Source organism: Aeromicrobium sp. EU05-FHT14F07 (genome assembly GCF_058790455.1).
The window spans coordinates 1-55,926 of record NZ_JBYTCR010000010.1; the positions used below are offsets into that span (position 1 = coordinate 1).

The following is a 55,926-nucleotide window of genomic DNA, read 5'->3' on the forward strand; positions in this document are numbered from 1 at the left end:
AATCTAGACAATCCACACCTCACCCCGGAGGCTCTCTCCACGTCAACGACCAGGCACCAACCTCATGGCCGGTTACAGCTAGGCGGTGGGGTCGGCCCAGGCCAGCTGGACGATCTCGAGGCCGCGGTCGCGGGTGACGAGCTGGGCCCGCCCCGGCTGGGCCGGCTTCGGCCGCGCCCCGCCGATGAGCGGGCCCTCCTCCGGAGGACCGGACAGCAGCAGACCGGGCTGGGCCAGGTCGCGCAGGGTCTGCAGCACCGGGTCGTAGGCCGCGCGCGCCGCACCGCCGGCCCGCCGTGCGACCACGACGTGCAGCCCCACGTCGCGCGCCTGCGCCAGCAGCGGCACGAGCGGGGCGAGCGGCGACTGGGACTGGGGTGCCACCAGGTCGTAGTCGTCGACGAGGACGAACGCCTCCGGCCCGCTCCACCAAGACCGCTCGCGCAGCTGCTCGGCCGTGACATCGGGACCGGGGATCCGGCCCTGCAGGAACTGCGCCAGGCCGTTGACGACCGGCTCGAGCTGCGCCGCGCTCGACACGTACTCCATCCGCCACTCGTCCGGCACCTCGCCGAGCAACGAGCGCCGGTAGTCGACAACCACCAGCTGAGCCTCGCGCGGGCCGCGCGTGCGCATGACCTCGCGGGCGTAGGCACGCAGGAACGCGCTCTTGCCGGAGCGGCCGTCGCCGTAGAGCAGCGCGTGCGGCTCGGCGTCCAGGTCGAGGCCGACGGGCGCCAGGTCGCGCTCGTCGACGCCGACGAGCACCCGGCGGTCGCCCTCGCCGACCCTCGCCAGCTCGCGGACGCGGTCCAACGAGATCCGGTCCGGCAGCAGGCGCAGCTTCGGTCCGCCCTCGCCCCAGGAGTCCCTGACGCGGGTGACCAGGTCGACGACGGCGGGACCGAGGTCGCGCGCCTCGCCGCGGCCGTCGAGCCGTGGCAGCGCCGCGAGGAAGTGGTGCTTCGTCGACACGAGACCGCGGCCGGGGCGCTCCGCGGGCACGAGCTGCGCGACCTTGCGGTCGACCTCGGAGTCCGTCGGGTCGCCGAGGCGCAGCTCCAGCCGCGTGCCGAAGACGTCGCGCATGGCGGCCCGGAAGTCGCCCCAACGACCCGCCGACGCGAGCACGTGCACGCCGAAGGTCAGACCGCGCTGTGCGAGCGACTGCAGCTCCATCTCGAGCATGTCGAAGTCCGAGCGCAACGTGCCCCAGCCGTCGACGACGAGGTACACGTCGCCGTAGCCGTCGTCGGCCTGGCCCTCGCGCCGACGGGCCCGGTAGGTCTCGACCGAGTCGATGCCGTGGCGGCGGAAGTACGCCTCGCGACGGTCGATGATGCCGCTGACCTCCGCGTGCACGCGACGCACGACGTCGGGCTCGGCCCGCGTGGCCACGCCCGAGACGTGCGGCAAGTCGGTGAGACCGGCGAAGGTGCCGCCGCCGAAGTCGAGCACGTACACCTGGCTGTCACGCGGCGACGACGACAGCGCGATGCTGGCGACGATCGTGCGCAGCAGCGTGCTCTTGCCGCTGCGCGGACCGCCGACGACGGCGGCGTGTCCGCCCGCGCCCGAGAGGTCGATGACGAGCTGGTCGCGACGCTGCTCGCGCGGCCGGTCGACGGTGCCGATCGGGACCCGCAGACCGCCGTGCGCACGCCAGGCCGTCGACAGCATGCCACCGCCGTCGGTGGGTGCGAGGTCGCCGAGGAGCCCGTCGAGCGTGTCGGGCACGTCGAGCGGCGGCAACCACACCTGGTGCGCCAGCGGGCCGCGGCCGTGCATGGCGTCCACGGCGATGTCGAGCACCGAGGCCGCCGACGTCGACGTGGGCACCGGCGCGGGCGAGGGCCCGTCGTCGACGGGCGCCAGGTCGGTCGGCGCGAGCACGTGCGAGGCGGTGAACGGCAGGATCGCACGCGCCTGCGAGCGCGACTCGTCCTCGCCGATGCTGGCGCGCCGCGGCGGTGGGCCGGACACGTACGCGGCCTTGAACCGGACCATCTCGCCGTCGGCCTTCAGGTACCCCAGGCCCGGCACCGACGGCAGCTCGTAGGCGTCGGGGACGCCGAGGACCGTCCGCGACTCCGCGGCGGAGAACGTGCGCAGACCGATCCGGTAGGACAGGTGGCTCTCCAGTCCGCGCAGGCGGCCCTCCTCCAGCCGCTGCGAGGCGAGCAGCAGGTGGATGCCGAGCGACCGGCCGAGGCGACCGATGGCGACGAAGAGGTCGATGAACTCCGGCTTCGCGGCGAGCATCTCGCTGAACTCGTCGACGACGATGAACAGCGACGGCAGCGGGTCGAGCGGCTCGCCGGCGGCACGCGCCTTCTCGTAGTCCCGCAGCGAGGCGTAGTTGCCTGCTCGGCGCAGGAGCTCCTGGCGGCGGACCATCTCGCCGGAGATCGCGTCCTGCATGCGGTCGACGAGGTCAAGCTCCTCCTCCAGGTTCGTAATCACCGCCGCGACGTGCGGCATGTCGGTGAGCCCGGCGAACGTCGCACCGCCCTTGAAGTCGACGAGGACCATGTTGAGCTGCTCGCTGGAGTGCGTGAGCGCGAGCCCGAGCACGAGCGTGCGCAGCAGCTCGGACTTGCCCGAGCCCGTCGCGCCGATGACCAGGCCGTGCGGGCCCATTCCCTGCTGCGCGGACTCCTTCAGGTCGAGGTGCACCGGCGCGCCCGTGGGCCCGACGCCGATCGGGACGCGCAGCTGGTCGCGGGCCGGCCGGGACCGCCAGCCGTCGGCGACGTCGAGCGTGCGGACGTCGCCGAGCCCGAGCAGGTCGGTCAGGTCGGGGGTGCTCGAGGTGGCGTCCTCACGGACCGGCCCCTCGGTGCTCGCGAGCGGAGCGAGACGCCGCGCGAAGGCCTCCGCGCTCTCGCGGTCGAGCTGGTCGGCGTGGCCCTTGACGGGCTCGTCGTGGCGCCGCCAGGCGGTGACGCCGACCAGGCCGCGCTCGGCCTGGACGAGCTCGAGCCGCAGCCGGGTCGGGTCCTCGAGCTCGCCCCACGCCTCGGGCAGCTCCAGCACCGTCATGCCGTGGACGCCCTCCTCCGGCACCAGGTGGTTGCCGGGCGGCAGCGCAGGACCGTCGACCACGAGCAGGACGTGCGGCCCCTCGACCGGCTGGTCGGCACCGAAGCGCGGCCGGTCGACGACCTCCTGCGGCAGCATCGCGGCGAGGTCGTCGAGCGAGGACGCGATCATGCGGGCGGGACCGACCGCGTCGCTCTCGCGCTCGCTGTGCGCGTGCGGCAGCCACTTGACCCAGTCCCAGTCGCGGGCCGCCTCGTCGTCGGCCAGCACCGCGACGACCAGACCCTGTGGCGCGTGGAACGCGGTGGCCTCGCAGACGAGCGACCGGGCGAGTGCGCGGACGTGCTCGACGGAGCCCAGCAGCTCCACGCGGCTGAACGCCGACAGGTCGATGGCGGCGGGCAGGTCAGGCTGCGCGCGGTGCACGGAGAGCAGGCGGTGCAGCGCGGACGCGCACACGGGGTCGACCTGGTCGATCGACGTCGTGGTGGGCGGCACGAGCTCCAGCGCGAGCGGCTGGGTCGACGTGCCGTACCGGACGTGGAGGGCATGCGGGTCGTCGGCGGGACGCTCCCACACGCGGCTGCCCTCCTCGGCCACGGCGGCGAGCGCGGAGGGCGAGGGGTGCAGCCACGTGAGGCCGTCGCGCTGGGCGTCGGCCGCCGCGCGGACGCGGGCCCGCACCGTGGACAGGTACTGCAGGTACTCCCGGCGCGATCCGCCGACCTGCGTCCGACGCTGCTTGAGCTGACGCTCGACGCTGACGGCCACGAAGCCGAGGGTCGCGAGGAGGAACATGCCCGCGGCGATGAAGCCGCGCGCGCCGCCGCCGCTGGAGGCCACGAAGACGATCGAGCCGACGCTGGCCAGCATGGGCAGGGCCATCATGAGCGCGCCGCCGATGCCCTCGTGCGGCGCCAGCTCCGGGGGCGGGTCGAGCTCCAGGGCACCTTCCGGGACCCGGGGCGGCTCGACTCGTCGTCCGCGCTGCAGCGTGGTGGCCACACGACCTCCTGGGTGGGTCTCGAGGAGGGGCACGGCGCCCCCGCCGGACGATCGTAGCCGCGCCCGACCCCACGGACGGGCCGTTGATCGGTCACACTGTCCCCGAAGGGGGTCGCATGAGCGAGAGCACCGCGCTGGCCACGATCCGGCTGAGCGTCGTCGGAGACGCGGGACGGGTCGACCTCGCCGTGCCCCGGTGGGCCGACGTCGGGGCCGTGGCGGCGGGCTTCCGCGACCAGACGGGCAGCGGTCCGGTGCTGCTGAGCACCGCCACGGGACGTGCTCTCGACCCGACCACCTCGGTGCACGCCGCGCGCCTCGAGCACGGCGACCTGCTGGTCGCGGTCGACGCCGACGCCGCACCCGTCAGCACCGCCCCCACGGGTCGGGGGTCGCGCAGCCGACGGGCCTCCTCCACCGCCCAGCACACCGCACCGGTCGTCCTCGCCCCGCCCACCGAGCGGACCGCGACAGGCGCCGTGATCGCCCGGCTGGCTCCGGGCGCGGTGGCGGTGGCCGGCCTGCTCGCCGCCACGGCGGGCGCGACCACCGGTGGCGCGGCCGCCGACGCCGCCTCCGGTGCCCTCGCCCTCGTCGTCCTCGCCGTGGCCGGCATCGTCGGCCTGCGCGTGCCGGCCGGTGCGCACGACCGTGCGTGGCTCGCCGTGGTGCCGCTGCTCCTGGCCGCGGCCGTCGTGCTGCAGCTCCCGGCGAGCCAGCCCGGCGGGACGACCCTGGCGGTCACGGTGGCCGGCCTCGCCGTGGCGTGCGGCAGCGCCGCCCTGCGCGCGGCGGTGCCCGGCGTCGCGGACGAGGAGCTCGCGGTCCAGCTCGTCGCCGGCATCGGTGTCGCGCTCCTCGCGACCGTGTCGCTGCTGTCGGACTGGTCGACGACGACCCTCGCCGCCCTCGTCCTGCTGGCCGCGGTCCTGGGCGCGCGGCTCCTGCCGTCGTTCGTGGTCGACGTCCCGGACCACGTGCTCGTGGACCTGCAGCGGCTCGCCGTCACCGCCTGGACCGCGCGGGAGCAGCCGCGGCGCTCCTTCCGCGGCGTCGTCCGCGAGGACGACGTGCGGGCGGTCGCCCTGCGGGCGCTGCGCCTCGTCGGCGCGGCCACGGTCGTGTGCTCCCTCCTGGTCGCGGCCAGCGGGGCGTGGCTGCTCCTGGCCCCGACCGACGGGGCCCGCGACGTCGGCGCGACCCTCGTCTGCGCGGCCACCGGCGCCGCCCTGGTGCTCAGCGGCCGCACCCTGCGCGCCACGCAGGCCCGCCGCTGGCAGCGCACCACCGGCACCGCCCTCCTCCTGGCCACGGCCGCGTCGCTGCTGCTCGAGGTGGGCGACGACGCCCGCGTCGCCGGGGCGACCGCGGCCGTCCTGCTCGGCCTGGTCCTGGCGCTCGTGGCCCGCTCGGCCGGCCGGGGCTGGACGTCCGTGTGGTGGTCGCGCAGCGCCGAGATCGCCGAGGGGCTCGCCTTCGTCGCCGTCGTCGGCGCGTTTCCGCTGGTCAGCGGCCTGTTCGACTGGATGCGCGTCCTCACGTCGTCCTGACGCCCCCTGGCGCCGCGTCGCGCGCGGCGGTCGCCAGGACTCCTCGAACGGGATAGTCAGAACTGACCAGATGTCCTAGTCTGGTCGTACCAGCTTCGACGAGCCCGTGGCACGACCGTGACCCACGGGAGACCTGGAGGACGAACGATGAGCGAGCTCAGCCGCGAAGAAGGCGCGATCACCCGCGCCGCCGAGATGGTCCGCAGCGCCCACGGCGACCTGACCCGCGAGGTCAACTCCATGCCCCAACGCCTCTCCACCAAGGGCGCCTGGGAAGGCGGCGGAGCCGCCGGGTTCACCAACCTCATCACCGTCTGGAACACCGAGACCGACAAGATCGTCCGCGCCCTCAACGACTTCGAGGCCAACCTCACCGGCGCCGACGTCACCTACACCCAGACCGACGACGTCCAGGTCGACACCTACTCCCAGATCTCCTCCCGCCTCGGCGGCTGAGACCACCCGACATCCGAAGAGCTAGGAGCACCCCATGAGCAGCACCGGACGCCTCGCCGTCAACTTCGGCGGCCTCGACGGCATCTCCGGCGAGATCTCCGCCGCCGTCTCCGCCCTGCGCGGACGACTCGACCGCCTCGAGTCCGAGCTCGCCCCCCTCAAGGCCGACTGGACCGGCGAGGCATCCGCCGCCTACCAGTCCGCGAAGGCCAAGTGGGACCAGGCCATCAACGACCTCAACGCCACCCTCGCCCAGACCGGCACCGCCGTCTCGGACTCCGCAGCCGACTACCGCCGCGCCGAGAACGCCAACCGCGCCTCCTTCGGCGGCTGATGGGCACGCCGGACGGGTCCGGCGGCGGCAGCGCCGTCGAGCTCGACATCGAGGGACTGCGCCAGGTCGGCAAGAACACCTCCGAGCTGGCCGCCGACGCTCTCGCGGCTCGGCAGACCGTCGAGGGCACGAAGGGCGAGGCGTCCATGTACGGCCAGTACCCGGCCGCGCAGGCGCTCGCCCAGCACCACGACAGCGTGGCGACCGTCTTCGCGACGACGCTCGGCGCCCTCCAGCAGGAGATGGACGAGTTCGGCCTCGCGCTCACGACGGCGGCCGACAACTACGCCGACACCGACGACGGCGTGCAGGGCGCGATGGCCTCCATCGCGACCCGCTTCGCGGGCAGCGCGTCGACGACGACCGACTCCTTCAACAACGCGCTCGCCGACCAGGGGACCGACCTCCTCGACCCCGACGCCGTGGACGTCGACCTCGACGCCCTGGCGGACACGGCCTCCGAACCTCTGCAGGACGTCGTCGAGCAGCTCGGCGGCGACCTCGCGACGTCGACCGACACCGTCCAGACCATCGACGGCGACCAGGGCGAGCAGGCCTACCAATGAGTCGAGGCCCGGGACGACTCGCGGCGCTGCTGGTCCTCGTCGTCGCTCTCCTGGCGCCGTCGACAGCGCAGGCCTCGCTCGCGCGGTACCAGCCCGACGACGCCTGGTGGTACTCCGCGCTCCGTCTGGACGAGGTCCACCGGGAGTACACCGGCAAGGGCGTCAAGGTCGCCATCATCGACGGCTCCATCGACCTCACCGTTCCTGAGCTGCGAGGAGCGAACATCCGCCTCGGGCGCTCGATCACCGGCAGGAAGTCCGTGTCCGCGCCCGGTGCCGGGGCTGCCAACCACGGCACGGCCATGACCGTGCTCGTCGCCGGTCAGGGCAACGGTGGTGTCACCGGTGTGGCCCCGGACGCCGAGGTCACCTTCTACCAGGCGTCGCGTGATCCGTACGAGGACGACCTCAGCAACTGGGGCGGGCTGATACGGCAGGCGGGCCTCGACGGCGCCGACATCATCAGCGTCTCGCTCGCCGACTCCGACAACTCGGTCTATGACGACGCCGTCGAGGAGGTCACGAGGAACGGTGCCGTCGTCGTTGCCGGAGCCGGGTCGGCTGGCGACCGCGGCGTGCGCTACCCGGCAGCCTCTCCCGGCGCGGTGGCCGTGGGCGCGGCCGACCGGAACGCCAAGGCGTGGTCGGAGCAGCCCGGGCAGCGCGACGACCTCTCCGCCACGCTCGCGATCACCGCACCGGGGGTCGAGGTTCCCGCCGGCGCCTCCAGCACCGAGAAGCGTGGGGCCGTCTGGACCCCCGCCTACCCCCGCACGGGTACGTCGCCTGCCACGGCCATCACCGCCGGAGCGCTTGCGCTGGTGAAGCAGAAGTACCCCGACGCCACCGGCAACCAGCTCGTCCAGCAGCTGATCCACAGCACCGGCCGTTCCGGAGACGCCGACTACTTCGGGTGGGAGCGACCGAACGGCTTCGGCCTCCTCTCGGTGCGCAACATGCTCGAGAGGGACCCGACCGGCTGGCCCGACGAGAATCCCTTGACGCGCGGGGTGGAGGCCGCCGTCAAGACCTACCCGCTCTCCGTCTACGGCGATTCCGACGATCCCGCGCCGTCCGCCGAGACCACCGCGAGCCCTGCGGCGGCCGACACCACCGACGCCGCCGCTGCCGACGAGGGCGCCGGCCCCCTTCCCTGGGTCCTCGGTGGCGTCGCCGTGCTGGTGCTCGTCACCGCAGGGATCGTCGTCGCCCGCCGCCACCACCGCCCGTCCGAGGAGGCCTGACCATGGGACCGAACGAGATCAAGCTGCGACAGGTGGAGAGCGCCATCCCCGGCGCCCTCACCGGCAAGGCCATCGACTGGGATGCCGCCAAGACGAAGCTCGACGCGCTGCGCACCGAGCTCGTCACGGCTCAGCAGCGGGCCCGCGAGACGTGGACGCAGGGCTCCGACGCCGAGGCCGCGGATGCCGCGTTCACGCAGAAGCTGCAGACGATCGAGCGGATGCAGACCAAGCTCGAGCAGACCGCCGCCGGGATGCGCGCCGGCGCCGAGGCCCTCTCGACCGCCCGCTCGGACCTGCAGAACCTGCCCGAGATCTCCCCCGCCCCGGGCGCGAGCCCCACCCGACCCGGCGCCGACGCGAGCGACGCCGACATCGAGGCCTACAACACGGCCAAGAGCGAGCACGACAGCGCCGCCTCGAGCCACGCCACCTCCGTGGAACGGCGCGAGAACGACGCCGCCGCCGCCCTCACCCGACTCGACGCCGGCCTCGCTGCCGCCCAGAAGATGCTGGCGACGGCCGCGCCCGCGGTCGACCAGACGGACGTCGACGACACCAGCACCGGCTCGCGCAACCCGGGCGGATCGGGCTCCGGACTGTCCGGCACGCCGGTCGTCGGCGGCACGACCGCGGTCAGCGCGATGGCCTCGGCCGCGACGATCGGCCGCGGCCCACGCGGCACGAACCCCACGCTCGTCGCCCCCGTCAAGAACGGCAGCACCGGCGACGGTGACGGCCGCGGCGGCGCCGACGGCGACGGCCTGACCGACCTCGACACCGGACTCACCGACGGCGGCTCCTCGCTCGGGCAGGCCGGCGGCATGGGAGCCGGCGGGGTCGGCGGCGCCGCAGGCGCCGCGGGCCTGCTGGGCGCAGGCAAGGGCATCCTGGCCAAGGCCGCCGGTGCCGCCAAGGGCGCCTCGTCCGCCGGTGCCGGGTCCGGTCGGACGGCTGGCATGGCCAAGGGCTCGACCCTCGGGTCGTCGTCGCAGTCCACCGCGCGCGTCGCCAACCCGGCCAGTCAGGCTGGGCAGGCAGGCGCACGCCCAGGTGCGCAGGCCGGGCGCGCCGGAGCATCGCCCAGCAGCCAGGCCGGCCGTGCTGGTGGTTCCCAGGCGTCCCGCTCGGCTCCGGGCACGGGCAGCCGCGCGGGCACCCGACCGGCGCAGGGCAGCGGGTCGCGCGCCGGTCAGGGCGCCGGCGGGTCCGGCCGCGGCAACGGCACCGGCCCCACGGGTCGGGGCGGCAACGCCGCACGGTCCGGCACCGGGGCCGGCGGGCAGGGCCGACGTCGCGACGAGGACGACGAGCCCACGCAGGACCACCTCGCGTTCGACGACGACCAGTGGCTGGACGACGACGAGACGTCACCCGGCGTGCTGTCCTGACGTCGACGGACCACACGGTCCGCGGCGCGGAAGGCTACGGCACGGGGACGGCGACGAGCGTCACACACCTCCACGACCGCTTTGTGGGACGTTCCCCCCGTTCTGACTAGTCGAATCGAACCAGGTGACCTAGTCTTTTGCCACCAGCTTCGACGAGCCCGTGGCACGACCGTGACCCACGGGAGACCTGGAGGACGAACGATGAGCGAGCTCAGCCGCGAAGAAGGCGCGATCACCCGCGCCGCCGAGATGGTCCGCAGCGCCCACGGCGACCTGACCCGCGAGGTCAACTCCATGCCCCAACGCCTCTCCACCAAGGGCGCCTGGGAAGGCGGCGGAGCCGCCGGGTTCACCAACCTCATCACCGTCTGGAACACCGAGACCGACAAGATCGTCCGCGCCCTCAACGACTTCGAGGCCAACCTCACCGGCGCCGACGTCACCTACACCCAGACCGACGACGTCCAGGTCGACACCTACTCCCAGATCTCCTCCCGCCTCGGCGGCTGAGACCACCCGACATCCGAAGAGCTAGGAGCACCCCATGAGCAGCACCGGACGCCTCGCCGTCAACTTCGGCGGCCTCGACGGCATCTCCGGCGAGATCTCCGCCGCCGTCTCCGCCCTGCGCGGACGACTCGACCGCCTCGAGTCCGAGCTCGCCCCCCTCAAGGCCGACTGGACCGGCGAGGCATCCGCCGCCTACCAGTCCGCGAAGGCCAAGTGGGACCAGGCCATCAACGACCTCAACGCCACCCTCGCCCAGACCGGCACCGCCGTCTCGGACTCCGCAGCCGACTACCGCCGCGCCGAGAACGCCAACCGCGCCTCCTTCGGCGGCTGACCCACCTCCTCCTCCCCGCCAGGTCGCACCCGCGGCCTGGCGGGAACTCCTGTCCGACCGACCGCACGAGAGCCGAGACCATGCACCCGCAGCGCCCCCGGAGTCGTCCATGACCACGACCGAGGCCGGACCCACCGGCCTGGTCCGGGTCACGGTGCGCACCGACGAGCGCAGCGCCGACCTCGCCCTGCCGTCCGCCGTCCCGGTGGCCGAGCTCGTGCCGGAGATCGCCCGCACGCTCGGCGCCCTCGACCCGACGACGTCGCACCGCGGCTTCGTGCTGCACCTGAGCGACGGACGCGAGCTGTCGTCCACGAGCGGCCTGACGTTCCAGCACGTGCACGACGGCGCGGTGCTCGTGCTCGCCCCGGCACCTGACGGACGTCGCCGCGTGTACGACGACGTCGTCGAGGCCATGGCCGACGTCGTCGAGTCCACGACCTCGCCCTGGGCGCCGACGGCGGCCCGACGCACGGCACTCGTCGCGGCCACCGCGCTGCTCGCCCTCGGCGCCCTGACCATCGCCCTGGAGCGTCCGAGCGTGGTCGCCGGCGCCCTCGCCGGCGTGGTCGCGCTCGTGCTCGTCACCGCCGCCATCGTGCTCGCCCGGCTGGAGGGCGAGCCCGAGGTCGCGCTCGTCCTGGGCTGGAGCGCGACCGTGTTCGCGGCCGTGGGCGGCTTCACGGCGCTCGACGAGCCCGCCCTCCTCGGCTGGCCGCTCGCCGCCGCCGGTGGCGGTGCGGCCGTGGCTGCCGCCCTGGCCCTCGTCGGCACCGTCGAGCGGCGCGTGCTGCTCGCGCCCGGCCTCGTCGTCGGCGGACTGGTCGCCCTGACCAGCTCGATCGCCGCGTCCACCGACATCGGCGCCCCCGAGGCGTACCTGACGCTCCTCGCCGTGCTGACCGTGCTCTCCAGCCTGCTGCCCGCGCTGTCGCTGACGCTCGTCGGCGGCTCGGCCGCCCAGCCGCAGGACCCGACCGTGGAGGTCGAGGACCCCGACGAGGTCTCGATCGAGCAGGTGCGGTCCAGCGCCTCCACCGGGCACAGCATCTTCCTGGCGCTGACCGCCTCCATCGGCGTGCTGCTCCTGCTCGTCGCGCCCCTCGCCGTCACCCTCGGGGTCACCGGCGCGCTGGCCACCGTGTGCGTCAGCGTCGTCCTGCTCGCCCGCACCCGCCAGCTGCGCTCCGGCACCGAGGTCGGTGTCGGGCTCGCCGGCGCCGGCGCCGGGCTGCTCGCCGTCGCGCTCAGCGTGCTGGTGCTCCAGCCCGAGTGGCGCCTGGCCCTCGTCATCGTCCTCGTCGTCGCTGCTGCGGCCACCCTCGTCGCCACGCTCGTCCGCTCCGAGGAGTCGGTCGTCCGCGGCCGTCTCGTCGAGGTGGTCGAGCTCGCGTCACTCGTCGCCCTCCTGCCACTCCTCGTCATCGCGGTCGGCATCGTCGCCGCCGTCCGGTCCTGAACTACCAAGGAGACACCTCATGAAGCTGCGCCAGGCCACCTCCGGGGCCGCCCTCACCGTGGGCGCCGTCCTGCTGTCCTTCTCGCTGCCCCAGCTGGCGTTCGCCGCCGACACCGACACCACGGCCGACGCGGGTGCCCGCGCCGCCGCGGCGGACGCGGCAGCCCTCGCCGACGGCGACTGCGACCTGCTCGTGAACCCGCTCGACCCCGACTGCTTCCCGATCCTCGACCCCGACCCGGAGCCGACGATCCCGGTGCCCACGATCCCGGTGCCCACGATCCCGACGCCGGACCCGGAGCCGACGACGCCCGAGCCGACCATCCCCACGCCCGACCCGGAGCCGACGACCCCGCAGCCCACCACGCCCACGCCCACCATCCCGACGCCCGGTGGCGGCAACGGCGGTGGCAACGGTGGCGGGAACGGCAGCGGCGGTGGAGCCGGCAACGGCGGCGGCAACGTCTCCGACGGCGGCGCCGTAGCCCCGGGCCTCGGCAACTCCGTGCCGCAGGGCCTGAGCGGTCTCGACTCCTCCCTCGGCGGGCTCGTCGCGTCGGGCTCCGGCGCCGCGGCCACGCCCCTTGGCGAGGAGCTTCCCGCCACGGGTGTCGAGGACGGCCTGAACCTGCTCGCCGCGCTCGGTGCCGCGTTCCTGCTGATCGGCGGCGTCCTGCTGCGTCGGCCGTACTCGGCCCGCCACCGTCTCGTCTGACGGATGGCGAGCAAGCGTGACCTGGTCGAGGCGCACTCCTTCAACCGCCGTCGCCTGGTCACGGCGTTCCTGAGCGGTGCCCCGGGCGGACGGGAGGTCGAACCCGTCCGCTACGGGCGCACGCTCGCCGGCGGCATCGTGCTGGCGGCCCTGCTGGTGGCCGGTGCCGCCGTGGCCGGCGTGCTCAAGCCCGCCGTCGGCGACGGCTGGCGCGAGAACGGCCTGGTCATCGCGAAGGACAGCGGCTCACGGTTCGTGCAGTACGAGGGCACGCTGTTCCCCGTCATCAACATCACCTCGGCCCGGCTCGCGCTGGCGGGCCAGGACCAGGTGAAGGTCTCCTACGTCCCCGACGACGTGCTCGTCGACGAGCCGAAGTCGCAGCCCGTCGGCATCCCGGGGGCGCCCGACTACCTGACCCCGGCCTCGCTGCTCGTCCAGGACCGGTGGAGCGCGTGCACGAACGAGCAGGGCGGCCTCACGGTCGACGTCAGCGACACCCCGGGGACGCGGCGCTCGAGCCAGGACTCGCTGCTCGCCCGCGACACGAAGGACCGGCTCTGGCTCGTCTCGGGCTCGCGCCGCTACGCCGTGCCGGAGGGCCGGCTCGGCCAGTCGGTGCTGCGGGGTGTCGGCGTCGGGCAGGACGACCCGTTCCCGGCGTCGGACGCATGGCTGCAGCTGGTGCCCGAGGGGACGTCGCTCGCCCCGCTGAGCGTGCCCGGTTCGGGCAGCCGCTTCAGCGGGAGCACCGGGGTCGCCGGTCTCGACGTCGTCGGCACCCCCGTCTCCGTCGACGGCACGGGCTACGTGCTCGGCCGCCGCGGCCTGGTGCAGCTCAGCGACTTCGCCTACGCCGTCTACACGGCCACGAGCAGGCTCCCGGAGCAGCAGGCCGACGTCGGCGACGTGCAGTCCGTCCCGGCGCAGAGCGCCTCGGGCGTCGTGCCCGGCGACTGGCCCACCGAGCTGCCCGACCAGAGCGACGACCGACGTCCGTGCCTGCAGCTGGTGGCCGGCGAGGACGGCGCCACCAGCACGCCGGTGCTGGCCGAGGCCACCCGCGACGAGGCGCGCGCCACCGGCGCCCAGCGCCTGGTGCGCGTCGAGCAGGGTCGGGGCGCCCTGGTGCGCTCGACCACCCGCTCCCGGGCGAGCACGAACGACACCACGTTCCTCGTCGACTCCCGCGGGACCCGGTTCGCCATCGGCCCGAAGGACCAGGTGCCGACCGTGCTGCGGGCGCTCGGCTACGAGTCCGTCGAGCCCATCGCGACGCCCCGCGCCTGGGTCGAGCTGTTCGCCAGCGGCCCCGAGCTCTCGCTGGCCGCGGCGGTGCAGGCCGCCGACGGGGCGAAGCAGTGACGCTCCGCCTGCCGCACGTCGTCGCCGGCGCGGCCCTGCTGCTGACGACCCTGTCCCCGCTCGCGCCGGCCGTCGCGGTCGACCAGCCCCCCAACGCGCAGGAGGGACGCTGCGAGGTGGGCCGCACCCAGCTCGTGTCCGACCCGACCGCCATGACGAACGTCCGCGACGCCGGCTTCCCCGACGCCTGGCGCGAGGGCACCGGCAAGGGCGTCCGGGTCGCCGTGGTCGACACCGGCGTCGACACCCGCAACCAGCACCTGCGCTCCGGCGTGGAGCCCGGCCGCTCGTTCATCGGCGGGCGGGCCACCGAGGACCCCTACGCGCACGGGACGGCCCTCGCCGGCATCATCGCCGCACGCCGCGCGGCGGGGTCGGTGCTCATCGGCGCCGCGCCCGAGGCCACGATCGTGCCGGTCCGCGTGCTCGGCGAGGGCAGCACGACGGCCGACGTCGCCGCCGGCATCCGGTGGGCCGCCCAGCAGGGCGTCGACGTCATCAACGTCTCGCTTACGACCGGGTCCTCCGACAAGGACCTCCCGGCCCTGCGTCGCGCCACGGAGCTGGCCCTGCGCAGCGGTGCCATCGTCGTGGCGGCGTCCGGCAACACGCAGGAGGACGCCCCGTTCACCCAGGTGCAGTACCCGGCCGGGTTCGACGGCGTCGTCGGGGTCGCCGCGACGAACGCCGCGGGCGCCGTCGACGACTGGAGCGTGCACGGACCGCACGTCGACGTCGCCGCACCCGGCGCCAACGTGCTCACCGCCTTCCGGTCCAACGGGGACTGCCTGGTGGGCCTCGACCACCCGTACACGAGCTACGCGACGGGCTACGTGAGCGCACTCGCCGCGATGCTCGTCCAACGCTTCCCCGACGACTCGCCACGCCAGGTCGTCAACCGGCTGCTGGCCACGGCGGACCGGCCCGTCGAGGACCAGCGCGACGACACGCGGGGCTGGGGCACGATCCAGCCGGTCGCCGCCATGACGAGCACCTCGAACGCCGCACCGGGCACGGCCCAGGCGGCGTCGGCGCCGCAGGAGACCAAGATCCTCCCGACGGTCGCGGGGCGTGATCCGCTCGACGCGACCCGCCACCAGCTGGCGTGGTGGCTGCTCGGTGCAGCGGGGGCGACCGCGGTGGCACTCGTCCTCGCTCCGTGGGCACGCCGTCGCCGCCGCCTCACACCGCGCTGATCCTCAGCCGGGTGTCACCGCGGCGTCGCGTCGGGTGACGAGCAGCACCACCGCGGCCGCGAGCGCCGACAGCGAGCACACCGCCCAGACCGTCAGGTAGCCCGACAACGGCGCGTGCCCGAGGGCGGGGTCGTCGATCGAGCCGGTGGACGCGAGGGCGATGGCGAACACCGCCGAGGCGATCGCGCCGCCCACCGTCTTCGTCGCGTTGGTCATGCCGGTCGCGAAGCCGGTCGCGTGCGCGGGCGCCGCAGCCGCAGCGGCCGCCGGCAGCGCGGCCACCAGGAGACCCGACCCGACCCCGGCGACGCCCATGTTCGTGAGCGTCTGCCCGGCGCTGTCGTGCAGCGGGAGGAACAGGGCGTACCCGACGCCGACGAGCGTGCAGCCGACGACCATCGCACCTCGCGGACCGAGCAGGCGGGCGAGGACCGGCAGCGACAGCGCGCCGACCACCATCGTCACGACGTAGACGCCGATGAGCGTCGAGACGAACGCCGCGGACGCGCCCAGGCCGAAGCCTGCGACGTCGGGGGCCGTCCGCGCGAACGTCGACAGCGGGATCTGCGCGCCGAGCACCGACATCCCGAACAGGAAGGCCGCGAGCTGGACGGGCCACTGCGCGCGCAGGGCGAACGTCCGCACGTCGATCAACGGAGCGACCGTGCCGTCCGCCCGCTCCCCCAGCGCCCGCTCGAACCGCACCAGTCCCACGAGCGCCGCCAGGGAGAGCACGACCAGGAGCCACGGCACCGCTGACCCGGCACCGAGGAGGCGGATGGCAATGAGCCCGCCCATCAGCAGGCCGAGGGTGACCGTGAGCCAGCCGAGTCCCGCGTAGTCGTAGCCGCCCGTGGCCTGCCCGCGGTCGCGCTCGACCCCGAACCAGACGACGAGCAGGCACGCCGTCACCGCGACGGCCGGGAGGCACAGCAGCACCGTCATCGACGTCGCCTCGACGAGCGCCCCCGACGTGAGCGCGCCGACGATGACGCCGGTCTCGAGGGCGGCCACCAGGAACGCGGCGGCGCGCCGCGTCGTGCGGTGCTGGTCGGCCCGGCCGGCGGTGCGACGGTGGATGATCGCGACCTCGACGGGCAGCCACACGACGTAGGCGCCCTGCAGCGCCCACCCGACGAGGAAGGTCGAGAACCCGGGCGCGAGCGCGAGCACCCACGACCCGAGCGCCGTGACGGCGGTCGAGAGCAGGAGCACGTTGCGGTGGCCCCAGAGGTCGCCGAGGCGGGCCAGCAGCGGCACGGCGAGCGCCGACAGCACGAGCTGCGCGGCCTCGAACCAGTTGACGTCGGCGTCGCGGATGCCGAGGTGGCGGGCGATGTCGGAGAAGATCGGCGTGTAGAAGCCCTGCAGGACGCCGCTCACGACCTCCACGGCCACGAGGAAGCCGACGACGGACCAGAGCGAGCGGTGCAGCGTGGCGGACGCGGTCATGTCACAGGCCCTTCAGGAGTGTCACGTACCAGTCGACGCCCTCCAGCCAGGCCGCCACGTGCACGTGCTCGTCGTAGGAGTGGATCGACGCCCGCTGCTCCTTGCTCATCCGCAGCGGCGCGAAGCGGTACACGCGGGGGCAGATCGTGGTGAAGGTGCGGCTGTCCGTGCCGGCCATCATGACGTAGGGCGTGACGACGGCGTCGGGGAAGACGGCGGCGACGGTCCGCTCGAGCAGGGCGAAGGCACCCTGCGCCTCCGGCTCCGTGGTGGGCGACAGCGGACTCGGCTCGTTGGCCTCGACGACCTCGACGCGGACCTCCTCGTCGTCGATCGCGGCGCGCACGTGCTCCACCGCCGCCGCGACGCTCTCGCCCGGCATGATCCGCAGGTTCACCTCGGCGCGCGCCCGCGCCGGGATGACGTTGTGCGCGGGTGCGCCCTCGAGCGTGGTCGCGACCATCGTCGTGCGGGCCATCGCGGCCGTCTCGGGACCGGCGGCCACGAGCGCCCGACCGAGCACCGCCGCCGGGGTCCGGGTGGCACCCGCGAGCAGGGCACGCAGCGGGAGGGGGAGGTGTCCGGCCAGCCGGCGGAGCAGGTCGACGGTCGGACCCGGCACGTTGACCGCGAACTGCTGGCGGTCGAGCCGCCAGAGCGCACGGCCGAGCCGCGCCGCGGGTGCCCGCGTCGGAGGCGTGGAGGAGTGGCCGCCGCGTCCGGTGACCGTGAGCGAGAGCGTGGTCGTGCCCTTCTCCGTGGAGCCGATCACCGCGACGGGTGCCGAGACGCCGGGGAACGCCTGCCCCGCGACCGCCCCGCCCTCGTCGAGCACGAACCACGGCTCCACCCCGCGGCGGGCCAGCTCGGCGACGGCGGCCGGCGCCGAGGGTCCGGACACCTCCTCGTCGGCCCCGAAGGAGAGCCAGACGTCCTGCGCCGGCTCGAAGCCGTCGGCGAGGAGCCGCTCGACGGCCGTGCAGATCGCCACGAGCTGGCCCTTGTCGTCGAGCGTGCCGCGTCCCCAGACGGCCGGCCCCTCGGGGGTCTCGACGAGGTCCGCGGCGAACGCGTCGTGCGTCCACGGGTCGTCGGGCGTCACCGGGACGACGTCCTGGTGGGCCATGAGCACGACCGGACGGTCGGTCGAGACGCCGGCCCAGCGCCACAGCAGCGCGCGCGGTGCGGCGTCGCCGAGGTCGACGCGCTCGAGCCGGGCGTGGAGCAACGGGAAGTGCTCGGCGAGCAGGTCGTGCAGCCGCGCGAACGGCTCGTCGTCGGTGAGGCGGGGGTCGCGCTCGGCCACGGTGGGCACGCGGATCGCCGCGCGCAGGGTCTCGACGTCGGGGTGCACTCCCCGACGCTAGCCCCACCCCGGGTCCACCCCGCTGCTGATTCCCATCAATCGATGGGAATCAGCACCTCACCATGGTCCTCCCCCGCTCACCATGGGAAGCATCCGCAGGTGGGTGAGGGAGAACCATGGTGAGTGCGGGGCGACGACGGCTCAGAGGGCGAGCACACGCCCCGCGACGACGAGGAGCACCTGGTCGCACTCGGCGGAGAAGCGTTGGTTCACGACGCCGAGCAGGTCGCGGAAGATGCGACCCGACCGGTGCTCCGGCACCACGCCCATCCCGACCTCGTTGGTCACCAGCACGACGGTGCGCGACGTCCGGGCGAGCGCGGTGGCGGCGGCGTCGACGCGCGCCATCAGCACCGGCTCCCAGTCCTCGCGGATCGCGTCCCACGCGTCGAGCTCGTCGAGCTGGGCGGTGAGCCAGGTGCCCAGGCAGTCGACGAGCACGGCGGTGCCGTCCCCACCGTCGGGCCCGCCGTCCTCGATCGCCGCCACCAGGTCGGTCGTCTCGAGCGTGACCCAGTGCGGCGGCCGCCGGTCCTGGTGCCGGGCGACGCGCTCGGCCCACTCGGGGTCGTCGTCGGGGTCGGCCGGCGGTCCGGGTGCCACGTAGACGACCTGCTCGTGCGCCACCACCAGCGACTCCGCGTGGAACGACTTGCCCGACCTGACCCCACCGGTGACCAACGCCTTCATGGTTCGACGATACGCCCGCCGTCGAGCCACCCGGGGCCGCCGACGGCCACCCGCTGCGCAGTCCCGCAGCGGGTGGCCGTCACGCTCAGGAGCACCGCGGCGGCAGCACGCTGCCCGACGTGTAGACGGCGCTGTAGCTCGCCCATCCCGCCTTCCCGGTGCTCGTGTTGCGGGCGTAGACCCACCAGACGCCGTTGTCGTTCTGGCGACTGCAGTGCACGTCGATCCCCTGGCTGGGGTACCCGCGGCCGACGATCGTGCAGTCGTTGTACCCCGCCGTGCGGATCGCGGTGCCGTCACCCCAGCTGAACGTGCCGGTGCTGATGAGGTCCGGGTGGACGTCCCAGCGGGGTGCGGTGCAGTCGTTGGCGGCGGCCGCAGGTCCGGCCGTCGGTCCGACGGCGACGAGTGCTCCCACCGCCATGGCCGCTGCGCCGGCGAGCCTCATCGATCGCTTCATGGTGATCCCTTTCTCCTGGGACGCCCACGGGCGACCCCCCGACGAGACGGTCCGTGTGACCTGCCTCACAGTGCACCGTACGCCTGAACCGCTCGCCCGTCGAGATCGTGCGCACCGGACGGGCGCAGGCATCTCGCCCGCGGTACGCCGCCGACCCCCGCGGCGCACCGCTCGCCGACGGTCCGGCGCCGTTCGGCGCGACGCAACGTACGCAACTGGCGTGACCCGGGTCACGCATGGTCGGATGGATCGGCGCGCCGGCCCGTCCCGCCGATCCGCGACCGCGTCCTGTCCCGCTGCACCACTCAGGGAGACCCATGAGCACCCGCACCCCGACCGCCCCGCAGCCCACCGGCACCGGTGGAGGGGGCAGCCGGATCCGCACCGTCGTCGTCTGGTCGGCGGTCGCCCTCGTCGGCGCCGTCTGCTGGGCCGTCCTCGCGCTCTCGCGCGGTGAGGACGTCTCGGCCCTCTGGATCCTCTTCGCCGCCCTGTCGTCCTACGCCATCGCGTACCGCTTCTACGCGCGGTTCATCGCCCGCAAGGTGCTCGAGGTCGACGACACCCGCGCCACGCCGGCCGAGCGGCTCGAGAACGGCGTCGACTACGAGGTCACCGACCGCCGCGTGCTGTTCGGCCACCACTTCGCCGCCATCGCCGGCGCCGGGCCGCTCGTCGGGCCCGTGCTCGCGGCGCAGATGGGCTACCTGCCCGGCACCATCTGGATCATCGTCGGCGTCATCCTCGCCGGCGCCGTCCAGGACATGGTGGTGCTGTTCCTCTCGATGCGTCGCGACGGCAAGAGCCTCGGCCAGATGGTGCGCGACGAGATCGGCGTCGTCGGCGGCACGGCCGCGCTGATCGCCGTCTTCGCGATCATGATCATCATCCTGGCGGTGCTCGCGCTCGTCGTGGTCAACGCGCTCGCCGAGTCGCCGTGGGGCGTGTTCTCGATCGGCCTGACCATCCCGATCGCGTTGTTCATGGGCTTCTACCTGCGCTACCTGCGGCCCGGTCGCGTCCTCGAGACCACCGCCATCGGCGTCGTCCTGCTGCTGCTCGCCATCGTCGGCGGCGGGTACGTCGACCAGCTCGGCCTCGGCGACGCGCTCACGCTCAGCAAGGAGCACCTCGTCGTCGCGCTCGTCGTCTACGGGTTCGTCGCGTCGATCCTGCCGGTGTGGATGCTGCTGACGCCCCGCGACTACCTGTCGACGTTCATGAAGATCGGCGTCATCGTGCTGCTCGCCGTCGGCCTGGTCATCGCCGCACCGACGCTGCAGGCCGACGCGGTCACGAGCTTCGCCGTCGACGGCGACGGTCCGGTGTTCGCGGGCAAGCTGTTCCCGTTCGTGTTCATCACCATCGCCTGCGGCGCGCTGTCGGGCTTCCACGCGCTCATCGCGTCGGGCACGACGCCGAAGATGATCGCCAAGGAGAGCCACGTGCGGATGATCGGGTACGGCGGCATGCTGATGGAGTCGTTCGTGGCCATCAGTGCGCTCATCGCCGCCGTCGTCATCGACCAGGGCCTCTACTACGCGATGAACGCCCCCGCCGGCGCGACCGGTGGCACGCCCGAGGGCGCGGCGGCGTTCGTCAGCCAGCTCGGGTTCACGATCACGCCCGGCGACCTCACGGCCGCCGCGGCGTCGATCGAGGAGTCGACGCTGGTGTCGCGCACGGGCGGTGCGCCGACCCTCGCCTTCGGCCTCTCCCAGGTCTTCCACCAGGCGTTCGGCGGAAACCTGCAGGCCTTCTGGTACCACTTCGCGATCATGTTCGAGGCGCTGTTCATCCTCACCGCCGTCGACGCCGGCACCCGCGTCGGCCGGTTCATGCTGCAGGACACCATCGGCAACGTCTGGACCCGCTTCGGCGACGTCTCCTGGCGGCCCGCCGCGTGGGCGGCGAGCGCGGTCACGGTCGGGGCGTGGGGCTACTTCCTCTACATCGGCATCAGCGACCCGCTCGGCGGCATCAACCAGCTGTTCCCGCTGTTCGGCATCGCCAACCAGCTGCTCGCGGCCATCGCCCTGACGCTGTGCGTCACCCTGCTGCTCAAGCACGGCAAGCTGAAGTGGGTCTGGGTGCCCGGCATCCCGCTCGCGTGGGACCTCGTCGTGACGATGACGGCGAGCTGGCAGAAGGTGTTCAGCGACAACCCCGCCATCGGCTACTTCGCCCAGGCCGACCGGTACCGCGCAGCCCGCGACGCCGGCGACGTGCTGGCGCCGGCGGCAGACGCCGGCCAGATGGACCAGATCATCCGCAACTCCACGACGAACGGCGTGATCCAGGCGGTGTTCGCGCTGCTCGTCATCGTCGTCGTCGCCAACGCCGTGGTCATCTGGGTGCGTGCCATCCGGGCGGGGTCGCTGCCCACCACCGAGGTGCCGCACACGCCGTCGCAGATCGTCGCGCCGGCCGACTTCGTCGCGACCCGCGAGGAGAAGGAGGCGGTCGCCGCGTGGGAGGCGGAGCGGCGCGAGCTCGCGGGCCCGCAGGGGCACCGATGAGCCGGTTCGCACGCTTCCGTCGCCTCGTCCGCGAGTTCACGGGCGAGGCGGCGTGGGACGACTACCTCGCGACCTGCGAACGCGACGGCGTCGAGCCGACCACCCGCCGCGCCTTCGAGCGTCACCGCGCCGACCGGATCGAGCACGCGCCGATGGCGCGCTGCTGCTGACCCGCCGGACGTGCGCGTTTGCGTGGGGCCCCACGCAAACGCGCACGTCCGGCGCATGGTTGCGGTGGGGGGAGCCGGTTTACGTGGGGCCCCACGCAAACGGTCGGGCCGGGCGGGGTGCTGGCGGGCGGGCGGCGAGCTGGACGGGGTGCGCGACCCGGCGCGGCGACGGACGATGGGCTCATGGCCAACGAGCGCTACCCCGACGCACGCATCGAGACCAGCCGGGTGGTGAAGGCGCCCGCCGAGACGATCTTCGCCCTGCTGCGCGACCCGTGGGGGCACGTCGCGATCGACGCCTCCGGGATGCTGCAGTCCGCCGAGGGCGACGTCGTCTCCGCGGTCGGTGACCGGTTCCTCGTGCACATGGACCGCGAGTCCTCCGGCGACATCCCCGACCTCAAGGAGTACGACGTGACGGTCGTCATCGAGGAGTACGAGCCGGACCGCCTGCTCACGTGGTCGATCATCGGCCGGATCCGTCCGGCCATCGGGCACCGCTGGGGCTACCGGCTCGAGCCCGCCGACGGCGGCACCCGGGTCACGTCGGTGCTCGACTGGAGCCACGCGCGCGACGAGTGGAAGGACCTGTTCCCGATCGTCGACGAGGACGGCCTCAAGGCCAGCCTCGGGATCCTGGAGCGCGCCGCCCGGATCGGGTACGTCCGCGGCGCGTAGCCGAGCTGCAACCCGGCTGGGCTTGCGCTCGACCGCCGCTGCCACCACGATCGACGGAACACGCGATCGGGAGGGGACCGCATGAGCGACCAGGCCACGAGCGCGGCCGGAGGCGCCGGGCAGCAGGAGGAGCTGAAGCGCTCCATCACCGGACGCCTGCTGTTCTTCTACGTGCTGGGCGACGTCCTCGGCTCCGGCATCTACGCCCTGATCGGCGTCATGGCGTTCACGGTGGGCGGTGCGTTCTGGCTGTCGTTCGTCATCGGCGTCACCGTCGCGCTGCTCACCGGCTTCGCCTACGCCGAGCTGATCACGAAGTACCCGCAGGCCGCCGGGGCCGCGCTGTACACGCACAAGGCATTCGGCAACCGGTTCCTGACGTTTATGGTGACCTTCTGCCTGCTCGCCGCGACCATCGCCGCCGCCGGAACGTTGGCGCGCGTGTTCGGCGGCACCTACTTCCAGTCGTTCGTCGAGGGCGCGTCGGTCACGCTCGTCGCCATCGTCTTCATCGCCGCGCTCTCGCTGCTGAACTTCCGTGGCATCACCGAGTCGGTGTGGACCAACATGGTCATGACGCTGATCGAGACGACCGGGCTGCTCATCATCCTCGCGATCGGCGTGGTCGTGCTGGCCGAGGGCGACGCGAACCTGCAGCAGCCGTTCGAGCTCAACGAGGGCAACCCGACGCTCGTGGTGCTCGGCGGCGTGGCCCTGGCGTTCTTCGCGATGACGGGCTTCGAGAACGCCGCCAACGTCGCCGAGGAGACCCAGGACCCGAGCCGCACGTTCCCGCGGGCGCTGCTCGGCGGCATGGCCCTCGCCGGCGTGCTCTACATGGTGATCGCCTTCATCGCCTCGATGGTCGCGCCCCTCGACCAGCTCACCGCGAACGGGGGCGAGGACGGCAGCCTGCTGACCGTCGTGCAGAACGGACCCATCCCGGTGCCCGAGCTCGTGTTCTCCGCGATCGCGCTCGTGGCCGTCACCAACACGACGCTGGTCTCGCTCGTGGCGCAGTCGCGCATCATGTACGGCATGGCGCGACAGGGCATCGTGCCGCGCGTCTTCGCCCGCACGCACGCCACCCGGCGCACGCCCTGGGTGTCGATCGTCTTCACCGCCGCCCTCGTGTGCCTGCTGCTGGCCGTGGCCGACGTCGACCGGCTGGCGACCGTGACCGTCCTGTTCCTCATCGTCGTCTACGGCATGGTCTGCCTCGCCGCCCTCAAGCTGCGCGGCACGCCCGTCGAGCACGAGCACTACTCCGCGCCGATCGTCATCCTCGTCGTCGGGGTCGTCGCCAACGTCGCGATCCTGGTGCACACGATGATCGACGACCCCGGCTCGATCCTGTGGTGCGCCGCGATCGTCGCGATCGGCGTCGTCATGTACGGAGTCAACGCCTTCGCGATGCGCCACCAGCCGCAGGCCCTCGACCCGACGGACCTGTCCGGCTAGCCTCACCCGCAACGACCCACCAGGAGAAGCCCATGCACGTGCTCGTCGCCACGGACGGCTCGAAGCAGTCGCTCCAGTCCGCCACGTACCTGCGCCACGTCGTCGACGCCGACAGCGTCACCAAGGTCAGCGTCGTCGCCGTCGTCAGCCCGCTCGCCGCGGTGCCCTTCGCCGCGGAGGGGAGCGCCGACGGCGGCGTGGAGCTGTCGTTCCGGCGCGAGGCCGAGCAGGCCACGCTCAAGGTGGCCGAGGCGCTCGACGGCTGGGGTCCGCCCGTCAGCACGCACGTCTACAGCGGCGCGCCGGCGAACGAGATCATCAAGGCGGCCAAGCGCTTCGACTCCGGTCTCATCGTGCTCGCCAGCCAGAGCACCCGCACCCAGGCGGTGCTCATGGGCTCGGTGTCGCACAAGGTGCTGAACCAGGCCACCTGCCCGGTGCTCGTGCACCGTCCCGGCCCGAAGCCGGCGCGCAAGCCGGTGCGCCGGTCCGCGAAGAAGGCCTGACCTCGTCGGAGCGCCGTCTCCCCCGGCTCAGCGCGACCGGGGCGGACGGTGCAGCCACGGACCGAGCAGCCGCGTGACCCACGGCAGCAGCACGTAGGTCATGAGCGGCGTCATGACGCAGACCGTCGCGAGCACGCGCAGCGGCAGCCACACGTCGGCCAGGTAGTGCACGCCGATCTCGTTCGTCACCACGCTCAGCGGGAAGAAGACGAGGAAGATCGAGACCATCTGCTTCCACCGCGGCGGTGCGACCGGCACCGACCGCAGGTCCTCCACGTCGACGCGCGACGGGTCGTCGAACCAGCCCTCGATCCCGGTCCGACGCTCCAGCCGGGTCTCGTCGGCGATGCCCTGGGCGCTGTCGAGCCACCACCGCCGCTGCCGCGACTCCATCCAGACGTCGAGGTCGGCGTCGCTCGCGAACCGGAACAGCATGTGCCACTCCCCGGACGTGGGCGACGTCCGCACCCACCCCGAGCCGAGGAAGCCGTCGAAGCGCTCCGCCAGCTCCGAGCCGGCCCGCAGCCACGCGACCATCTGGTCCTCGTGCGCGGGCTCGACGTGACGGGTCACCGACACGGTCACGGGGACGGGAGAGGGGGCGTGCTCGCTCATGCCCCCAGACTAGGAAGTCGGTGCCGCCCCCGTCGCGCCCGCGGGCGCCCGCCGCTGGGTGACGATCTCCACACCGGCCCACGCGACGGCCACGACCGCCCAGCCCCCGACGACGTCGAGCAGCCAGTGGTTGCCCGTCCCGACCACGACGAACGCGGTGACGAGGGCGTGCGCCCAGCCGAGCGTGCGCCAGACCCGGCCGACCCCGGCCGCGGCGACGGCGAGGGCCACCCACAGCGCCCAGCCCGCGTGCAGCGACGGGAACGCCGCGAGCTCGTTGGTCAGGTCGCCCATGCCCCGCGGGGCCGAGGCGTCGGACCCCCACCAGCCGGCGGCGGAGTGCAGGGCGAGCACGTCGGTGTACCCCTCCACGAACCGCGGCGGGGCCATCGGCACGGTCAGGTAGCAGGCCAGGCCGGCGAGTGAGGCCACGACGAGCGACGTGCGCGCCCGCCCGTACAGCTCACGGCGGCGGGCGAACAGCCAGACGAGCACGACGGCGGTCACCACGTAGTGGGCCGTGGCGTACCAGTAGCTCGACGCGACCGCGACGACATCGTGGTGCACCACCCAGGTGTTGAGGGCCTGCTCGATGTCGAGGTGCCACGCCTTCTCGAGACCGAGCAGGTCCTTCGCGCGGCCGAGCGCCGCACCGCGGTCGTCGGAGGCGAGCGTGCGGGAGGCGCTGTAGCCGACGTAGAGCACGGCGATCAGCGCCACCTCCAGCACCACGGCGCGGTACCCGAGACGCGTGCGGGTACAGGCGGGAGTGAGGCTCATGGCCCCACTATGGCGTGTACGGGACCGGCTGCACCTCGGGGACGTCACCCACCGGTCACCCGTACGTCACCCTGAGGTCGCCACGGGGTCGTCCTGGCCGCCCGTCGACGCGCGGGTCGGGGACGGTCAGCGTCGCCGCCGGAACAGGCTCTTCGCCAGCTCTCGCGCGAGGGTGCGCGACGCTTCGCCGACGGCGCGGTCGAGCGTGGAGCGGCCGGCGGACGTCCTGCGGGAGCGGGGCCGACGCCGGGTCCCGCGCTCGAGGCGGTCGGCCTCCCGGGACACCCGCCCGGCCTCGTCGGCTGCCTCCCGCGCGGCACGGTCGGCCTCGGCGCGGGCCGCGGCCGCGCCGCGGGCCGCCTCGACCGCCTCCGTCGCCGACGGAGGGTCGACGCGCGTGCCGTAGCGGGCCAGCAGCGGCGAGGCCTGGACGGCGGCCGACAGGACGTCGGGCGGCGCGGGGGCCATCGAGCCCTGCGGCGCCCGCAGCCGGGTCCACGCCACGGGAGAGGGAGCCCCGCGCTCGTCCATCACGGTGACGACGGCCTCGCCGATCGCCAGCCGGGTGAGCAGCTCCCCCAGCTCGTACCCCGACGTCGGGTACGTCGAGACGGTCGCGCGGAGGACCTTGGCGTCGTCGGGCGTGTGGGCGCGCAGCTGGTGCTGGATGCGCGACCCGAGCTGGGCGAGCACGTCCGACGGCACGTCCTTCGGCGTCTGCGTGACGAAGACGATGCCGACGCCCTTGGAGCGGATGAGGCGGACGGTCTGGACCACCTGGGCCAGGAAGTCCTTCGACGCGTCGGCGAACAGCAGGTGCGCCTCGTCGAAGAAGAACACGAGGCGCGGCTTCTCGACGTCGCCCACCTCCGGCAACGTCGCGAACAGCGTGCGCAGCAGGTGCAGGAGGAACGTGGAGAACAGCGCCGGCCTGTCCTGCACCGACGACACCTCCAGCAGCGACACGACACCGCGGCCGTCGGGGGCCAGCCGGAGCAGGTCGGCCACGTCGAGCTCGGGCTCGCCGAAGAAGACGTCGGCGCCCTGGTCGGCGAACGCGACGAGCTCGCGCAGGATCACGCCGACCGTGGCGGAGGAGAGTCCTCCCAGGTCCTTGAGCTCGGCCTTCCCCTCGCCGGCCAGCCAGGTGAGCACCGAGCGCAGGTCGCCGAGGTCGACGAGCCGGTGCCCCTGCTCGCGCGCGTGGTGGAACACGAGGCCCAGCGACGACTCCTGCGTGTCGTTGAGGCCCAGCACCTTCGCGAGGAGCAGCGGGCCGAAGGACTCGACGCTCGCCCGGATCGGGACGCCCGTGCCGAGGCCGCCGAGGCTGAGGAGCTCCGTCGGCGACCCGAGCGGCTCCCACGTCTGCCCGACGTCGGCGCACCGCTCGGCGAGGCGCTCGCTCGGAGCACCCGGGACGGCGATGCCGGAGAGGTCGCCCTTCACGTCGGCCGCGAACACCGGGACGCCGTGCGCCGAGACCTGCTCGGCCAGCAGCTGCAGCGTCCGCGTCTTGCCGGTGCCGGTGGCCCCCGCCACGAGCCCGTGGCGGTTGAGCATGCCGAGCGGGATGCGCACGGGCGCCGACGGCACCGCGACGTCGTCGACGACGAGCACACCGATCTCGACCACCGGGCCGTCGAACGCGTAGCCCGCACGGACCTGCTCGACCACAGGGTCGTGGGGCCCAGGAGCGTGGGACACAGGGTCGTCCGGCACCGTCGCGCCGGCCTGCTGCTCCGCAGCAGCAGCCCGGGCCAGCTCGTCGGCACGCTGTCGGGCCTCGACGGCCGCCGCCTCCGCCGCGGCAGCGGCCTGGGCGCCTCCGCGGCGAGGTCGGACGCGCTCGCAGCCCCGTCGGTGGGTCGACCGTCCCCGTCAGCCGTGCTCATGGCGGTCAGGCTACCGCTGCGCAGCGGTCCTGCTGTCTACACTGACGTCGTGATCTTTCGGAGGGTGAGCGACGGTCGACCGTACCCCGACCACGGCCTGTCGCAGCGCGAGTGGGCCGACCTGTCGCCCACGCAGGTCCACCTCTCCGACCTCACCACCACCAAGACCCAGCTCGACCTGGCCAACCTGCTCGACGAGGACTCGACGTACTTCGGCGACCTGTTCGCGCACGTCGTCGCCTGGAACGGCGAGCTGTTCCTCGAGGACGGCCTGCACCGTGCCGTCCGCGCCGCCCTGCAGCAGCGGTCGATGCTGCACGCCCGTGTCCTGACGATCGGAGCCCGTCGATGAACCCCCGCAGCGGAGCCGTCGGGCCCCTCGTCCTGCTCGGCAGCGCCCTGCTGCTCGTGCTGGGGCTGTTCGTCGGCTTCCGGCTCGTCACCGCGGAGGCCGACACCGGTGAGGCCGCACCCACCTGCGAGCGGCGCGTGGTGGAGAAGGACGACCGCGTGACCAGCAGCCTCGTGAGCGTCGACGTCTACAACGCGAGCAGCCGGGCCGGCCTGGCGAACCGCGTGTCGATCAACCTGCAGCGTCGCGGCTTCCTCGCGGGCCAGATCGGCAACTCCGAGAGCAAGGTCAGGCCGCGGGTGGCCGCCGTGCTCACGGACGACCCGAAGGACCCGCGCGTCCGGCTCGTCGGGGCGCAGTTCGGCTCCAGCGTGCAGTACGTCAAGCCCGACATCCCGGTCGACGAGGGGTCCGTGACGGTCGTGGTCGGCGACGGGTTCCGCCAGCTGGGCCGCGACGTGCGCGACACCAGCAACGACCGCCGCTTCACGGTCTGCCTGCCCACCGTCCCGGCCGCCTGACAGCAGGACCTCAGGCAGGGTCGGCGGCGTCCCACCCGGCCAGCCGCCCGTGGCGGCCGACGTCAAGCAGACGCTGCTCGGTGAGCTCGCGGACGTCGCGCGTGGCCACGACGAGCACGTCGTCGCCGCGCACGAGCCGCGTGGTGCGGTGCGGCACGAACGGCGTGCCGTCGCGCACGACGAGCGACACCGACGCGCCCGTCGGCAGGCGCAGCTCGCCCACCTCGACCCCCGCCAGCCGCGAGCCGCGCGGCACGTGCACCTGCAGCAGGTCGGCCGAGACCCGTTCCAGCGGCGCGGCCTCGACCTCGAGGTCGCGCACGTCGTCGCGCAGCACACCGCACCAGCGCGCCAGGCGCACGAGCGGCGCGGCCTGCACGAGCGTGTACACGACGACCGCGACGAAGACGATGTCGAACAGGTCGCGCGAGCCCGGCACGTCGGCCGCCAGCGGGATCGTGGCGAGAATGATGGGCACCGCGCCCCGCAGCCCCGCCCAGCCGACGAACAGCTGCTCGCGCCAGCCGACCCGGAACCAGGTGGCGCAGGCGAGGACCGAGAGCGGACGCGCGACGAAGGTCAGGACGGCGCCCGCGACGAGCCCCGCCCAGAGGTGCCAGAGCGTGAACTCCGAGGGGCTCGCGAGCAGTCCCAGCATGACGAAGAGCCCGATCTGCGCGAGCCAGCCGATGCCCTCCACGAAGGAGCGCGTGGCGACGCGGTGCGGCAGCTCGGTGTTGCCGAGCACGAGCGCGCACAGGTACACGGCCGCGAACCCGCTGGCGTGGCCGAGGACCGCCAGGCCGTAGGCGAGCACCGTGAAGGCCAGCACGATCAGCGGGTACAGACCCGACGCCGGCAGCGCGAGCTGGCGCAGCAGCCGTGCGGCGCCGAAGCCCACCGCCAGGCCCACGACCGCGCCGACGACGATCTCGAAGACGATCAGCCCGACGAAGGAGAAGGCACCGCTGTCGGCGATCTCGCCCGCACTGATGGCGGTGACGAGCACGACGATCGGGGCGTCGTTCAGGCCCGACTCCGCCTCCAGCACCCCTTTCACACGCGGGGAGATGGGGACGGCTCGCAGCACCGAGAACACCGCCGCCGCGTCGGTGGGCGTGAGCACCGCCGCGAGCAGGACGGCGATCTCCCACCGCAGGTCGAGCAGGTAGTGCGCCGCGCCGGCGACCACCAGCACGCTGACCACCGAGCCCAGGGTCGCGAGCAGCAGGCCGAGACCCATCGCGGGGCGCACGTGCTCCCAGCGGGTCGTCAGGCCGCCCTCGGCGAGGATGAGCACGAGCGCGCCGAAGCCGACCGCGAGGGCCAGGTCGGCGTCGTCGAACTGCACCCCGAGCCCCTCCTCGCCGAGCGCGAGCCCGAGACCGAGGTAGACGAGCAGCGACGGCAGACCCACGCTGACGGACAGCCGGACCGCGAGGATCGCCGCGATGAGGACGCCCGAGCCGACCAGGAGGAACACGTCGAGGTCGTGGACGTCCATGCACCGACCTCCCACCCTCGCCGAGACCCGATCCTATCCAGCGTCGACCGTGCATCGACCTGCAGGGACGCACGCCGTGCGGTGGGATGGAGCGGTGCACCGACGTCGCTTCCTCTCGCTCGGGGCCGCGGCGGTCGGCACGGCTGCGCTCGCCGCCTGCTCCGGCCCCCGCCCGCCCACGTCGGACGGTGGCAGCATGGGCGACGTGGAACGCATCGCCTACGGCTCGGACCCGTCGCAGTTCGCCGAGCTGACCCGTCCCTCAGGGGCCTCACGCGGCGTGGTCGTCGTCGTCCACGGCGGGTTCTGGCGTGCGCAGTACGACCTCTCGCTCGGCCGTCCGCTCGCCGCCTCGCTCGCGGAGGAGGGCTGGACCGCCTGGAACCTCGAGTACCGCAGGGTCGGGAACGGCGGCGGGTGGCCGCAGACGCCCGACGACGTCAGCGCGGGCATCGACGCCCTCGCCGACGTGGACGGTCTCGACCTCTCGCGGGTCGTGACCCTCGGCCACTCGGCCGGCGGCCACCTCGCGGTGTGGGCGGCGGGGCGTCAGCGGCTGCAGCCGTGGAGCGGCGCGAAGGTCCCCGTGACAGCGGCGATCTCCCAGGCAGGTGTGCTCGACCTCGCAGGCGCGGCCTCGTTGGGCGCCGGCGCGGTGGAGGCGTTCCTCGGTCGGCCCGTCGACCAGGTCCCCCGACGCCGACCCGACCGGCCAGGTCCCGCTCGACGTCCCGGTGCGCTGCGTCCACGGACGTGACGACTCGACCGTGCCGATCAGCCAGTCGGAGGCCTACGTCGCCGCAGCCACGCAGGCTGGTGCCGACGCGACGCTGACGCCGGTCGACGGCGACCACTTCGTCGTCATCGACCCACGGAGCGCGGCGTGGGCGACGACGCTGCGGCTGCTCGCGGAGCTGTAGCGACGACGAGCCAGGTCCAGCCCGCGGCGAGCATGACCATGGAGAGCACGCCCCAGGGCCGGTAGACGTGCTCCTGCCAGAACATGACTGCGCCCACGAGCGTCAGCACGGCGCCGGGCAGCGCCCGCACGACGCCGGCACGGCTCGCAACGCCGACGGCTAGCGCTGTCGCGCCGATGTAGGCGTAGGACCCGACGGCGCCCAGGTCACCGGCGATGGGGAAGACGATCCCGAGCCCGCCCGCCTCGGCGTCCTTGATCGCTCCTCCGGCGATCCCGGCGAGGATGTCGAGGCTCGTGTAGAAGCACGCGTACACGTAGGCGAGGACGCCGACGACGACCCCGACGACCCGGTCGTGGCGGCGCGCGACGAGCCAGGGTCCGAGCGCGAGGAGCGGGAAGACGGGGAGCAGGACGGTGTGCATCATCTGCCAGTGCGCCGCGTCCTCGACGGTCAGCACCGACGGGTGGGTGAGCCCGAGCGCGGCGGTGAACAGCGGCGGCACGGCCACGGCGCAGATCGTGAGGTAGCGGGTCATGGCCTCACGGTAGGCACGATCCCGCCTCCCCGCCGACCACCGCGACCCTCCGCTGGTCGAGTAGCAGCGACGGCGAGCGCCAGCGAGCTCGTCCCGACGATGGAGCCGTCGCAGTGTGGGCGTAGCCGCGACGGAGCGAGACCACCCAGCAACGGCCCCGCGCGACCCCACCCCCAGCGACACCCCAGAGTGGTCTCGATACACCTCCCCTCGCTAGCGCTCGTGGAGGCACTCGACCAGCGGAGGGCTCCGCTGGTCGAGTAGCAGCGACGGCGAGCGCCAGCGAGCTCGTCGGTGCGTATCGAGACCACCCGGCAACGGCTCAGCGCGAGCCACCCACAGCGACAGCCGCGACGATGATCGGGGCTGGTCAGGTGGCGTCCTCGACCCAGCCGTGGGTGCGGGTGTGCAGCTCCTCGCAGACGGCACGGTAGAACCGCTCGACCTCGGGGCTGGAGAAGTCGGAGGCACCGGCGAAGGTGTCGGACCTGGCCTGGAACCACAGGGCTGCGCGCAGCAGGGCGATGCCGAGGTCGCCGCCGAGGTGCTCGCCGCGCTCGACGGCCTCGAACGTCGGACGGTATGCGAGCTGCACGATCGTCGCCGTGGACGAGGACAGGAAGAAGGCGGCGTCGAAGGTCTGGGCGAAGGCGTGCAGCGCGGCCCAGTCGGCGTCCGGCCCGGGCACGCGCACGCGACGGGAGACGGCGAGCTGCTTCTTGTGCGGGACGTTGCGGGGTCCGTCGCTCACGAGGCGTCCTCCGCGGCGGCCAGGACGGCGACGAGCTCGCGGACCGCGCGTCCGTAGCCCGCGACACCCTCCCCGACGACCGTGACCGCGGCGACGTCGCTCAGGTAGGAGAAGTGGCGGAACTCCTCGCGGGCGTGCACGTCGGACACGTGCACCTCCGCGAACGGCAGCGCCACGCCGGTGAGCGCGTCACGCAGCGCGACCGACGTGTGCGTGAGCCCGCCCGGGTTGATGACGACACCCGCGCAGTCCTCGCGGGCCTCGTGGATCGCGTCGATGAGCACGCCCTCGTGGTTGCTCTGCAGCGCCCGCACCGCGTAGCCGAGCTCGTCGGCCGTGCGCCCGACGAGCGCGACGACGTCGTCGAGCGTCTCGTGCCCGTACACGGCGGGCTCGCGTGTGCCGAGCAGGTTCAGGTTGGGGCCGTTCACCAGCAGCAGCCGGCGCGGGGGCGAGTCGCTCACGGGAGCACGCTACCGACACCGGACCGCCGACCTGACCGGCCTCACTGCCAGGCGCGCACCCAGTCGACCTGGAGAGTGGCGGGGAAGGTCGTGTCCGACGTCGGCTTGTTGCCGTCGACGCCCAGCATCTGGGTGAGGTTGATCGTGTAGTCCTGGTCGAAGGGGCGGCCCTGCTCGACCGAGGTGTCCGACGTGCGGATGGCGTGGTCGAGGCAGACCTGCCCGTCGTACTCGACGCGGATGCGCTCGCGGTCCCACTCCAGCGCGTAGGTGTGCCAGGCGGTCGGGTCGTCGACCATGCAGAAGTAGTTCGTGTAGTTGCGGGTCGACGTCGCGTAGTGGACGGTCGGGATCAGGCGGTCCGGGTACTGGGAGTAGAACTCCGCGATGTCCATCTCGCCGGTGCCGAGGCCGTCGCCCCAGTACTTCAGCGCCTGCGGGAACAGCCACAGGGCGCTGTGGACGCCAGGGCCGGAGCTCGCGGGCATCTTCGCGCGGATCTCGACCCGTCCCCGGTTCATCGTGTAGTGGCCCCAGGTGGTCACGGACGCCGACGTGTAGGGCGTCGTGACGGTGGAGCCGTTGGCGGTGCAGGTGACGGGCTCGGACTCCTTGCGCGTCGTCAGACGCAGGGCGCCGTCCTTCACCTCGAGGTTCTGCGGCCGGTCGACCCAGCAGTCGCCGTAGGTCAGGCCGGTGGCCTCGGTCGTCGCCGGGCTCCACTTGCTGCGGTCGAGGGTGCTGCCGGTGAAGTCGTCGGCGAAGGTGCACGTCCACGCGGAGCCGTCGTCCTTCGTGCGGATCTTCCCGCAGTCGTCGGAGGTCGGCGTCGGCTCAGGCGAGGTGGTCGGCTCCGGGGTCGGCGTCGCGGTGGCCTCCGGGGTGGGCGTCGCCGTCGGGGACGGAGAGGCAGTGGGCTCCGGGCTCGGAGCGGTCGTCGCCTCGGGCGACGGAGCCACCGTCGGCTCCGGCGAGGGGGCGACGGACGGCTCGGGCGTCGCGACGGGCTCCGGGCTGGGCGCGACCGTGGGCTCGGGCGCCGGCGTGGCGGTCGGCGTCGGCGACGGCGTCGGCTCGGGGGCCGGCTCGGCCGCGGCGGCGGCCTGCTCGGCGCGCGAGGTGGCGATCTTCGACGCGGCGGCCGAGGCCGTCGCGAAGGCGCGCTGACGAGCCTGCACCACGGCCCGCTTCCGCGCCGCGGTCGCAGCTTGCGCGCGGGCCCGCTTCGGCGTCGACGCCTTGACCGTCGCGGTGCCGCGGCCCGTGGCCGTGCGCCGCACCGTGGCCTCGCCCCGGTGACCGTCCACGTGCACCACGCGCGTGGCGGTCTTCGCGACGGTGGCGGTCTTCGTCACGGTGGCACGGTGGCTCCGCGCGGCGTCGGCCCGGACGACCACCAGCATCGACGCCGCCAGGGCGATCACGACGAGGGCGATCACCCGTGCGGTCGCTCTCGACGGTCGTGCGGACGTCAGCTGTCCCATGCCTTCTCTCCCTCGGTCAGGGACCACCGGCCGACTGCACTGGTGCCCACCTGGTCCTTCGCGGTCTCCCCACCGCGACGAACGGACGCTGGTCCCGATCTACGTCGGGACTTTAGTCCCTTCGCGGGTCGGCTGCACCCTGAAAGTCCCTAGAAGTTTCAGGACGTCCGTCACCCATGCCCACAGCGTCCTCTCCGGCCGCGACCGGTAGCGTGGTGCCAGGGAGAAGGAGAACAGCATGAGCACGATCGTCGTGGGCTACGTGGCGAGCCCCGAGGGCGAGGCCGCCTGGACCTGGGCCGTCGACCACGCCCGCAGCACCGCAGCCCGCCTGGTCGTCATCGCGTCGGACGCACCGCACCCGGACGTCTCGCCCGAGACCGTCGTGGAGCAGCTCGAGGCGCGGCTCGGCGAGGCCGGTGTCGAGCACGAGGTGGTGCACTTCGTCGGGAGCGGCGGCGCGGCTGACGCGATCCTCGACCACGCCAACCGCCACGGCGCGTCGCTCGTCGTCATCGGCCAGCGCCGCCGCTCGCCCGTGGGCAAGCTGGTGCTGGGGTCCACCTCGCAGCGCATCCTGCTCGAGGCCGACTGCCCCGTCGTCGCGGTCAAGGCCCCGCGCTGACCCAGCGCACCACCCCCGCCGCGCGACGCCGCCGCGCGGCCGTCGCTCGTGACACGATCGACGCGTGAGCCTCGACCACCTGCCCGCGGCGATCGTGCAGACCGACCCCGACGTCGTGGCCGGCTTCGCGCACGACGAGGCGCGCCTGGTGCAACGCTCGACCCCCGTCGCGGTGCTGTCGCCGCGTGACACCGACGAGGTCGTCGCGTGCCTGCGGGCTGCGCGCGCAGCCGGGCTCGCCGTCGTCACCCGCGGCGCCGGCACCGGTCTGGCGGGCGGTGCCAACGCTCCCGCGGGTTCGGTCGTGCTGAGCACCCGACGACTCGACCGCGTCGTGGCGGTGGACGTCGAGGAGCGCGTGGCCGTCGTGCAGCCCGGCGTGCTGACCGGTGACCTCCGCGCGGCGGTCGAGGAGGTCGGTCTGTTCTACCCGCCCGACCCCGGCAGCGTCGCCATCTCGACCATCGGCGGCAACGTCGCGACCAACGCCGGTGGCATGTGCTGCGTGAAGTACGGAGTGACGGGCGACTACGTGCTGGGGCTCGAGGTCGTGCTGGCCGACGGCCGGGTCCTGCGCACGGGCCGCCGCACGGTCAAGGGGGTCGCCGGCTACGACCTGACCCACCTGCTCGTGGGCTCGGAGGGGACGCTCGGGGTGATCACCGAGGTCACGCTGCGGCTGCGGCCGGCTCCCCCGGCGCCCGCCACCGTCGTCGCGACGTTCGCCTCGCTGCCCGACGCCGGTCGGGCGGTCGAGCGGATGACGGCCGACGCGCTCGACGTGTCGCTCATGGAGCTCCTGGACGCGACCACGCTCCGCGCGATCGACGCACACACCGGCATGGGCCTCGACGCCGCCGCGATGCTGCTCGTGCAGTCCGACCTTCCTGACCCCGGTCCCACGCTGGCGGCCGTCCGGCGCGCCTGCGAGGAGGCGGGGGCGGTCGACGTCGCGGTCACGACCGACGTCGAGGAGGGGCGACAGCTGCTCGAGGCGCGACGTCAGGCGCTGCCGGCCCTGGAGCGGCTCGGCGACTGGCTGCTCGACGACGTCTGCGTCCCGCGCCGCGCGATCGTCGCGCTCGTGCAGGGCGTCGAGCAGGTGGCCCGCGCCGAGGGTCTGACGATCGGCGTCTTCGGCCACGCCGGCGACGGCAACATGCACCCGACGGTGGTCTTCGACCAGCGCGACCCGGAGTCCGAGGCTGCGGCGCGGCGCGCGTTCGACGCGATCACCGCACTCGCCCTCGACCTGGGCGGCACGGTGACCGGCGAGCACGGCGTCGGCCGGCTCAAGGCCGGGTGGCTGGCCCGTGAGCTCGACCCCGTCGCCCTCGACGTCCACCGCGCCGTCAAGGCCGCTCTCGACCCGGAGGGTCGGCTCAACCCCGGGAGCCTTCTTGATGCGAGTCGCTGAGAGCACGTGGACGTCTCCGTGGAGAACCGGGCGGGTCGCCCACGGACCGTGCCGGTGTCAAGCACGACGGGCCAACCCACTGGAGGATCGTGGATCGTTGGCGACCGAAGAGTTTAGGCCATGAGACTATCACCCATGATAGTCTCATGGGTGAGCCTTTTCCCGACCGGAGGTGTGGCACATGTTCGTGGGACGAGAACAACCACTGCGGGAGCTCACCGACCGCCTCACGTCCGTGCGCGAGTCGACGGACGCGAAGCCCGGCAAGGCCGTCCTCATCCGAGGACGGCGTCGCGTGGGCAAGTCCCGTCTCGTCGAGGAGTTCGTCGAGCGATCCGGAGCGCCCTACCTCTTCTACGCTGCCGCGCGACGCCCCCTGCACGAGGAGCTCCAGCTCTTCGTCGACGAGGTCGCCCGCTCTAACCTTCCCGGCGCGGACACCTTCCGCGACCTCACGGTGACGAGCTGGGACGCAGCGCTTCGACTGCTCGCCAGCGCGACGTCTGACACCGGTAGCATCATCGTCCTCGACGAGCTCCCCTACATCATCGCTCAGGACCCTGCGTTCGAAGGCACCCTCCAGACCGTCTTCGACAGGGTTCTGTCCAGGCATCGCGTGCTCTTCATCGGCATCGGTTCCGACCTGGCCATGATGGAGGCGCTCAGCAGCTACGACCGGCCGTTCCACCAACGTGCCGACGAGATGGTCGTGCCTGCGCTCTCACCGGCCGAGGTCGGCCGCATGCTCCAGCTCGAGCCCGCCGACGCGTTCGACGCGTACCTCGTCACCGGTGGACTTCCGCTGATCTGCGCCGAGTGGAAGCCCGGCCAGTCCCTGACCGACTACCTGGGCAGCGCGTTCGCCAACCCCACCTCCGCCCTCCTGGTCTCCGCCGAGCGCGCCCTCGCGGCCGAGTTCCCCTCGGAGGCCCAGGCGCGAACCGTCCTGGGGGCCATCGGCAGCGGCGAGCGCACGTTCACCACCATCGGGCGAGCCAGCGGTGTCACCGCCGCCAGCCTGAGCCGGGCCCTCACGCTCCTGACGGACAAGCGCATCGTGCATCGGGCCACGCCCCTGTCGACGAAGGCCTCGCAGGAAGCCCGCTACTGGGTCGCCGACTCCTACCTGAGGTTCTGGCTGGAGTTCGTCGGACCGTACATCCAGGAGGTCGAGCGCGGACGTGGCGACCGCACCCTCGACCGGGTCCAGAGGTCCTGGACGACGTGGCGCGGTCGCGCCGTCGAGCCGATCATCCGTGAAGCGATCGATCGCCTCGGCCTCCCGCTCGGACCCGACGGGTCCGCCGGGGTCGTGGGCGGCTACTGGACCCGCAAGAACGATCCCGAGATCGACATCGTCGTCGCGGACCGGGCACCCACGGCGAAAGCACTCTTCGCGGTGGGATCCATCAAGTGGCTCGAGAACGCACCCTTCAGCCGGCGGGACTACGACCGCCTCGTCGCGCATCGACGCCAGCTCCCGGGGGCGACCGACGAGACCCCGTTGCTCGCCGTCTCGCGGGTATCGACGGAGATCGACGACGTCACCGTCCTCGGCCCCGCCGAGCTCATCGCCGCCTGGGCTTCCGGCGGTCCACACGACTGACAGAAGGCGAGCGACCAGACCGCCACGGGCCCGACAGACGTCAGGTCGAGAGACCCGGGAGCGCCCGCTCGAGGATCGCGCCCGCGTCGACGTCGGCGTCGAGCGTGCCGAACGCCAGCCCGCCGCGCCCGTCGAGCCGGCTCGAGCAGAACGCGTCGGCCACGGCGGGCGAGGAGTGCCGCACCAGCAGCGACGCCTGCAGCGTCAGGGCCATCTGCTCGACCAGCCGGCGCGCCCGGAACTCGATGCTGCCGAGGTCGCGCGCGGCTGCCGCGAGGTCGGCGCCGAGCCGGTCGGCCGCGGCGTCCAGGCGGGCGTCGCCGCCGCGCGCGAGCCCGATCTCGTGCAGCAGCGCGTCGGCCACCACCGGCTCGCGGCCGAGCGCCCGCAGGACGTCGAGCGCGTTGACGTTGCCCGACCCCTCCCAGATCGAGTTGAGCGGCGCTTCGCGGTAGAGCCGTGGCATGCCCGACTCCTCGACGTAGCCGTTGCCGCCGAGGCACTCCATGGCCTCGGCCGTGAAGGCGGGACCGCGCTTGGTGATCCAGTACTTCCCGACCGCCGTGCCGATGCGCCGGAACGCCTGCTCCTGCTCGTCGCCGCGCAGGGCCCGGTCGGCGGCACCTGAGAGCCGCAGCGTGAACGCCGTCGCCGCCTCCGACTCGAGGGCGAGGTCGGCGAGGACGTTGCGCATGAGCGGCTGGTCGACCAGCCGCCGACCGAACGCCGCACGGTGCTGCACGTGGTGGCCGGCCTCGACGAGCGCCTTCCGCATGAGCGCGGCGCTCCCCGTCGCGCAGTCCAGCCGGGTGCAGCTCACCATGTCGATGATGGTGCGCACGCCCCGGCCCTCCTCACCCACGAGCCAGGCGACGGCGCCGTCGAGCTCGGGCTCGGACGAGGCGTTGGACCGGTTGCCGAGCTTGTCCTTCAGCCGCACGACATGGAAGCGGTTGCGCGAACCGTCGGGCAGGATCCGCGGGACGAGGAAGCAGGACAGGCCGCCGGGCGACTGCGCGAGCACGAGGAACACGTCGCACATGGGCGCGGACGTGAACCACTTGGCGCCGTGCAGCGTGAACACGCCGGGCTCGTCGGTCGGCTGCGCGACGGTGGTGTTCGTGCGCACGTCGGAGCCGCCCTGGCGCTCCGTCATGCCCATGCCGGCGAGCAGTCCCTGCTTCTGGGTGGGCACGCGCAGCCCGGGCTCGTAGACCCGCGACGTCAGGAGCGGCTCGTACACCTCGGCCAGCGCCGGGGCGTGCCGCAGCGCGGGCACGACGGCGTAGGTCATCGTGACCGGGCACCCGTGGCCGGCCTCGGTGTGCCCCCACACGAGGCTGCCCGCCGTGCGGGCGACGTGGGCGCCCGCACGCTCGTCCGCCCAGGCGGCACCGCCGAGCCCCTCGGAGATCGCCGTGTCCATGAGCTGGTGCCAGGCGGGGTGGAACTCGACCTCGTCGACCCGGTTGCCGTAGCGGTCGACGACGCGCAGCTCCGGCTCGAAGCGGTTGGCGTCCTCGGCCCAGCGCTGCGCCTCCGGGCTCCCCGCGAGGCGGCCGAGCCGGCGCACGTCGTCCTCGGCCCAGCCGGCACCCTCGCGGTGCAGCGCCTCGACCAGCGCGACGTCGGCCGACGCGTCGTACGGCGCGAGGGGCGGCGCCTGGTTGGCGTCAGGTCCGGTGACGGTGCCGGGACGGACGTCGCTGACGGTGCGGGGCGGGGTGAGCGTCATGACCCAAGCATTGCATCATCACGACAGTTGTCAAGAATCTGCAAGGCCGATCTGCGAGGATGGAGACTGTGCGCATGGACGTCCGCCCCCTCAGCGCCCGCTCGATCGTGCTGAGCCTCATGCTCGCGGTGCACCCGCCGGAGATGACGCCGGCCCAGCTCGTGGCGTCCGGCGACATCTTCGACGTCCCCGAGTCGACCCTTCGCGCCGCCCTGACCCGCCTGGTCGCGGCGGGCGACCTCGAGCGGTCGGGCGGCACCTACCGCATCGGCGCCCGGCTGCAGGAGCGTCAACGTCGGCAGGACGCCGCCCTGGACCCGCGGTACCGGCCGTGGGACGGGACGTGGGAGACCGCCGTCGTGGTCGCCGCCGGCCGGTCGGCGCCGGACCGCGCCGCGCTGCGCCAGGAGATGGAGCGGCTGCGGCTCGCCGAGCTGCGCGAGGGCGTCTGGACCCGCCCGGCGAACCTCGACCGGCCGCTTTCCGCCTGGCCCGACGACCTCGTCGTCGTGGCGAGCTCACGTCCGCTCGACGAGCGTGGGCTCACCGCTCGCCTGTGGGACCTCCCCGCCTGGACGGACACTGGCGCTCGACTGCTCGCGGCCCTCGACGAGCCACGACCGCCCGTGGAACGCCTGGCCGTGGCCGCCGCGCTGGTCCGGCACCTGCGGACCGACCCGGCCCTGCCGCCCGCGCTGCGACCGTCGGGCTGGAACGCGCCGCGTCTGGTCGAGGCCTACGCCGCCTACCAGGCCGAGCTGGCGGCGTCCCTCGGTCGCCCGAGCCCCGCCGCCTGACCGGTCGCGGCGAGGCGGCGTGCCGGACCTCACCCCCACTCGGGTCGCGCGCCGCATCGAGCGTGCCGACGATGAGGTGACCGCGTCCCGACGTCAGGAGCCCCCGTGCCGCTCGTCCACCTGCACCTCGTCGAGGGCCGACGCACGCCCGAGGAGGTCCGCCGCCTGGCCGACGTCGTCCAGCAGACCCTGCTCGACGTCTTCGCCGCGCCCGAGCGTGACCGCTACCAGCTGATCTCCGAGCACAGGCCAGGCCACATGATCGCCGAGGACACCGGGCTCGGCATCGAGCGCACCGACGACCTCGTCATCCTGCAGATCACCCAGCAGGGCCGCGACCTCGACCAGAAGCGCGCGCTCTACGCCACCCTGGCCGAGCGGCTCGAGGCCGAGTGCCGCCTCGCCCCGTCCGACCTGATCGTGTCCCTCACGGAGAACACCACGGAGGACTGGTCCTTCGGCCACGGCGTGGCGCAGTTCGTGGAGGGCCTGCTCTAGGCCCGACGCGCCACGGGTCCGGCCGCGTCGACCCCAGCACTGCCATGCTGGACCCGCACCCGACGCGGAGGACGGCAGCATGAGGATCTTCTCGAGGCGCACGGCGGACCGCCCTGAGCCCATGGACGACGCGTTGACGTTCCTCACCGTCTCGGACGCCGACCGCGTCCGCACGCTCATGCACCACACGCTCGGCGAGCACGGGCTGGAGGTGACCACCCACGCCGATCACGCTGTCGACGCCGAGGGTCGTCAGTTCGGGTTCTGGAACGTCGCGGCCACGTGCGCCGACCTCGACCGCCGCGACTGGCCGGCCGTGGTGAAGGACCACGTGCGGCGCGTCCTCGAGAGCTTCGACGGGGAGAGCCCCTTCGAGGGCGCGGACCCCGATGACCAGCGGAGACGCACCTACGTGCGGCTCCTGCCGGACGACGCCCTCCCCGACCTCGACGCGTTCCCGCACCGCGAGCTCGCCCCCGGCATCATCGAGGCCCTCGCACTCGACCTGCCGGACACCTTGTCGATCTACAACCACGAGAACGCACGGGCCGCCGGCGGATGGGAGCTGCTGCACCAGACAGGTCTCGAGAACCTCCGGGCCCTCCCGACGGAGCAGGTGGAGCTCGTCGACGCGCACGACGGCGGCGCCTTCCACGTGCTGCTCGGCGACTCGGTCCACACCGCAAGCCGCGCGCTGCTGCTCCCCGAGCTGCCCGCCGGGGTCGACGACGCCCCGCCGACCGACCTCGGCTGGCTGATGAGCGTCCCGCACCGCCACCAGCTCTGCTGGCACGTGGTGCGCGACGCGACCGTGGTGTCCGTCGTGAACAGCATGGCGCGCTTCACCGCGCTCGGGTACTCCGACGGCGTCGGCCAGGTCAGCCCCCACCTGTACTGGTGGAACGGGTCGGCCTACGTGCAGCTCACCCGCTTCGACGACGAGGGCACGATGTCCATCCACGTCGATGACGACTTCGCCGACGTCCTGCAGCGTGCGATGGGCGACTGACAGGTCGGGAGCCGGGATGGACTCCCGCGACGCAGGTACCACTCGAAGGTCTCCTCGCGGGGGTCCGTACCCAGCACACCCCTCGGTGGACGGCGGGCAGGCAGCTGCTCCTCGGCACGTCGCCCACGCGCCCGTCGGTACGCCAGTCCAGCACCTGCTGATCGCCGTCCATCTCGACGGAGACGTCGGCGCCGGTTCGGCCTGTGCACCGGCGCCGAGTGCGGCCTCGCCCCGTCCGACCCGATCGTGTCCCTCACGGAGAACACCACGGAGGACTGGTCCTTCGGCCACGGCGTGGCGCAGTGCGTGGAGGGCCTGCTCTAGGCGCACGAACGCCGTCGCCCACCCCTCTCCGGGAGCGGGCGACGGCGTCGCAGTCGTCGTCAGGAGCCGAGGTAGGTCCCGGCGACGCGGATCTTCCCGGGTCCGTCCGGCACGGTGCGGGTCGTGCAGTCACCCGTGGCGGCGTCGCACGTGGTGACCCGGCTGCCCTCGACCTTCACGAGCCGGCCGTCGGGGGTCCAGCCGTAGGTGAACCCGTCGCCGGGCAGCGTGATCCGCCGGCCCGTGTCGAGGTCGGTGACGTGCACGACCGGGTTCCGGACCTCGTTGCCCTCCACCCCGTCGACGACCGTCCTGGTGCCGTCCTCGTCGGTGCTCACGAACGTCGTCGTGGTCTGGACGAAGCGGCCGTCGGGCGACAGCTCGTTCGAGGCCCAGCGCGCGTCGCCGGTGCCGACCGTGAGGTCAGCGGTGGAGCCCAGCTGACGTGCGTCGCCGAGCCGGTACGCCGTCGACCCGTGGTCGCCACCAAGAGCGCGTCCGCCGCCGGTCGACGGCAGCTGCTCGCCCGGGACCGCGGCGACCGCCCGGCCGGTGCGCCAGTTCAGCACCTTCTGCGCCTGGTTCGTGCCGACCACGACGTAGTCGCCCGTGAGGCCGATGGGCGGGACGCTCCACCCGGCCCACGTGTACCCGCCGTCGAACGGCACGACCGCCAGCTCACGGCCGGACGAGGCCTGCACGACGTGCACCTCGTACCCGCTCCCGGCCTTCGTGACGTACGCGAGACGGTCCGCGGAGGCGTCGGCGCCGGGCACGACCTTGCGGGGCAGATCGAGCCGACGGACCGTGCCGTCGGTGCCGACGTACACCCAGCCGCGGGGCGCGTCGCCCGCGTCGTCGTCCGACACGGCGGCGATCACGCCGTCGGCCGTGTAGTACAACGTCTGGACGGTCGTGCCGAGGTCGACGGAGTAGTCGGGGTCGCTGAACCAGACGGTGTCACCCCGCGAGAAGGCGCCGCCCGTGCGGTACGCGCTGGACACGAGGTCGACGTCGGAGGCGGAGATGCTGCTCTCGACCTGCAGCGACGACCCGTCGCCGCCGCCCACCCCGCTGACGGCGACCGCGGTGCCGGCGACCGCGCCGATGGCGAGCGTCGCGACGGAGCGGCGGACCACGGCGCGGCGACGGCCGGCCCGGCGCCCGCTGCGGATCACCCCGTCGAGGTCGAGCTCGGGGACCGGCTGGGAGGTGGCGTGCTGTCGGATGAGGTCGGTGAGGTGGTCAGTCATCGTGGGCTCCTTCGGTGACGAGGTCGGCGCGGGCTCGCAGGGCTGCGAGGGCGACGACGGTCTGGCTCTTGACGGTGCCGGTGGACACGTTCAGGAGGTCGGCGGTCTCCTGGACGGACAGGTCCTCGAGGAAGCGGAGGACGAGCACGGACCGCTGCCCGAGGGGCAGGGCCCGGAGGGCGTCCGCGAGGGTGATGCGGTCGGAGAGGTCACCGGCGAGGTCGGCCGTGCTGACTGCGGCGCCTGCGGTGGACTCGTCGACGTCCCGGACGTCCTCGTGGTTCCAGGCGTGCTTGCGGAACCAGTCGCGCGACACGGTGACCATCACGCGTCGGGTGTAGGCCCTCGCCTTCTCGGGCTCGCGCAGTCGTGGCCAGGCCAGGTAGGTCTTGACCAGGGCCGACTGCACGAGGTCCTCGGCGAGCTGCCGGTCCCCGACGATGAGCACCGCCGTCCGGTAGAGCTGCGGCCACGCAGCCTCCGCGAACTCGCTGTACGCAGCCTCGGTCGTCCGTCGCACGTGCACTCCTCGTCCGGGTGAACTCTGTCACCTCCTAGACGGGGTGGGGGCGCGATCCGGTTGGGGCGCCGCACCTTTCGGCACCTCATCGCCCGTCCTGAGGACGAGAACGGTCGATGACGTGCCGATCCGCGGTCAGGCGCGTCGGCTCGCCGCCCGCGTGCCGGGCGTCGGGAACCAGCGCCACACGACGAACGCCTGGCCGAGCGTCCACACCTGGCTGACGACCCAGTAGACGAGCAGGCCGACGGGCACGAAGGTCCCGGCGAGCAGCAGCCCTCCGGCCGAGAGGGTCGGCATCATCCGGGTGGCCTGCTGCATCGCCTCGGGCATCCCGTCGGTCGGGGTGTTGGGCATGACGAAGAGGTGCTGGGTCGCGAACGACACGAGGGCCGCGACGGCGGCGAGCGTCAGCACCACGGCCAGGTGCACCCCGCCCTGGCCGAGCATGCCGCTGTCGGCCAGCCCGGTGCCGAACAGCTGGGCGCGGTCGAAGAGCGCCACCTGCGTCGCATCCATCGAGCCGACGGGCGAGCCGGCCGCGACGTCGGCGAGCAGGTGGTACAGGGCGATCCACAGCGGCAGCTGCAGCAGCACCGGCAGACAACCCAGCCGCGAGACGCCGTGCTCGGCGGAGACCGCGCGACGCTCCTCCATCATGGCGCGCACGCTCTCGGTGTCGGTGCGCCCCTTGTAGCGCTGGGCGATCTCCTGCATCTGCGGTCGGGCGAGGGCCGACCGACGCGCGTTGCGGACCTGGTGGACGGTGATCGGCAGCAGCAGCGAGCGCACCACCACGACGATCGCAGCGATGCTCAGGCACCAGCCGACGGCACCACCGGGGTCGGCCCCGAGGTGCGTGAGGAGGGCGTGGGTGTGGGACAGCAGGGCGGACAGGACGTGCTTCAGCGGGTCGAGCATGGGGGTTCTCCTGGTCTGAGGATCGGATCGGGCACGTCGCCCGAAGGCGACCTCAGACCAGACCGGGAGCGCGCGGACGCACCGGCTGGCGCACCGGGTCCGCGATGCGCGACGAGAGCACGGGCACCAGCCGCACGGCCTCGCCGGGCCGCACTCCGACACCCGTGACACGGTGCTCGACGACGACGCGCGAGCCCACCGCCACCACCAGCGCCGCGGCGATGAGGACGGCCACCCCCGCTGCTGCGGTGGACTCCGCCGGCGCCGCGAGGCACAGGACGAACGCGAGCACTCCGGTCGCCCGGCTCAACATCGCGGTCTCGAACACCTCGCCAGCATAGGCCCGCCACCCTCAGGGCGACAGGGTGCGAGATCGTCGAGAGCCGTCGCCCATCCCGAGCACCGTGCCCCGCTCGGTGGACGGAGAAGGGCCCCCAGCGCACAGGCTGGGGGCCCTTCTCGACGGCGGTGGCGGTGGGATTTGAACCCACGGTGGGTTTGACCCCACACATCATTTCGAGTGATGCACCTTCGGCCGCTCGGACACGCCACCGCGGGGTACCTTACCGGACCCCTGCACGTCACCAGCCGGTGGGTTTGGGCAGCGGGAGCGACCCCGTGCAGGAGGAGGATGAGCGTCGTGGACCTCGACGACCTTGCCGCGCGAGTGGCCGCGCTGGCTGAGGCCGACCCGGCCCGTCGCGTGCTGCTAGGCCTCGTCGGCGCCCCGGGGAGCGGGAAGTCGACGCTGGCCCGACGACTCGCGAACCGGCTGACGGCGCGCGGGGTCCCGGCCGTTCGAGTGCCGATGGACGGGTTCCACCTCGCCGACGCCGCCCTGCTCGAACGCGGACTCCTCGCCCGCAAGGGTGCCGTCGGGACGTTCGACGCGCACGGCTACCTCGCGCTCCTGCGTCGTCTCCGCGCGGAGACGAACCACGACGTGCTGGCGCCGGGCTTCGAGCGCGACCTCGAGCAGCCGATCGCCGCGTCGATCACGGTCGCGCCGGAGCACCGTGTGGTCGTGACCGAGGGCAACTACCTCCTCGACGCCGACGAGCCGTGGCCCGACGTCCGGCGCGAGCTCGACGCCGTCTGGTTCGTCGACCTCGACGACGGACGTCGCCGGTCGCGCCTGGTCATGCGGCACGTCAAGCACGGCAAGTCGCGCGAGGACGCACAGGCGTGGGTCGACGACGTGGACGAGCCGAACGCCCGGCGCGTGCTCGCCCGGCGCGAGCACGCCGACCTCGTCGTCCCCTCCCCCTGACGTCCAGGCGCAGTCCAGCCGTTGTGTGGACCTTGCGACGCTTTTCCGCCGCGAAACCGTCACCAACTCCACGAAACGCGGGGGGCAGGACTGGTGGGGGCGCGGCGGGTGGGGTCAGGGGAGGGCGGAGGCGACGCGGGTGACGATCTCGCGCAGCACGTCGGGCGGGGTGGCGTAGGTCAGGCGAGCCCGGCCGTCGCCGACGCGGGAGGAGCCGGCGAAGGTCGGCCCCGGGGCCAGGGCGACGCGGCCGCGCTCGAGCAGGGTCGCCGCGGGGTCGTCGCCGACGTCGTACGCGCGCAGGTCGAGCCACGCGGTGTAGGTGCCGGGCCCGGCGACCAGGCGGGCTGCGGGCAGGTGCTCGTCCACGAGCGCCTCGAGCAGCTCACGGTTCGCGTGCAGGTCGGCGCGCAGTGCGTCGAGCCAGTCGCGACCCTCGCGCAACGCGGTCGTGTGCGCCAGCGTTCCGAGGTGGCTCGGACCGTGGCTGACGATCTCGAGGACCGCCGAGCGCTCAGCAGCGGTGGCCACCCCGCCGACGACGACGGCAGCCTTCAGGCCCGCCAGGTTGAACGCCTTCGACGCCGACAGCACGGCGTAGGCGTCGTCGGTCCCCTCGACCGACAGGTACGGCACGAACGCGTCGGCCTCGCCCGACACCGGCGCGAGCGGCGCGTGGATCTCGTCGACGACCACCCGCACGCCGTGCTCGGCGGCCAGCCGGGCGACGGTCGACAGCTCCTCGCGGGTGTGCACGACCGCGGTGGGGTTGTGCGGGCTGCACAGCAGGTAGGCGGCACCCGGGTGGCGGGCGAACGCGGTGGCCAGCCCTTCCAGGTCGAGCCGTCCGTCGGCACCCAGCGGCACCTCGACGCGCGAGCGCCCGACGTGCGCGACCGCGTCGTAGAACGGCGGATAGACGGGCGGGTTCAGGATGACGGGCGCGTCCGGGGCGTCGTGCAGCCGCAGCACCTCCTCGAGCCCGACCATCACGTCGGCGACGTCGAGCGTGCCGGCCGGGTCGAACCGCCAGCCCCAGCGGTCCGCGGCGAACGACGCCAGCGCCTGCGCGTACGTCCCGGCCTTCGGGTAGCCGGTGTCGCCGATCGCGACGGCCTCGGACAGCGCCCGCGCGACGGGCTCCGCGAGCGGGACGTCCATCTCGGCGACGAACGCGGGGAGCACGTCGGGCGCGTGGAGCGTCCACTTGACGCTCGTGCGGCGACGCAGGTCGGCCAGGGTCAGCTCGTGCAACGGGTGCATACGACCCACCCTGCCACCGGCCGCGGCCCTTGACACGGCTGCCGACGCCGCGGGACAGTCGCGTCGACCCCGAGCCCGAGGTGACCCGTGACGCAGCACCGGACGACGGCAGGCCACTCCACCTCCCGAGGCATCGCGATCGCGTGGGTGTCGTGGGTCGCCGGGCTCCTCGCCTACCTCTGGACGGCCGCCACCGGGTTCAGCCTCGACGAGCTCACGCCGACCGAGGAGACGAAGGTGCTCGTGGGCGCCACCGCCGCCATGGCGCTCACCACGGTGCTGCCCTTCATGGGCCTGTGCCTGGCGCTCGTGCAACGTCGGGCCCTGGCCTCCGTCGGGCTCGGGCTCGCGGTGGCGCTGGCGCTCGTGCCCGTCGTGGCCGTGGGACCGGACGCCGCACGCGACTGGCACGACCGCGCCGCACCCGAGCCGACGCCCGCACGACCGAACGGCGGGTGCGCGGTGCACAGCGGCGGCACCCACACCTGCCCGGGCGGCTGACACCCGGCGTCCTACCGTGGAGCCATGGACGCGACCCTCGGCTCCCTGCTCACCGAACCCGCCGCGCAGGAGGCCGTGCGCGTCGCGCCGCTCGTCGACGGTCACGACGACCTGGCGTGGGAGGCGCGGGAGGCCGCCGGATACTCCGTCGACGGGCTCGACGCCGACCGCGCGGCCGACGGCGTCGAGCCGACGTTCCACACCGACCTCGCCCGGCTGCGTGCCGCCGGCGTCGGCGGACAGTTCTGGTCGGTCTACGCGCCGTGCGAGCGACGCGGGGCCGACGCCGTCACCTACACGCTCGAGCAGGTCGACTGGGTGCACCGCCTGGGCGCCCGCTACCCGGAGCGCACGGCGCTGTGCTGGACGGGCGACGACGTCCGCGCCGCCTGGGCGTCGGGCCGGCTCGCGTCGCTGCTGGGCGCCGAGGGCGGTCACAGCATCGACGGCTCCCTCGCCGTCCTGCGCCAGCTCGCCCGACTCGGCGTGCGCTACATGACCCTCACCCACAACGAGAACACCCCGTGGGCCGACTCCGCCACCGACGAGCCGCAGCACGGCGGCCTCACCGCGTTCGGACGCGACGTCGTGCGCGAGATGAACACCGTCGGCATGCTCGTCGACCTCTCGCACGTGGCGGCGACGACCATGCACGACGCGCTCGACGTCAGCAGCGCACCGGTGATCTTCAGCCACTCCTCCTGCCGCGCGGTCACCGACCACCCCCGGAACGTCCCCGACGACGTGCTCGAGCGGCTCCCCGGCAACGGAGGGGTCGTGATGGTCACCTACGTGCCGGCGTTCGTCAGCGCCGAGTTCGCGGCCTGGTTCGCGCGGCACGAGGCCGACCCCGCCACGGCCGGGGACAAGCCGGTCGTCACCGTGGAGCACGTCGCCGACCACGTCGACCACGCGCGCGAGGTGGTCGGGGTCGAGCACGTCGGGCTCGGCGGCGACTACGACGGCTTCGAGCACTTCCCGGTGGGCATGGACGACGTGACCGGCCACGCGGCGCTGCTCGACGAGCTGGCCCGCCGGGGCTGGTCGGCCGCCGACCTGTCCCACCTCACCGGACGCAACGTGCTGCGGGTGCTCGACGCCACCTCCTGACGGCGGCCGGGGGCACGTCGTCGCCGCGTGGCAGACTCGACGTGACCCAGCACACACCGCCTCGGAGGGACCGATGACAGCGCGACCCAGCCACGCGACCGGCAGCACCGACGTCCCGCTGCTCGAGACCACCATCGGTGCCGACCTCGCCGCCACGGTCGCGAGCGTGCCCGACGGCGAGGCGCTCGTCGAGTGCGCCACCGGACGGCGCTGGACCTACCGGCAGCTGTGGGACGACGTCACCGCGGTGGCGCGCGGGCTCGCGTCGCTGGGGCTGCGGAAGGGCGACCGCGTCGGCATCTGGGCACCGAACTGCGCGGAGTGGACGCTCGTCCAGTACGCGACGGCGCGCCTCGGCGTCGTGCTGGTCAACGTCAACCCCGCGTACCGCGCCCACGAGCTCGGCTACGTCGTCGGCCAGTCGGGCATGCGCGCGATCGTGGCCGTGCCCGAGCTCAAGGGCGCCTCGTTCGCCGACATGATCGAGCAGGTCCGCCCCGACCACCCGCACCTCACGGACGTGGTGTTGGTCGGAACCCCCTCCTGGGAAGCCACGACCGACGCCGGCCGCGCGAGCGACCTCGACGTCGGCGCGATCGAGGCGACGCTCGACGCCCACGACCCGATCAACATCCAGTACACGTCGGGCACCACCGGCTTCCCCAAGGGCGCCACGCTCTCGCACCGCAACATCCTCAACAACGGCTTCGCCGTGGGCGAGCTCCTGCACTACACGGCCGACGACCGGATCGCGATCCCCGTGCCCTTCTACCACTGCTTCGGCATGGTCATGGGCAACCTCGCAGCCACCTCGCACGGCGCGACGATGGTCGTCCCCGCGCCCATGTTCGACCCTGCCGCCACGTTGCGCGCCACGGCCCAGGAGCGGTGCACGTCGCTGTACGGCGTGCCCACGATGTTCATCGCGATGCTGGCCGACCCGTCGTTCGACGCGCACGACCTGACCTCCCTGCGCACCGGGATCATGGCCGGCTCCCCGTGCCCGGTGGAGGTGATGAAGCAGGTCATCGACCGGATGGGCGCCGAGGAGGTGTCGATCTGCTACGGCATGACCGAGACGTCGCCCGTGTCGACCCAGACCCGCACCGACGACTCGGTCGAGCGCCGCGTGAGCACCGTCGGACGCGTGCACCCCAACCTGGAGGTCAAGGTCGTCGACCCGCTCACCGGCGACGTCGTCCCCCGCGGCACGGCCGGCGAGCTGTGCACGCGCGGGTACTCGGTGATGCTCGGCTACTGGGAGGAGCCGCAGAAGACCGCCGAGGCGATCGACGCCGACGCGTGGATGCACACCGGCGACCTCGCCGTCATGGACGACGACGGGTACGTCAGCGTCACGGGACGCATCAAGGACGTCGTCATCCGCGGTGGCGAGAACATCTACCCGCGCGAGGTCGAGGAGTTCCTGCTCACCCACCCCGACGTGCTCGACGCCCAGGTCGTCGGCGTGCCCGACGAGCGGTACGGCGAGGAGCTCATGGCCTGGCTCCGGCTGCGCGACGGCGTCGGAGCGCTGACGGTCGAGGCGGTGCGCGAGTTCTGCAGTGGGCGGCTGGCCCACTACAAGGTGCCCCGGTACGTGCACGTCGTCGACGAGTTCCCGATGACGGTCACGGGCAAGGTCCGCAAGGTCGAGATGCGCGAGGAGTCCCGGACCCTGCTCGGCCTCTGACCGACGTCGGCGCCGATCTTCCTCAAGAGTGCGGCGCGGAGCGCACCCACCGGTCGACGTCGATGCCGTACACCCAGCGGCGGCCGGGCCACTCGGTGAGCGTCCACAGCTGGCCACGCTGCGGCCACCAGGTGATGTCCTCCGGACCCGTCGGCAGCACACCACGGTGCCGGTGGAGCGCACCGGGACGACCGACCCAGAGGTCGCCCGCGACGTCCTCGCCGGCACTCGCGGTGATCACCCACGTGCCGTCGACGAGCACGGCCCCCTGCATCCGCGGGGCGACGCCGTCGTGCGCCTCGACCGGCTCGGCCGGCCCCGCCTCGACGCCCCGCAGCAGCTGGGTGTCGCGGTCCAGCGCGTAGCGCAGGAGTCGGTGGCTGGCGCCCTTGCGGCCGTACTCGCCCGCCACCAGGTGGTCGACGTCGCCCACACGGTCGAGCGAGAGGAAGGAGTAGGTCATCGGTCGCGCGTCACCGCTGGTCGACGCGTCGTAGGTCGTCAGCTGCGGCAGGACGTAGCGGTAGCCGCGGGTGCGCCAGCGGCTCCGCACGCGCACGACGTCGTCGACGCGGAAGACGCGGATGCCCCGCGAGCTCCCCGCCACGAACAGGTGGTCGCCGTACCAGACGATGCCGCCCGCGTGGACGCGCACGGGGCGCAGCCGGTGCAGCCCGAGCCACCGACGCGGCTCCACCAGCAGCACGTGCCGGTAGCGGGGTTCCGCGGGCTCCGTCAGGTCGACGACGGACACGCGCGACCCGAGCAGCAGCCAGCCGAGCGCCCCGTGGGCGTACCAGCTGGCGAGCACGACCGAGCGGCCCTCGTAGGTGCCCGACTGCGGGTCGGGTCCGTACGCGTCGGCCGACGTGGTCACGCCCTGCGGCCACCACCGGTCGGTGGTCGCGTCGCGCTCCTCCCACGTGAACCCCTCGGCCGCGGCCTCCCCCGGCACCTGCGTCGACGTCGCCCGACGGTCGAGGTCCGCGAGCACGCCACGCAGCCCGACCCGACGGAACCGGCCGAAGAAGCGTTCGCCCAGCCGACGTTCCGCGCGGGCGGGGACGAGCCGGTACGGAGAGGCGACCATCCCTCCACGGTAGGGCCCGGGGCCCGGCTCGCGACCCGGGCCGGTCGCGGGTACGGTCGCCGCCGGGGGACGGACGAGGAGAGGGACGACGTGGCAGCGGATCGGGCGGGAGGCGCAGCCCTGCGAGGGCTCGGTCGCACCCTGCTCGTGGCGCTCGTGCTCGTCACCGTGCTCGGCCAGGTGGTCGCCTGGACCCGCCCCGCCTGGTGGGAGCCCGTGCTCCAGCACCACGCGGCGCAGTACGTGGTCATCGCCGTCGGCGTGTGGCGCGACGCGCTCGGCGTGTGGAACGTGGTGCTCGCAGCCGCACTGCTCGTCATCGCCCTCGTCGGTGCCCGACGTCGCGGGCTCGACCCGTGGCGCCCACTCCCCGTCGTCACGGCGCTCGCCCTCGTCTCGTCGCTGGGCCTGTGGACGTACCAGGTGGTCGACGCCCAGCGGGTCGGCGCCGACGTCGGCGTCTTCGCGCCCACCCTGCCGTTCCAGCGGGGCGTGGTGCAGCCCGACCGGACCGTGACCGTCGGCCGGGTCGACGGCGACGCACTGTCGGCCGACCTCTACCTGCCGCGGGGCGCCTCGGCCGACCGTCGCGTGCCCGTGGTCGTGAACGTGCACGGCGGCGGCTTCACGAGCGGCGCTCCGCGCCCCACCCCCTACTTCCCGACGCTGCTCGACCGTGGCTACGCCGTCCTCGACGTCAGCTACCGGCTGGCGACCCGCGACCGGCAGACGTGGGACCTCGCCGTGGCCGACGTCGGCTGCGCCCTGACGTGGGTCACCCGTCGGGGCCCGGCCGTCGGGCTGGATCCCGACCGCGTGGGGACCATGGGCGACTCGGCCGGCGGCCAGCTCGCGATCAACGCGGCGAACCTGGGACGCAGCCTCGACCCGTCGTGCGGGTCGCGCGACGACCTGCCGCGCGTGTCCGCGGTGGTCGGGCTGTACCCGGCGGTCGACGGGTCGGCCGCCTACGACGAGTCGGCGCTGGGACGCGGGTACGGCGACCTGTACGTCGGAGGGTCGCCGCGCGAGCTCCCCGAACGGTACGCGTTCACCGACTCGGCCGAGCACGTCGAGGAGCCGCTGCGGCAGTGCCGGACCGTGGCCGGCGCGTGCGACGGTGCCCCGGTCCTGGTCGTCCAGGGCGGCGCGGACCACCTGATCCTCCCCGACCCGGTTCGTCGGTTCGCCGAGGCCTCGCGCCAGGCCGGCATCACGACGCGCTACGTCGAGCTGCCCGGGCAGGAGCACACGCTCGGCCGAGGCCTGGGGACGCTGTCGTTCGGGACGCTCGTGGCCCGCGACCTCGCGCTGCAGTGGTTCGAGGAGCACCTACCTTCCTCGACCTCCGGCTAGCTGATGCACCGCTTCGCGAGCCACGACGCCGAGGGCGAACGAGGGAGGGAGGGAGGGAGGGAGGGAGGGAGGGAGCGAACCCCACCCCGTTCCGTGTGATGGGGCGTGATGCCAGATGGAGAGGCATAGACGGCCAGGGCAGCGGCGGACGGGACTTACTCAGAACACGCACGCGGCTACCGAAGTTTGCGGTGAGCCGTCGCTGCGGAGAGCTGCCACGGCCAAGACTAAGACCGCTCGACCACATACGACGAAGGTCTGGATATGAGTTCACGGTCCGCCCGCTCGGCAGGAATCATCTCACTGCTGCTTCTGACTGCTCTGCTCATGCCGCAGCTGGCTCACGCTGGTACCGCATGGGTCTCCTTCTACAAGGGCCCGAACGCAGGCGACCCAGAGAACGTCTGGAAGTCCAAGAACATGACGAGCAACGGCAAGTTCACCCGAGCGCAGGCGACCGTGAAGAACACCGGATGCTTGGGCGACGTGTGCGTCTATGGCTACCTCTCGATTCCAGGCAACGGACAGACCCAAGGCATTGCACCGACCTACGCGTCGTTCAAGTACGTGACCGGGACGTTCAAGTGCATGTGGTCCGTACCGGGACAGAGCTCAAAGAATCGGACCCCACTTCGCTGCTACGTCGGCGTCCCCTCCTCGTGATGCTGCCAACTAAGAAAGAAGTGATCATGAAGTCTCGACTCGCTACTACGGTCGGCCTCTGCGCACTCGCCGCAGCCGGCGCGGTCGCCTACGGAGCCGTTCAGGGCGCTACAGCTTCCAACAGCGCCGAACCATCCGAAGCGCTCGTCGCAGCTGTCCCAGCGCTAGGCGAGGCCCAGGTGAAAACAGACGAGCTGCCGGACTTCCTAGCCCACGGGGAGCAGAGCATGCCCGATCTCGAACTCCACACGAGCCGTTTCCTCGGCGCCGTGAACGACGTCAAGACCTGGGTGGCGGTTAACGGCGCCGGCGAGGGCTGTCTGATCACCCTGTTGCCAGGCGAGGGAGAGTTCGCCGGGATGAGTTGTGCATCCGCCACCGCGATCTGGCAGGGCAAGTTGACCCTTGAAGTCAAGGACGCCTCCGACGAGCTCCGAGCCACCCTGGTGCCCGCGCCTTACGATCTCCACGCCGCGCCGCTCAAGGTTGTTGGTGACAACCTCCTCGTCGATACGTCGCTGTCATCGACGCCCGCGTTCGAGCTCAGAGCACCGACTCGGGCCGTCGCCGGTCACGGCGATCCGGTCCTGGAGGTACCTAAGCACGAGTCGATGGCGTCGGCGAAGTGATGCTTCATCGATTGGTCATGGCTACTGTCGCGGCCGCTGCACTACTCGTCGCCGTTCCTTCATCGAGCAACGCTGCTGAGGACGTGGTCTACTTCAACGGCAAATCGGGACACGCTCAATGGAAGAGCAGTGGCAAGGTCACCAGTACTCGCAACACCTCGCTCGCGTCTGCCGGGTTCGCCTATGCGTATGCGAGAGTGGGAACGTTCGAGGTTCACGGTGATGGACCCGGCGTCGTGCAAACTTACTCGCGTCGCCAGTCTCGCGTGGAGTGCGGATGGGCGAACCGCCACCACCGAGATAAGGTCATCCCCCAACGATGCTGGTGGAGGAACGGATGAAGGTTTTCCGGCTCGTGGGACGCTTCGTGCTCTGGGTTCTCGACGTCATCGGGCGCCTCTTGCCCGGCGCCAACGGAACAACGACCACCCGCGAGGACGTCAAGTGGTACACGCAAGGGCGTCGCGACTACCGCCCCTGATCATCGAGAGGCGCGACCATGGCCACCATGAGGGGCGTGCGACGGAGGGGCTAGGAAGACGCTCGACGACTACATCGGCGTCCCCGTGCGGCTGTGGTCGACCAGCCGCCAGCGGACTATCCTCGGCCCGATCACCGAAACCGCGACCGCGGGCCCCTACGGACTACGTCAGGAGCTACTGGATGGTCGATGGGGCCGGGCTCGATCTGACCGGACAGGTTCCGGTCAAGCTGAGTGCTGGCGGCGCCGACATCGCTGTCGGCGAGGTCCAGGTCCTCTCCCAGTAGGTGCGGCCTGGTCACGGCTGATTCGCTCCGAGCGCGGGGAACGCTGTTCTCCGCGCTCGGAGCAGTCGCGCTGAGCTACATGCTCGTCTACGGGGCCGTAGCGGCTGGCTCGTTGTGGTCGACGCCAGAGCCTTCGTCGCCGGAGTGGACCTGGCGCGGGTCAAGACTGTCCCTCTCTCAACATCGTCGGGTTGTTGATCGCCGCGCTCGCTGCGGGCCGGGCCGGCGGGGGACCAGCGGTGAGGGAGTGGCTGCTAGGTCGACCTGCCCACCGGCGGTCTGGCGTGGACCTGCTGTCGTTCTCCATCCCGATGCTGGTCCACTTCCTGGGCTTGGCCCTAGTGGCGTTGTTGGTGGTTGAGCCTAGTCCTCGTGACGCAGCACTCGACGTCCCCCGCTTCGTCTCTGGCGTGGCGCGAGGCCCCCTCGAGGAACTGGTGGTTGCGGCTGCTCCGTGGCGTTCGGGCGCGCATGGGCGCTGATGCTGCTGCACGCGACCTGGAACGTGATCGCGGTGACCTGGCTCGTCGAGGGCGCCGGTGCCGCCGTGATCTCGTTCGTGCTACTGACCATCCTGACCGTTGG

At 73.0% G+C, this 55,926-nt stretch carries 54 protein-coding genes and 1 tRNA gene (1 of these 55 only partly in view); 34 read left to right on the forward strand and 21 right to left on the reverse strand.

Annotation, left to right across the window (positions count from 1 at the left end):
• Positions 1-78 precede the first annotated feature (78 nt).
• Complete coding sequence (gene eccCa, locus AC3WRM_RS10300) at positions 79-4,047, reverse strand: type VII secretion protein EccCa (RefSeq protein ID WP_492249899.1); 3,969 nt, start codon at positions 4,045-4,047, stop codon at positions 79-81.
• 116 nt (positions 4,048-4,163) lie between these two features.
• Between eccCa and AC3WRM_RS10305 the strand changes: the two genes are divergently transcribed.
• From AC3WRM_RS10305 to AC3WRM_RS10360, 12 genes are all read left to right on the forward strand, one after another.
• Complete coding sequence (locus AC3WRM_RS10305) at positions 4,164-5,597, forward strand: hypothetical protein (protein WP_492249898.1); 1,434 nt, start codon at positions 4,164-4,166, stop codon at positions 5,595-5,597.
• 147 nt (positions 5,598-5,744) lie between these two features.
• The gene (locus AC3WRM_RS10310) at positions 5,745-6,053 is read left to right on the forward strand and encodes a WXG100 family type VII secretion target (protein WP_067860351.1); all 309 of its coding nucleotides are present in this window, start codon (positions 5,745-5,747) and stop codon (positions 6,051-6,053) included.
• 34 nt (positions 6,054-6,087) lie between these two features.
• Complete coding sequence (locus AC3WRM_RS10315; protein WP_253027290.1) at positions 6,088-6,387, forward strand: WXG100 family type VII secretion target; 300 nt, start codon at positions 6,088-6,090, stop codon at positions 6,385-6,387.
• Complete coding sequence (locus tag AC3WRM_RS10320; protein ID WP_492249897.1) at positions 6,387-6,953, forward strand: DUF2563 family protein; 567 nt, start codon at positions 6,387-6,389, stop codon at positions 6,951-6,953. Before AC3WRM_RS10315 ends, AC3WRM_RS10320 begins: the two co-directional genes overlap by 1 nt.
• Complete coding sequence (locus tag AC3WRM_RS10325) at positions 6,950-8,197, forward strand: S8 family peptidase (protein WP_492249896.1); 1,248 nt, start codon at positions 6,950-6,952, stop codon at positions 8,195-8,197. Before AC3WRM_RS10320 ends, AC3WRM_RS10325 begins: the two co-directional genes overlap by 4 nt.
• A 2-nt stretch (positions 8,198-8,199) precedes the next feature.
• The gene (locus AC3WRM_RS10330) at positions 8,200-9,588 is read left to right on the forward strand and encodes a WXG100 family type VII secretion target (RefSeq protein ID WP_492249895.1); all 1,389 of its coding nucleotides are present in this window, start codon (positions 8,200-8,202) and stop codon (positions 9,586-9,588) included.
• A 201-nt stretch (positions 9,589-9,789) separates the two neighbouring features.
• Positions 9,790-10,098, forward strand: coding sequence for a WXG100 family type VII secretion target (locus AC3WRM_RS10335; RefSeq protein WP_067860351.1), 309 nt, complete (start codon positions 9,790-9,792; stop codon positions 10,096-10,098).
• 34 nt (positions 10,099-10,132) lie between these two features.
• Positions 10,133-10,432, forward strand: coding sequence for a WXG100 family type VII secretion target (locus tag AC3WRM_RS10340; RefSeq protein WP_253027290.1), 300 nt, complete (start codon positions 10,133-10,135; stop codon positions 10,430-10,432).
• 109 nt (positions 10,433-10,541) lie between these two features.
• Entirely contained in the window at positions 10,542-11,891 is a 1,350-nt protein-coding gene (gene eccD, locus AC3WRM_RS10345; RefSeq protein WP_492249894.1) for a type VII secretion integral membrane protein EccD, read from the forward strand.
• A 19-nt stretch (positions 11,892-11,910) separates the two neighbouring features.
• Positions 11,911-12,606: an LPXTG cell wall anchor domain-containing protein gene (locus tag AC3WRM_RS10350; protein WP_492249893.1), complete on the forward strand. Its 696-nt coding sequence runs from the start codon at positions 11,911-11,913 to the stop codon at positions 12,604-12,606.
• A gap of 3 nt (positions 12,607-12,609) precedes the next feature.
• Positions 12,610-13,971: a type VII secretion protein EccB gene (gene eccB / locus AC3WRM_RS10355; protein ID WP_492249892.1), complete on the forward strand. Its 1,362-nt coding sequence runs from the start codon at positions 12,610-12,612 to the stop codon at positions 13,969-13,971.
• Positions 13,968-15,167 (forward strand): S8 family serine peptidase, encoded by a 1,200-nt coding sequence (locus AC3WRM_RS10360; protein WP_492249891.1) that lies wholly within the window; start codon positions 13,968-13,970, stop codon positions 15,165-15,167. The genes eccB and AC3WRM_RS10360 overlap by 4 nt, the downstream gene beginning before the upstream one ends.
• A 3-nt stretch (positions 15,168-15,170) precedes the next feature.
• On the opposite strand, the gene AC3WRM_RS10365 is transcribed toward AC3WRM_RS10360, so the two are convergent.
• From AC3WRM_RS10365 to AC3WRM_RS10380, 4 genes are all read right to left on the reverse strand, one after another.
• Positions 15,171-16,619 carry an MFS transporter gene (locus AC3WRM_RS10365; RefSeq protein WP_492249890.1) on the reverse strand — a complete coding sequence of 483 codons (1,449 nt, stop codon included), beginning with the start codon at positions 16,617-16,619 and terminating at the stop codon, positions 15,171-15,173.
• Position 16,620: 1 nt separating this feature from the next.
• The gene (locus AC3WRM_RS10370; RefSeq protein ID WP_492249889.1) at positions 16,621-17,973 is read right to left on the reverse strand and encodes a M20/M25/M40 family metallo-hydrolase; all 1,353 of its coding nucleotides are present in this window, start codon (positions 17,971-17,973) and stop codon (positions 16,621-16,623) included.
• 153 nt (positions 17,974-18,126) lie between these two features.
• The gene (gene cobU / locus AC3WRM_RS10375; protein ID WP_492249888.1) at positions 18,127-18,675 is read right to left on the reverse strand and encodes a bifunctional adenosylcobinamide kinase/adenosylcobinamide-phosphate guanylyltransferase; all 549 of its coding nucleotides are present in this window, start codon (positions 18,673-18,675) and stop codon (positions 18,127-18,129) included.
• A gap of 85 nt (positions 18,676-18,760) precedes the next feature.
• Entirely contained in the window at positions 18,761-19,135 is a 375-nt protein-coding gene (locus AC3WRM_RS10380; RefSeq protein WP_492249887.1) for a hypothetical protein, read from the reverse strand.
• A gap of 317 nt (positions 19,136-19,452) precedes the next feature.
• Here AC3WRM_RS10380 and AC3WRM_RS10385 point away from each other — a divergent pair, with 317 nt between their 5' ends.
• From AC3WRM_RS10385 to AC3WRM_RS10405, 5 genes are all read left to right on the forward strand, one after another.
• Positions 19,453-21,654: a carbon starvation CstA family protein gene (locus AC3WRM_RS10385; protein WP_492249886.1), complete on the forward strand. Its 2,202-nt coding sequence runs from the start codon at positions 19,453-19,455 to the stop codon at positions 21,652-21,654.
• Positions 21,651-21,824 (forward strand): CstA-like transporter-associated (seleno)protein, encoded by a 174-nt coding sequence (locus AC3WRM_RS10390; RefSeq protein WP_492249885.1) that lies wholly within the window; start codon positions 21,651-21,653, stop codon positions 21,822-21,824. Before AC3WRM_RS10385 ends, AC3WRM_RS10390 begins: the two co-directional genes overlap by 4 nt.
• A gap of 183 nt (positions 21,825-22,007) precedes the next feature.
• Positions 22,008-22,502 (forward strand): SRPBCC family protein, encoded by a 495-nt coding sequence (locus AC3WRM_RS10395; RefSeq protein ID WP_492249198.1) that lies wholly within the window; start codon positions 22,008-22,010, stop codon positions 22,500-22,502.
• Positions 22,503-22,583: 81 nt separating this feature from the next.
• Positions 22,584-23,963, forward strand: coding sequence for an APC family permease (locus tag AC3WRM_RS10400; protein ID WP_492249197.1), 1,380 nt, complete (start codon positions 22,584-22,586; stop codon positions 23,961-23,963).
• Positions 23,964-23,995: 32 nt separating this feature from the next.
• The gene (locus AC3WRM_RS10405) at positions 23,996-24,469 is read left to right on the forward strand and encodes a universal stress protein (RefSeq protein WP_492249196.1); all 474 of its coding nucleotides are present in this window, start codon (positions 23,996-23,998) and stop codon (positions 24,467-24,469) included.
• A 27-nt stretch (positions 24,470-24,496) separates the two neighbouring features.
• On the opposite strand, the gene AC3WRM_RS10410 is transcribed toward AC3WRM_RS10405, so the two are convergent.
• From AC3WRM_RS10410 to AC3WRM_RS10420, 3 genes are all read right to left on the reverse strand, one after another.
• Complete coding sequence (locus AC3WRM_RS10410; protein ID WP_492249195.1) at positions 24,497-25,084, reverse strand: antibiotic biosynthesis monooxygenase; 588 nt, start codon at positions 25,082-25,084, stop codon at positions 24,497-24,499.
• 9 nt (positions 25,085-25,093) lie between these two features.
• Positions 25,094-25,864 carry a phosphatase PAP2 family protein gene (locus AC3WRM_RS10415; protein WP_492249194.1) on the reverse strand — a complete coding sequence of 257 codons (771 nt, stop codon included), beginning with the start codon at positions 25,862-25,864 and terminating at the stop codon, positions 25,094-25,096.
• 126 nt (positions 25,865-25,990) lie between these two features.
• Positions 25,991-27,541, reverse strand: a complete 1,551-nt coding sequence (locus AC3WRM_RS10420; protein WP_492249193.1) for a helicase HerA-like domain-containing protein — start codon at positions 27,539-27,541, stop codon at positions 25,991-25,993.
• A 267-nt stretch (positions 27,542-27,808) separates the two neighbouring features.
• On the opposite strand from AC3WRM_RS10420, the gene AC3WRM_RS10425 reads away from it, so the two are divergent.
• Together AC3WRM_RS10425 and AC3WRM_RS10430 are read left to right on the forward strand one after the other, a co-directional pair.
• Complete coding sequence (locus tag AC3WRM_RS10425; protein ID WP_067861882.1) at positions 27,809-28,111, forward strand: type II toxin-antitoxin system VapB family antitoxin; 303 nt, start codon at positions 27,809-27,811, stop codon at positions 28,109-28,111.
• Complete coding sequence (locus AC3WRM_RS10430; RefSeq protein WP_492249192.1) at positions 28,108-28,632, forward strand: LytR C-terminal domain-containing protein; 525 nt, start codon at positions 28,108-28,110, stop codon at positions 28,630-28,632. The genes AC3WRM_RS10425 and AC3WRM_RS10430 overlap by 4 nt, the downstream gene beginning before the upstream one ends.
• A gap of 10 nt (positions 28,633-28,642) precedes the next feature.
• Here AC3WRM_RS10430 and AC3WRM_RS10435 read toward each other — a convergent pair whose 3' ends face one another.
• Positions 28,643-30,136 (reverse strand): potassium/proton antiporter, encoded by a 1,494-nt coding sequence (locus AC3WRM_RS10435; RefSeq protein ID WP_492249191.1) that lies wholly within the window; start codon positions 30,134-30,136, stop codon positions 28,643-28,645.
• A 94-nt stretch (positions 30,137-30,230) separates the two neighbouring features.
• On the opposite strand from AC3WRM_RS10435, the gene AC3WRM_RS10440 reads away from it, so the two are divergent.
• Together AC3WRM_RS10440 and AC3WRM_RS10445 are read left to right on the forward strand one after the other, a co-directional pair.
• Complete coding sequence (locus AC3WRM_RS10440) at positions 30,231-30,893, forward strand: alpha/beta hydrolase (RefSeq protein WP_492249190.1); 663 nt, start codon at positions 30,231-30,233, stop codon at positions 30,891-30,893.
• 10 nt (positions 30,894-30,903) lie between these two features.
• A complete protein-coding gene (locus AC3WRM_RS10445) occupies positions 30,904-31,056 on the forward strand; it encodes a hypothetical protein (protein WP_492249189.1) in 153 nt (50 codons plus the stop codon).
• Here the strand turns inward: AC3WRM_RS10445 and AC3WRM_RS10450 are convergent.
• The 4 genes from AC3WRM_RS10450 to AC3WRM_RS10465 form a co-directional block, all read right to left on the reverse strand.
• A complete protein-coding gene (locus AC3WRM_RS10450) occupies positions 30,998-31,594 on the reverse strand; it encodes a hypothetical protein (protein WP_492249188.1) in 597 nt (198 codons plus the stop codon). The genes AC3WRM_RS10445 and AC3WRM_RS10450 overlap by 59 nt on opposite strands.
• A gap of 370 nt (positions 31,595-31,964) precedes the next feature.
• The gene (locus AC3WRM_RS10455) at positions 31,965-32,345 is read right to left on the reverse strand and encodes a hypothetical protein (protein WP_492249187.1); all 381 of its coding nucleotides are present in this window, start codon (positions 32,343-32,345) and stop codon (positions 31,965-31,967) included.
• The gene (gene aroQ / locus AC3WRM_RS10460) at positions 32,342-32,809 is read right to left on the reverse strand and encodes a type II 3-dehydroquinate dehydratase (protein ID WP_492249186.1); all 468 of its coding nucleotides are present in this window, start codon (positions 32,807-32,809) and stop codon (positions 32,342-32,344) included. Before aroQ ends, AC3WRM_RS10455 begins: the two co-directional genes overlap by 4 nt.
• A 41-nt stretch (positions 32,810-32,850) precedes the next feature.
• Complete coding sequence (locus tag AC3WRM_RS10465) at positions 32,851-34,293, reverse strand: family 16 glycosylhydrolase (RefSeq protein ID WP_492249185.1); 1,443 nt, start codon at positions 34,291-34,293, stop codon at positions 32,851-32,853.
• 238 nt (positions 34,294-34,531) lie between these two features.
• Here AC3WRM_RS10465 and AC3WRM_RS10470 point away from each other — a divergent pair, with 238 nt between their 5' ends.
• The 3 genes from AC3WRM_RS10470 to AC3WRM_RS10480 all read left to right on the forward strand — a co-directional run bounded on the left by AC3WRM_RS10470 (position 34,532) and on the right by AC3WRM_RS10480 (position 37,941).
• Positions 34,532-34,918, forward strand: coding sequence for a universal stress protein (locus AC3WRM_RS10470; RefSeq protein WP_492249184.1), 387 nt, complete (start codon positions 34,532-34,534; stop codon positions 34,916-34,918).
• A gap of 64 nt (positions 34,919-34,982) precedes the next feature.
• Positions 34,983-36,335 (forward strand): FAD-binding oxidoreductase, encoded by a 1,353-nt coding sequence (locus AC3WRM_RS10475; protein ID WP_492249183.1) that lies wholly within the window; start codon positions 34,983-34,985, stop codon positions 36,333-36,335.
• 181 nt (positions 36,336-36,516) lie between these two features.
• Positions 36,517-37,941, forward strand: coding sequence for an ATP-binding protein (locus tag AC3WRM_RS10480; protein ID WP_492249182.1), 1,425 nt, complete (start codon positions 36,517-36,519; stop codon positions 37,939-37,941).
• Between the two features lie 40 nt (positions 37,942-37,981).
• Here AC3WRM_RS10480 and AC3WRM_RS10485 read toward each other — a convergent pair whose 3' ends face one another.
• Positions 37,982-39,676, reverse strand: coding sequence for an acyl-CoA dehydrogenase family protein (locus tag AC3WRM_RS10485; protein ID WP_492249181.1), 1,695 nt, complete (start codon positions 39,674-39,676; stop codon positions 37,982-37,984).
• Positions 39,677-39,750: 74 nt separating this feature from the next.
• On the opposite strand from AC3WRM_RS10485, the gene AC3WRM_RS10490 reads away from it, so the two are divergent.
• The 3 genes from AC3WRM_RS10490 to AC3WRM_RS10500 all read left to right on the forward strand — a co-directional run bounded on the left by AC3WRM_RS10490 (position 39,751) and on the right by AC3WRM_RS10500 (position 41,980).
• Complete coding sequence (locus AC3WRM_RS10490) at positions 39,751-40,473, forward strand: PaaX domain-containing protein, C- domain protein (protein ID WP_492249180.1); 723 nt, start codon at positions 39,751-39,753, stop codon at positions 40,471-40,473.
• Between the two features lie 105 nt (positions 40,474-40,578).
• Complete coding sequence (locus AC3WRM_RS10495) at positions 40,579-40,971, forward strand: tautomerase family protein (protein WP_492249179.1); 393 nt, start codon at positions 40,579-40,581, stop codon at positions 40,969-40,971.
• 79 nt (positions 40,972-41,050) lie between these two features.
• Entirely contained in the window at positions 41,051-41,980 is a 930-nt protein-coding gene (locus AC3WRM_RS10500) for a hypothetical protein (protein WP_492249178.1), read from the forward strand.
• Positions 41,981-42,363: 383 nt separating this feature from the next.
• Here the strand turns inward: AC3WRM_RS10500 and AC3WRM_RS10505 are convergent, their stop codons facing one another.
• From AC3WRM_RS10505 to AC3WRM_RS10525, 5 genes are all read right to left on the reverse strand, one after another.
• A complete protein-coding gene (locus AC3WRM_RS10505) occupies positions 42,364-43,557 on the reverse strand; it encodes a hypothetical protein (RefSeq protein ID WP_492249177.1) in 1,194 nt (397 codons plus the stop codon).
• Positions 43,550-44,077 (reverse strand): SigE family RNA polymerase sigma factor, encoded by a 528-nt coding sequence (locus AC3WRM_RS10510; RefSeq protein ID WP_492249176.1) that lies wholly within the window; start codon positions 44,075-44,077, stop codon positions 43,550-43,552. Before AC3WRM_RS10510 ends, AC3WRM_RS10505 begins: the two co-directional genes overlap by 8 nt.
• Before the next feature lie 135 nt (positions 44,078-44,212).
• On the reverse strand, positions 44,213-44,998 hold the full coding sequence (gene yidC / locus AC3WRM_RS10515; protein ID WP_492249175.1) for a membrane protein insertase YidC: 786 nt from the start codon (positions 44,996-44,998) through the stop codon (positions 44,213-44,215).
• A 52-nt stretch (positions 44,999-45,050) separates the two neighbouring features.
• On the reverse strand, positions 45,051-45,326 hold the full coding sequence (locus tag AC3WRM_RS10520; RefSeq protein WP_492249174.1) for a hypothetical protein: 276 nt from the start codon (positions 45,324-45,326) through the stop codon (positions 45,051-45,053).
• A gap of 138 nt (positions 45,327-45,464) precedes the next feature.
• A tRNA-Ser gene (locus tag AC3WRM_RS10525) sits at positions 45,465-45,551 on the reverse strand.
• Positions 45,552-45,629: 78 nt separating this feature from the next.
• On the opposite strand from AC3WRM_RS10525, the gene AC3WRM_RS10530 reads away from it, so the two are divergent.
• Positions 45,630-46,268: a nucleoside/nucleotide kinase family protein gene (locus tag AC3WRM_RS10530; protein ID WP_492249173.1), complete on the forward strand. Its 639-nt coding sequence runs from the start codon at positions 45,630-45,632 to the stop codon at positions 46,266-46,268.
• Positions 46,269-46,382: 114 nt separating this feature from the next.
• Here AC3WRM_RS10530 and AC3WRM_RS10535 read toward each other — a convergent pair whose 3' ends face one another.
• On the reverse strand, positions 46,383-47,531 hold the full coding sequence (locus tag AC3WRM_RS10535; protein ID WP_492249172.1) for a MalY/PatB family protein: 1,149 nt from the start codon (positions 47,529-47,531) through the stop codon (positions 46,383-46,385).
• Between the two features lie 87 nt (positions 47,532-47,618).
• Here AC3WRM_RS10535 and AC3WRM_RS10540 point away from each other — a divergent pair, with 87 nt between their 5' ends.
• The 3 genes from AC3WRM_RS10540 to AC3WRM_RS10550 all read left to right on the forward strand — a co-directional run bounded on the left by AC3WRM_RS10540 (position 47,619) and on the right by AC3WRM_RS10550 (position 50,835).
• Complete coding sequence (locus AC3WRM_RS10540) at positions 47,619-48,032, forward strand: hypothetical protein (protein WP_492249171.1); 414 nt, start codon at positions 47,619-47,621, stop codon at positions 48,030-48,032.
• A gap of 24 nt (positions 48,033-48,056) precedes the next feature.
• Complete coding sequence (locus tag AC3WRM_RS10545; protein WP_492249170.1) at positions 48,057-49,142, forward strand: dipeptidase; 1,086 nt, start codon at positions 48,057-48,059, stop codon at positions 49,140-49,142.
• Between the two features lie 73 nt (positions 49,143-49,215).
• Positions 49,216-50,835, forward strand: a complete 1,620-nt coding sequence (locus tag AC3WRM_RS10550) for an AMP-binding protein (protein ID WP_492249169.1) — start codon at positions 49,216-49,218, stop codon at positions 50,833-50,835.
• Positions 50,836-50,857: 22 nt separating this feature from the next.
• Here the strand turns inward: AC3WRM_RS10550 and AC3WRM_RS10555 are convergent, their stop codons facing one another.
• Entirely contained in the window at positions 50,858-51,925 is a 1,068-nt protein-coding gene (locus tag AC3WRM_RS10555) for a hypothetical protein (RefSeq protein ID WP_492249168.1), read from the reverse strand.
• Between the two features lie 90 nt (positions 51,926-52,015).
• Between AC3WRM_RS10555 and AC3WRM_RS10560 the strand changes: the two genes are divergently transcribed.
• The 3 genes from AC3WRM_RS10560 to AC3WRM_RS10570 form a co-directional block, all read left to right on the forward strand.
• The gene (locus tag AC3WRM_RS10560) at positions 52,016-53,281 is read left to right on the forward strand and encodes an alpha/beta hydrolase (RefSeq protein ID WP_492249167.1); all 1,266 of its coding nucleotides are present in this window, start codon (positions 52,016-52,018) and stop codon (positions 53,279-53,281) included.
• Positions 53,282-53,943: 662 nt separating this feature from the next.
• Positions 53,944-54,573 carry a hypothetical protein gene (locus AC3WRM_RS10565; protein ID WP_492249166.1) on the forward strand — a complete coding sequence of 210 codons (630 nt, stop codon included), beginning with the start codon at positions 53,944-53,946 and terminating at the stop codon, positions 54,571-54,573.
• A 1,222-nt stretch (positions 54,574-55,795) separates the two neighbouring features.
• Positions 55,796-55,926: the 5' portion of a hypothetical protein gene (locus AC3WRM_RS10570; RefSeq protein WP_492249165.1), read on the forward strand. It continues 37 nt past the right edge of the window; only the first 131 of its 168 coding nucleotides appear in the window; its start codon is at positions 55,796-55,798; its stop codon lies off the right edge, out of view.

Bases quoted from the DNA above. Each gene is read 5' to 3' on its own strand.
- AC3WRM_RS10485 (WP_492249181.1), bottom strand. From the start codon at position 39,676: ATGACGCTCACCCCGCCCCGCACCGTCAGCGACGTCCGTCCCGGCACC.
- AC3WRM_RS10505 (WP_492249177.1), bottom strand. From the start codon at position 43,557: ATGACTGACCACCTCACCGACCTCATCCGACAGCACGCCACCTCCCAG.
- AC3WRM_RS10390 (WP_492249885.1), top strand. From the start codon at position 21,651: ATGAGCCGGTTCGCACGCTTCCGTCGCCTCGTCCGCGAGTTCACGGGC.
- yidC (WP_492249175.1), bottom strand. From the start codon at position 44,998: ATGCTCGACCCGCTGAAGCACGTCCTGTCCGCCCTGCTGTCCCACACC.
- AC3WRM_RS10340 (WP_253027290.1), top strand. From the start codon at position 10,133: ATGAGCAGCACCGGACGCCTCGCCGTCAACTTCGGCGGCCTCGACGGC.
- eccB (WP_492249892.1), top strand. From the start codon at position 12,610: ATGGCGAGCAAGCGTGACCTGGTCGAGGCGCACTCCTTCAACCGCCGT.
- AC3WRM_RS10535 (WP_492249172.1), bottom strand. From the start codon at position 47,531: ATGCACCCGTTGCACGAGCTGACCCTGGCCGACCTGCGTCGCCGCACG.
- AC3WRM_RS10465 (WP_492249185.1), bottom strand. From the start codon at position 34,293: ATGGGACAGCTGACGTCCGCACGACCGTCGAGAGCGACCGCACGGGTG.
- AC3WRM_RS10395 (WP_492249198.1), top strand. From the start codon at position 22,008: ATGGCCAACGAGCGCTACCCCGACGCACGCATCGAGACCAGCCGGGTG.
- AC3WRM_RS10530 (WP_492249173.1), top strand. From the start codon at position 45,630: ATGAGCGTCGTGGACCTCGACGACCTTGCCGCGCGAGTGGCCGCGCTG.
- AC3WRM_RS10415 (WP_492249194.1), bottom strand. From the start codon at position 25,864: ATGAGCCTCACTCCCGCCTGTACCCGCACGCGTCTCGGGTACCGCGCC.
- AC3WRM_RS10470 (WP_492249184.1), top strand. From the start codon at position 34,532: ATGAGCACGATCGTCGTGGGCTACGTGGCGAGCCCCGAGGGCGAGGCC.
- AC3WRM_RS10335 (WP_067860351.1), top strand. From the start codon at position 9,790: ATGAGCGAGCTCAGCCGCGAAGAAGGCGCGATCACCCGCGCCGCCGAG.
- AC3WRM_RS10305 (WP_492249898.1), top strand. From the start codon at position 4,164: ATGAGCGAGAGCACCGCGCTGGCCACGATCCGGCTGAGCGTCGTCGGA.
- AC3WRM_RS10325 (WP_492249896.1), top strand. From the start codon at position 6,950: ATGAGTCGAGGCCCGGGACGACTCGCGGCGCTGCTGGTCCTCGTCGTC.
- AC3WRM_RS10380 (WP_492249887.1), bottom strand. From the start codon at position 19,135: ATGAAGCGATCGATGAGGCTCGCCGGCGCAGCGGCCATGGCGGTGGGA.
- AC3WRM_RS10435 (WP_492249191.1), bottom strand. From the start codon at position 30,136: ATGGACGTCCACGACCTCGACGTGTTCCTCCTGGTCGGCTCGGGCGTC.
- AC3WRM_RS10410 (WP_492249195.1), bottom strand. From the start codon at position 25,084: ATGAGCGAGCACGCCCCCTCTCCCGTCCCCGTGACCGTGTCGGTGACC.
- AC3WRM_RS10405 (WP_492249196.1), top strand. From the start codon at position 23,996: ATGCACGTGCTCGTCGCCACGGACGGCTCGAAGCAGTCGCTCCAGTCC.
- AC3WRM_RS10310 (WP_067860351.1), top strand. From the start codon at position 5,745: ATGAGCGAGCTCAGCCGCGAAGAAGGCGCGATCACCCGCGCCGCCGAG.
- AC3WRM_RS10430 (WP_492249192.1), top strand. From the start codon at position 28,108: ATGAACCCCCGCAGCGGAGCCGTCGGGCCCCTCGTCCTGCTCGGCAGC.
- AC3WRM_RS10565 (WP_492249166.1), top strand. From the start codon at position 53,944: ATGCTGCCAACTAAGAAAGAAGTGATCATGAAGTCTCGACTCGCTACT.
- AC3WRM_RS10500 (WP_492249178.1), top strand. From the start codon at position 41,051: ATGAGGATCTTCTCGAGGCGCACGGCGGACCGCCCTGAGCCCATGGAC.
- AC3WRM_RS10480 (WP_492249182.1), top strand. From the start codon at position 36,517: ATGTTCGTGGGACGAGAACAACCACTGCGGGAGCTCACCGACCGCCTC.
- AC3WRM_RS10315 (WP_253027290.1), top strand. From the start codon at position 6,088: ATGAGCAGCACCGGACGCCTCGCCGTCAACTTCGGCGGCCTCGACGGC.
- AC3WRM_RS10400 (WP_492249197.1), top strand. From the start codon at position 22,584: ATGAGCGACCAGGCCACGAGCGCGGCCGGAGGCGCCGGGCAGCAGGAG.
- AC3WRM_RS10490 (WP_492249180.1), top strand. From the start codon at position 39,751: ATGGACGTCCGCCCCCTCAGCGCCCGCTCGATCGTGCTGAGCCTCATG.
- AC3WRM_RS10350 (WP_492249893.1), top strand. From the start codon at position 11,911: ATGAAGCTGCGCCAGGCCACCTCCGGGGCCGCCCTCACCGTGGGCGCC.
- AC3WRM_RS10555 (WP_492249168.1), bottom strand. From the start codon at position 51,925: ATGGTCGCCTCTCCGTACCGGCTCGTCCCCGCCCGCGCGGAACGTCGG.
- AC3WRM_RS10545 (WP_492249170.1), top strand. From the start codon at position 48,057: ATGGACGCGACCCTCGGCTCCCTGCTCACCGAACCCGCCGCGCAGGAG.
- cobU (WP_492249888.1), bottom strand. From the start codon at position 18,675: ATGAAGGCGTTGGTCACCGGTGGGGTCAGGTCGGGCAAGTCGTTCCAC.
- AC3WRM_RS10550 (WP_492249169.1), top strand. From the start codon at position 49,216: ATGACAGCGCGACCCAGCCACGCGACCGGCAGCACCGACGTCCCGCTG.
- AC3WRM_RS10385 (WP_492249886.1), top strand. From the start codon at position 19,453: ATGAGCACCCGCACCCCGACCGCCCCGCAGCCCACCGGCACCGGTGGA.
- AC3WRM_RS10330 (WP_492249895.1), top strand. From the start codon at position 8,200: ATGGGACCGAACGAGATCAAGCTGCGACAGGTGGAGAGCGCCATCCCC.
- AC3WRM_RS10450 (WP_492249188.1), bottom strand. From the start codon at position 31,594: ATGACCCGCTACCTCACGATCTGCGCCGTGGCCGTGCCGCCGCTGTTC.
- eccD (WP_492249894.1), top strand. From the start codon at position 10,542: ATGACCACGACCGAGGCCGGACCCACCGGCCTGGTCCGGGTCACGGTG.
- AC3WRM_RS10365 (WP_492249890.1), bottom strand. From the start codon at position 16,619: ATGACCGCGTCCGCCACGCTGCACCGCTCGCTCTGGTCCGTCGTCGGC.
- AC3WRM_RS10320 (WP_492249897.1), top strand. From the start codon at position 6,387: ATGGGCACGCCGGACGGGTCCGGCGGCGGCAGCGCCGTCGAGCTCGAC.